A 57671-nucleotide genomic window follows, 5' to 3' on the forward strand; every position below is an offset into this window, starting at 1 on the left:
TGCTGGCGCTGGCGGCGTGCGGGATGGGCGGCGTGGGCGGCGGAGCCGGCAGCGCGGGCAGATCGCTCGACGATGCCGAAAAGGCCAGCGAGGCGCTGCTCAAGACCGGCGGCAACGGCGATAACTGGGCCGGCATCGGCTATGGCTATGACGAGCAGCGCTACAGCCCGCTGGCCGACATCAACGACCGCAACGTGGGCGAACTCGGCATCGCGTGGTACGCCGATCTGGACGACGCGCGCGGGCAGGAAGCGACGCCGGTGATCGTGGACGGCGTGCTCTATGTCAGCCATGCCTGGTCGAAGGTGGACGCGTGGGACGCCGCGAGCGGAAAGAAGCTGTGGTCGTTCGATCCGAAAGTGTCCGGCGAACGCGCCGTCAGCGCCTGTTGCGACGTGGTCAACCGCGGCGTGGCGGTGTGGGGCGGCAAGGTCTTCGTCGGCACGCTGGACGGCCGCCTGATCGCGCTGGACCGCAAGACCGGCCAGCAGCTATGGTCGACCCAGACCTTCGACACCACCAAGCCCTATACCATCACCGGCGCGCCGCGCGTGGTGAAGGACATGGTGCTGATCGGCAACGGCGGCGCGGAGTTCGGCGTGCGCGGCTATGTCACCGCCTATGACGCCGATACCGGCAAGCAGCGCTGGCGCTTCTACACCGCGCCCAACCCGGACAAGGCGAAGGACGGCGCCGTCTCGGACGATATCTTCGCCACCAAGGCCAACGCCACCTGGTCCGACAAGGGCGAATGGAAGACCTCCGGCGGCGGCGGCACAGTGTGGGACGCGATCGTCTATGACAAGGATCTCGACCAGATCTATCTCGGCGTGGGCAACGGCAATCCGTGGAACCACGGGCTGCGCTCGAACGGCGAAGGCGACAACTGGTTCCTCTCCTCGGTCGTCGCGCTCGATGCCACCACCGGCCGCTACAAGTGGCACTATCAGGAAACCCCGGCGGAAAGCTGGGACTACACCGCCACCCAGCCGATCATCCTGGCCGAGCAGGCGGTGAACGGGAAGCCGACCAAGGTGCTGTACCATGCGCCGAAGAACGGCTTCTTCTTCACGATCGACCGCACCACCGGCAAGCTGATCGATGCCAAGCCCTATGTCGACGGGATCAACTGGGCGAGCGGGTACGACCTTGCCACCGGCCGCCCGATCGAGAAGCCGGAAGCGCGCTTCTACAGGACCGGCAAGCCGTTCATCGCCATCCCCGGCGCGCTGGGCGCGCACAACTGGCACCCGATGAGCTACAACCCGGCGACCGGCCTCGTCTATATCCCCGCGCAGCAGATCCCGCAGGGCTATCTGCAGGACATGGACGAGCTGGACCGGCGCAAGGTGCTGGGCTTCAACATCGGCACCTCGCTCGACAAGACGATGCTGCCCGATGACAAGGCCGCGTTCAAGGCCGCCATCGCCGCCACCACCGGCCGCCTCGTCGCCTTCGATCCGCGCACCGGCAAGGTGGCGTGGGGCGTGGACTATCCCGCCGCGTGGAACGGCGGCACGATGACGACCGCCGGCAACCTCGTGTTCCAGGGCACCAGCACCGGCCGCTTCCGCGCCTATGCCGCCGATAGCGGCCGGCAGTTGCTCGATCTCGACATGCAATCGGGCATCGTCAGCGCCCCGGCCACGTTCCGCGTCGGCGGGGTGCAGTACATCGCTTTCCAGACCGGCAAGGGCGGCGCCTTCCCGCTCGTCGCCGGGGTGGCGGGCGGGGTCACGCGCAAGCTGCCCAACCTGCCCCGGCTCGTCGTGCTCAAAATCGGCGGCACAGTGAAGCTGCCCGCGCCCCCGGCCACGACCACGCTCGCGTGGAACCCGCCGCCGCAGTTCGGCACCCCGGCGCAAGTCGCCTCGGGCAAGGCGCACTTCGGCCGCTACTGCCAGGTCTGCCACGGCGACAGCGCCATCGGCAACGGTTTCACCCCGGACCTGCGCGTCTCGGCCCTGCTCGCCAATGCGGACGCGTGGAAATCGGTGATCGCCGACGGCGCGCTGAAGGATCGGGGCATGGTCAGCTTCGGGCGCGTGCTGACCCCGGCCGACATCGAGGCGATCCGCGCCTATGTCATCGACCGCTCGATCTGGACCAAGGCCAACCTGGCTGATGTGGCGCCGCCGGTGGGGCGGTGAGGGGGGACAGGGCTGGACGGGGCGACGTCAGGCGGGAGCGCAATGGGCGCGCTCCCGTTGGGGGTACGCCGATGGTTGTCGCGGAATGTACGGCAAAAACGGCCGCTTCGGCCGCATACACAGCACCGAATATTCCGCGACTCATTCACGCCGCCTACCGATGGCACGTCACCACTCTACAGAGTCATTGGAAGAGATTAGCGACGGCGAGAAGCGGTCAGACGACAGGATGCCTTTGTTCTCCACCACTTCGTCCACCATGTTGCCGTCTCTGAAGTGCTTTGCAACGATAGACTGCCGTCCCTCAAAGGTCTCACGCAGGTTAGCACAGACTCGGCCTCCAACGTAAGGCTTAGACTGTCCGAGCGGAGATGGTTGGCGTGTCCGACCAGCCGCGCTAGATGTTAAGTGGGTGCGTGCCGAATCTTGGTGCGCGATGGGGCTGGGAGTCAGCGGTGTACAAGATTGCGTCAATCGAGATCGCTGGATTCCGAGGGTCAGACAGAACGCTCCGCCTGCCAATGGATGCGGACGTCAATTTCTTCATCGGACGAAATGGAACCGGAAAAACGCGCCTAATGAATCTGCTCAACTTCGCTCTGTCTGGAGACGTACGAAATTTGATGCAGATTGAATTCCGGTCTGTGCTGTTTCGATTGTTCCGTCCTCGCGATCGGGCTCGACCATTTATCCGGATATCCAGGGGCACTGACGAAGACGGCTACATTGATCTTACTTATGAGCTTGGAACTAGTTCAAAGGCGAAGCCACAAACCTTTCGCATAAGCGCGTCCGATATTGGCGGTCCCTGGATGCGTCGACAATACCGATTGCTTACCGAAACACGATACTATCACACTGACGAACCGTCAGACCTCGCGCGCATCAAACAATCAATCGACAGGCTTATCCAGCTTAGTTGGATTTCTGTGCATCGCGCGGCCATGGAAGCGCCAGAAGAGCGTGAAAAGCGCTTCGAGTCGCCAGTTGATCGGAAAGCACATCAGGTCGCACGCGATTTCGGCGTCTATTTTTCCGTCCTCGATAAAGCAGCAGCAGAAGAAACTGATAAATTTCAACAAGTATACTTACTCGCCCTTATTTCACCATCAGGCTTTGAAGCTCTATCAAGCCTCGAAACTGTAAATCCAGAAGACGAGAAGTCCGCAATAAGGGGAATGTTCGCAGAATTTAACATCAAGTCTAGCGTATATGCCAGCAAACTGGAAAGTTTTTCAAAGCGTATGGCGAAAGCGCTGGCCAACTATGACCCAAAAGGGCCATTAGAGGCAAATGACTTTCTCGTATTGACGGATACGATCAGAATTCATGACTCCGTCAAAGAATGGCATCAGTTACTCAAAAAAAGAGCTAGCATCTATGCCCCAAAAGATACATTTGTATCCATTCTCAACGGAATGCTTTATAAGAAAAGAGTCTCAATAAACGCAGGAAATCAACCTATATTTCATTCCGAAAGTGGCGAAGAGTTAAATCTTGAACAGCTTTCCTCGGGGGAAAAGCAACTCTTTATCCTTCTTGGCGAGACACTGCTTCAAAAGCAACAACCGTGTATATTTATGGCAGATGAGCCGGAAATATCTCTTCATATTGATTGGCAAGAGCGCCTTGTCCCAAGCCTTAGGAAGATAAACCCGAACGCTCAGATTGTATTTGCAACACATTCTCCTGATGTTGTAGGAGCTTATGGTGACAACACGATTGATCTAGAGAAGATAGGATGATCGAGGCGTTCGATAGGAGTGCATCTGGTCGAAGAAATCGGGCACTATTTTATAATGTAGATCGTATCGTATACGTCGAAGGAGGTCGCGACGATAAAGGGGCGATGGAATCCTTTGATGGCCTTTTTTGGCGGCGCGTCCTTGGTGTTGTCCGGCCTGAGCTTCGACTTCGCATACTTCCAAGAGGCGGAAAGGATCAGCTCATAGCTTTAGCCAAAGGCATGGACAGTAGCGACGAGGGAAAGGTTATAGTTGCAATGGATCGCGACTATGATGGAATATTTAGAAGAACTATAGATAGCAAGTTTGTATTATATACTTACGGATACAGCTTTGAGAATGACATTTTCACACCTTTAGCTCTCGAAGACTTGTTTCTAAATCTTTGTCCAGTTTGCGATGATACTGTCGATTTCTCGCACCTCATTAACGAATTGATAGACGAATTCTGCAAAGATGCATGGTGGGCTCAGTTAGCCGATGTATGTGGGGGCATTGTGGCCAGAAAGGTCATAGACCGTGACCATGCACCGAAATATATGATGAACAATATCTATGGGTGTAAACCGAAGCTATCGAAGTCAGCACTTTCTATCGACGTCTACAAAGCCAATAGTGGCTCCCCTAGAGATCGCGTTCGAAATATTCCTTACAAAAAATGCCACTTGCCGGATTTTTCCGTAGGCCATCTATATGCAAGCTTCTGCTACAAAATTATAACTTATTTACATAATATCTATAGCAATACTGCAAAATTAACAAAAGACTCCGTAACATCTAGTGCGATTGCGAACTTTGCTGCACATATCGCAGCCGCGCCCCAATCGAAGCTCGGAGCGTATTACCAGGAGGCGCTGGCAGGGTGCTAAAAGGGAATGACTTCCGCCATCGGCCAAGCCGCAATCGCGTGAAGCTCTAAAGACGCGAAGGATGCACGCTGAACGAGAGCCGCTTTCCTTCTCTCTGCTGTGAGCTTAGTCAATCCCCAAGGTCCAACGCCCTGATCGCAATGACTTGACCTCAATGAAGGGAAGCTTCCTAACTTCGCGATCTTTATCCGGACAGTCCCTGACGTCCCCAAAGAAACAACCGAAGCACCCAAGAGCGCCCCGGCCGTTTCCGCTTTCGCCCTGAACCCCGGTTAAGCCCCGAAGCCGCCGTCGATGGTCTGCATCGAACCGGTGATCATGCCGGCGTGCGGGCCGGCGAGATAGGCGGCGAGTTCGGCGATTTCCTCGGGCCGGGCATGGCGCTTGATCGCCATGAAGCTGGACACCTCGAAGAACCGTCTGATTTTGGCGTAATTGCGATGTGATGGCACAGGAGCGGGTGGCGAGCTCCAGGCTTGGGTTGCTGATCTGCTTATTTTCTTGGCGGAGCCGGCTGCGTGGGCCGGTTTTTGGGTCACGCGGGCGCAGTACGCCCCTCAAGCCATGCGAGGCGCTGGAAGTTATAGGCAAGGTTGGCCATGCCGATCTTGATGCGGGCGCGGGCAATGCCGATGGTGCGCACGATCAGGCCCATGCGGTGCTTTTGCCCGGCAAAGACGTGTTCGACTGCCGAGCGGATGGCCGATCGCTTCGCATTGGCTCTGGCGACACGCTCGGGCATGGCACGGCGGTTCGGTTTGCGCTGGTGGATGTGGCTCTTGAACATGCCCCTCTCGAGAAAGGTTTCGTTTTTCTTCGACCGGTAGGCGGTATCAGCCCAGACGCCCGAACCGGTGTTGTTCGTGCTGATCAGGTCAGGCAACCGGGCGCCGTCATGGGCATTGGCGGCACTGGCATCCCAGGTCCGGATCAACCCGTGAGCCCGGTCGATGCCGATGTGGTTCTTGTAGCCGAACATCGGGATGGCGAGATCGACCGGCTTGAAGGCCTTGGGATCGGCACCCTCCTTCACCTTGGCCTTGGTGTACTTCACGCTCCAGCGGGCATCGCGATCCTTCTGACGGAGCCGGGCTGGCTTTGCCTTCCATGCCTCCGGGATCCGGCCGTCCTTGATCGCTGCCTTCTCCTCGTCGGTGTTCCGCTGCTTGGGGGCAGGCACAACGGTAGCATCGATGATCTGGCCGCCCATGGCGAGATAGCCCCGGTCGGTCAGTGCGGCATCGAAGCGGGCGAAGAGCTTGTCGATTGCCTTGGCTTGCACCAAGCGCTCGCGGAACAGCCACACCGTCGTTGCATCCGGCACCGTGCCATCGAGCCCAAGGCCCAGGAAGCGCTGGAACGACAAGCGATCCTTGATCTGGAATTCCGTCGCTTCGTCCGAAAGCGAATAGAGCGCCTGCAGCACCAGAATTTTGAACATCATCACCGGGTCAAACGGCGGCCGCCCGCCTTTGCCACGAACACTGCGGCGCAGAGCGGCGATCAATGGCCCCCGGAAAACCTCAAAGTCGACCACCCCGGACAGACGCTCCAACGGATCACCCGCTGCGCTCAAGGCCTCGTACCGGTTCGAAAGATCAAAGAAACCGGGCTGTCCCGCCATCATCGCCTCCGCTCATCCGCAAGGGCAGTGAATCAGGTCAGGCCGACAAGCGCCAGAGTTTTTCGAACCCTCCAGCTGTGCATCGTCGCGGCCATGGGGCCTTCGGCCGGGTTCATGTCGCTGTCCGTCGGTCCCGGCTGGATGGCGTTGACGGTGATCCCGCGATCCCCGAAATCGCGCGCCAGCCCGCGCACCATGCCCTGCACGGCGGACTTGGTCAGCGCATAGGCCGCGCCGCCGGCAAACGGCATGCGATCGCCGTTGACCGAGCCGATCACGATGATCCGGCCGTCGGCGTTCATCCGCCGCGCCGCCTCCACCGAAGCGTGATAGGGCGCGCGCACGTTCACGTCGATCATGTGGTCGACCGCGTCGGGATCGAGCTCCAGCGGATCGCCCATCGCCAGCGTGCCCGCGTTGACGACGATCACGTCCAGCGCGCCGCGGCCGGCGACGACGGAGGTGAGCGCATCGCGGTCCGCGCTGTTCGCCTGGATCGCCTGCGCGCCGGTTTCGTCGGCCAGCGCGGCGGCGGCATCGCGCGATCCGGCATAGGTGAAGGCCACCGCCGCGCCCGCCGCGCGGAAGCGGCGGACGATCGCGGCGCCGATGCCGCGGCTGCCGCCAAGGACAAGCACATTCTTTCCGGTAAAGTGGAGGGTTCGAAAAACTCTGGCGCTTGTCGGCCTGACCTGATTCACTGCCCTTGCGGATGAGCGGAGGCGATGATGGCGGGACAGCCCGGTTTCTTTGATCTTTCGAACCGGTACGAGGCCTTGAGCGCAGCGGGTGATCCGTTGGAGCGTCTGTCCGGGGTGGTCGACTTTGAGGTTTTCCGGGGGCCATTGATCGCCGCTCTGCGCCGCAGTGTTCGTGGCAAAGGCGGGCGGCCGCCGTTTGACCCGGTGATGATGTTCAAAATTCTGGTGCTGCAGGCGCTCTATTCGCTTTCGGACGAAGCGACGGAATTCCAGATCAAGGATCGCTTGTCGTTCCAGCGCTTCCTGGGCCTTGGGCTCGATGGCACGGTGCCGGATGCAACGACGGTGTGGCTGTTCCGCGAGCGCTTGGTGCAAGCCAAGGCAATCGACAAGCTCTTCGCCCGCTTCGATGCCGCACTGACCGACCGGGGCTATCTCGCCATGGGCGGCCAGATCATCGATGCTACCGTTGTGCCTGCCCCCAAGCAGCGGAACACCGACGAGGAGAAGGCAGCGATCAAGGACGGCCGGATCCCGGAGGCATGGAAGGCAAAGCCAGCCCGGCTCCGTCAGAAGGATCGCGATGCCCGCTGGAGCGTGAAGTACACCAAGGCCAAGGTGAAGGAGGGTGCCGATCCCAAGGCCTTCAAGCCGGTCGATCTCGCCATCCCGATGTTCGGCTACAAGAACCACATCGGCATCGACCGGGCTCACGGGTTGATCCGGACCTGGGATGCCAGTGCCGCCAATGCCCATGACGGCGCCCGGTTGCCTGACCTGATCAGCACGAACAACACCGGTTCGGGCGTCTGGGCTGATACCGCCTACCGGTCGAAGAAAAACGAAACCTTTCTCGAGAGGGGCATGTTCAAGAGCCACATCCACCAGCGCAAACCGAACCGCCGTGCCATGCCCGAGCGTGTCGCCAGAGCCAATGCGAAGCGATCGGCCATCCGCTCGGCAGTCGAACACGTCTTTGCCGGGCAAAAGCACCGCATGGGCCTGATCGTGCGCACCATCGGCATTGCCCGCGCCCGCATCAAGATCGGCATGGCCAACCTTGCCTATAACTTCCAGCGCCTCGCATGGCTTGAGGGGCGTACTGCGCCCGCGTGACCCAAAAACCGGCCCACGCAGCCGGCTCCGCCAAGAAAATAAGCAGATCAGCAACCCAAGCCTGGAGCTCGCCACCCGCTCCTGTGCCATCACATCGCAATTACGCCAAAATCAGACGGTTCTTCGAGGTGTCCAAGTCATTCATGGTCTGTCTCCTCTGGGTCCGGAGCCAGCGGGGCAGGCCGGGAAGGTGGCCGATCCGTCTCGCTCTCTGGACCCGAAGATGCCGATGATGCATCGTTCGCACTAGCCAGCCGATTCCGGAACTGGCTGACGGAATATCCGAACGATGATGAAGCTGGATGGCTTGGCCGCCTTTGTCGCCACGGTGGACGAAACCTCGATCAGCGCGGCATCGCGGCGGCTGGGGCTGGCGAAGTCCGTGGTCAGCGAACGGCTGGCGGAACTGGAGCGGGCGCTGGGCGTCACCCTGCTCCAGCGCTCCACGCGCCGCCTCACCCTGACCAGCGCGGGGGAATCGCTGCTGCCGCGCGCGCGGCGCATCCTGCGCGAGCTGGAGGAAGCCGCCGCCGAGGTCGACGCCAGCAGCGGCAAGCTGGCGGGGCCGCTGCGGATCTCCGCGCCGGTAGGGTTCGGCGTGCTGCACCTCGGCCCGGCGATCGCGCGGTTCCTGCGCGACCATCCGGACATCGAGATGGCGCTGGAACTGGACGACGGTTTCGTCGATGCCGCCACCGGCGGGTTCGATGCCGTGCTGCGGCACGGCGCGATCGGCGACGGGCGGCTGATCGCGCGCCGGCTCGCCACCAGCCGCCGCCTGCTGGTCGCCTCCCCCGCCTATCTTGCGGCGCACGGCACGCCCGCCTCGCTGACCGACCTCGAGCGCCATCGCGGCGTGCTCTACGCCAACCGCTCGGGCGACTGGCGCTTCGCCGTGGGGTCCGCCTGGTCGGTGGTCCGGCCCCGCGCGGCGCTGCGCGTCAACAACGGGCTGGTGATGCGCGATGCCGCGCTGGCCGGGCTGGGCCTCGCCCTGTTGCCGACGTTCTTCGTCCACGCCGAAATCCGCAGCGGCGCGCTGGTGGAGGTCGACATCGGCTGGCCGGCGGAAGGCGCGGAACTGTTCCTGACCTACCCCCGCGATCACGGCGCCGCCCCCAAGATCCGCGCCCTGGGCGACAGCCTGCGCCGCAGCTTCGGCGACCCGCCGTACTGGGAGATGGCCTAGACTCCCGCAGCCGGGGCGAACCGGATGGAGATGGCGCTTATGGGATGGGAAGGTGGCGCACCCGACAGGATTCGAACCTGTGACCTCTGCCTTCTGAGGGCAGAGAACCTGGACTTCCAAGGATGCATGAGGACGATGAAACTACTGAAATAGCGTGAGGTTATATCCCTTCTTGTTTCCATGCGTCCCCATATGTATTCCATACTCATTCCATACGGAATTGAGCGAGGTAACAGGCGATGGCGTTGGACCTGAGCAAAGTTGGCAACCGTGACCGGCTGAAAGCGCAGCGTGAGCCGCATTGGCAGCGCCTGCGCGCAGGCTGCTTCCTTGGCTTCCGGCCTTCCAAGCGCGGAGGGAAGGGAACGTGGATTGCCCGCGTCTATGACGAGGATGCAGGCAAGTATCAGGTCAAGTCGCTGGGTGACTTCGGCACGCTACCCGGAAACGAGATGTTTGCGGCAGCCAAGCGCGAAGCCGAGAAGCTGGCAGAGTTGGTGGAATCGGGCGGGAAAATCCGCGCCAAGATGGAAACCGTTGCCGATGCCTGCCGCGAATATGCCGATGATCGACCGGAGGCAGCAAAGCGATTCCAGCGCTACGTATATGACGACGCAATCGCCAAGGTGAAGCTGGACAAGCTGCGCCGTCGTCATGTGCGGGAATGGCGGGATCGGATGGAAGCGCAACCCGCACTGGTGAGCCGCCGAAAGAAGGGCAATCCGGTCAAGCGGGATCGGGCACCATCCACCGTCAATCGCGACATGGCCGTACTGCGAGCCGCCTTGAGCAAGGTTCTCTCTCCCGGCGCTCCGAACAGCGAAGCTGCATGGCAGGAAGCCTTGAAGGCCATTCCCAACGCCGATGGGCGGCGCACCCTCTATCTGGACCGCACACAGCGCCGGAAGCTGATCGACAACACCGATGCAGAGGCAGCGCCGTTCGTTCATGCCCTCTGCCTTTTGCCGCTTCGCCCGGGCGCGATGGCGGCGTTGACGGCTGGCAACTTCGACAAGCGCACGGCGGAACTGACAATCGGCAAGGACAAGACCGGCAAGCCCCGGCGCATCCAGTTACCGCAAGAGGCTGCGCAGCTGCTTGCTAATCAGGCCAAGGGCAAGCTTCCAGCCGCTCCGCTGTTCATGCGCGCCAATGGCAAGGCATGGGACAAGAACACTTGGAAAAAACCCATCAATGCCGCCGTTGCCGCTGCTGATTTGCCAGCCAATACGACTGCCTACACCCTACGGCACAGCACCATCACCGACCTTGTGAGCGCGGGCTTGCCATTGCTCACCATCGCGCAGATTTCAGGCACCAGCGCCGAAATGATCGAACGGCACTATGGGCACCTTGCCAGCGATGCAGCGGTCAAGGCGCTCGGGGAACTGGCCCTATGAGCCAGCGCCCCTACCGTGGCAATGACCCTACCGAGCGAATGGACGGTGGCAGCGCCGCTGCGGTTCTCTAACCATGGCGAAGCCTCGCAATCGTCCAGATACGGTGAACTCGGCCTACTTTGCTGACGTTACCCCGCTTTGGGTTCGGCCTGCAATTCCAGACGTGCGCCCTGCTGATCCACCGATTGAAGAGCGATTCCACGCGGCTTGCTACTCACTTGCCGATTGGGCCAGTTCCCAACTACCTCGCAAATCTGACAAAGATTGGTCGGCAGATGAGACGGGCTTTTGGTCTCTACGCCATTACCTCATGGGAGCTTCCAAGCGCTGGCACGCCTACGATTGGCAAGCCGATAAGGATCTGATTGCCAGCCGAAAGCGGAACGAGAAGCACCGGGAGACGCTGGCAAAGACTACGCGCGCATTCCGGCAGTCAATAGGCAGATCAGCCTTCAGAAAGGCAGAGCGTGACCTGGGCGTTTCGATTGCCGCCGCGTTGTGCCCGGACGCCAAGATTGAGATGACATACGGGGATGGTTGCAACGCCATCGCAAATGCTCTGCGGGAATTTGAAAGCCAGTCATTGCGCCCCGACTGTTTCCCGGTCCGATTCGGCCCGCTGCTTTACGATAAGTTCCCTGCGCGCCTTCCCGGACGTGAGATTGCCATTGCGCTGGTGCTCGCAGACTTCGCGACAGGATTCCGCAAGGACAAACATCGAGCTGGCGGAATCCACTTCCCAAGAGCGCCCGTGCTGTCTTCCAAGCTGCCATGGAAAGCGATTGCCGAATTTGCGACGGCATCTTCCGATGATCCAGAGGCGGCAATCACTCCCGAAAACGTTGCAACGGGGGTCAGGAATTTGTGCGGAAAGGTGGCACGAATACTACGCTATCCCTGATTGCCGCAACGAGCGCGGGAATTTTCGTATCTTCATTGATCCAATTGCCGCCCCGTTCCGTGGAATCCCAAGCCATGCCCTGAGGCGCTGCGCAATTCCGCGTGATCCCTACAGCGGCATGGGAACCGACAATGACCCAACTGTTGACTGTGGCGGAATTCAAGGACCGCTACAAAATCAGCCACAGCGCCTTTTATCGCGAGGTCGCCGCCCACCGCATCTCTATCAGGAAAATCGGGCGGGCAACGCGCATCGCGCTTGCCGATGCGGAAGCATGGGCTGCCAGCCTGCCGACGCAAGGCGGGGAGGCGTCCAATGGCTGACCTGTTCGAAGTTGCCCCCAGCGCCGTTGCAGCGGCCCTGGGGGCGGGTGGCAATGGCTCGGGAGCCAATGGACGGGGTTCGCCCTATCATGCGCCTGAGCCGCCCCACAAGCGGCTTGTCGTGAAGGCTACCGGGCCGGAGGGCCAGCCGTTCACCGTGACGGGCCAAGCCGCCCGAACGCTGCTTGCACTGGTCAAGGCCGGCGCGGCTGGCGTGACGGCGCTGGGAATTGCCTCTTGGGCCTTCCGCCTGTCCCATTACGTCATGGTCCTGCGCCGCAAGCACCGGCTGGCAATCCCGATGCTTTGGGAAGCCCACGAAGGCGGCAAGCACGGGCGCTATGTTCTGCCGTCAACCGTGACCATCCTCGAAATCATTTCGGACTGACAGACGGGATCGAAGCGGGGCGGCTGGCGACGGTCGCCCCGTTTTTCGTTCACCGGATCAATCCCGCTGCCGGGAGTGACTTGCCTTGCGCAAGCGGAACAAGAACAAGCCAAACCAGACAGGCCGCAACCGCACGACGCGCTTTGCTCGGCTTGACCATAGCCTGTTGAACTCGCCAGCCTATCGCGCGCTCAGCGTCGCCGCCCGCGCCCTACTGGTCGAGCTGACCATGCTCGACAATGGCGAGAACAACGGGAGCCTCTATCTCAGCATTCGCGATGCAGCGGGCCGCCTTGGCATGGCCGACCTTTCCGCCGTTCGCAGTGCCTTCGATGAATTACAGGAACTCGGCTTCATCGAAATGACCGAGGATGCTTCCTTCCACGTCAAGGCCGCTGAGAAGTCCCGTGCCCGATGCTGGCGGTTGAACTGGCTGGCTGGTCCCGGTCGCAAAGGTCCGTCAATGACGTTCATGGAGCGCCAGCCGCAACCGGACACCAAGGCCCACAAGCGGATGGAGCGCGGAATGCGTGCCCTGAAGGCATATCGGAAGGACCGCGATTCAGGCCGATTGCCGGTATTGGATTCCGATACGCTGGCCGGAAACTGAAAGAACTGTCGGTAATCCCGGTATTGGAAACCGACACGCCGAAAGTCGAAAATGGCAGATTTCAGCCAATCAGCATCGTGTTGGTTTCCGACGCACACTCAGCTGCTACCATAGGTAGCCAAGCTGGACACCTCGAAGAACCGTCTGATTTTGGCGTAATTGCGATGTGATGGCACAGGAGCGGGTGGCGAGCTCCAGGCTTGGGTTGCTGATCTGCTTATTTTCTTGGCGGAGCCGGCTGCGTGGGCCGGTTTTTGGGTCACGCGGGCGCAGTACGCCCCTCAAGCCATGCGAGGCGCTGGAAGTTATAGGCAAGGTTGGCCATGCCGATCTTGATGCGGGCGCGGGCAATGCCGATGGTGCGCACGATCAGGCCCATGCGGTGCTTTTGCCCGGCAAAGACGTGTTCGACTGCCGAGCGGATGGCCGATCGCTTCGCATTGGCTCTGGCGACACGCTCGGGCATGGCACGGCGGTTCGGTTTGCGCTGGTGGATGTGGCTCTTGAACATGCCCCTCTCGAGAAAGGTTTCGTTTTTCTTCGACCGGTAGGCGGTATCAGCCCAGACGCCCGAACCGGTGTTGTTCGTGCTGATCAGGTCAGGCAACCGGGCGCCGTCATGGGCATTGGCGGCACTGGCATCCCAGGTCCGGATCAACCCGTGAGCCCGGTCGATGCCGATGTGGTTCTTGTAGCCGAACATCGGGATGGCGAGATCGACCGGCTTGAAGGCCTTGGGATCGGCACCCTCCTTCACCTTGGCCTTGGTGTACTTCACGCTCCAGCGGGCATCGCGATCCTTCTGACGGAGCCGGGCTGGCTTTGCCTTCCATGCCTCCGGGATCCGGCCGTCCTTGATCGCTGCCTTCTCCTCGTCGGTGTTCCGCTGCTTGGGGGCAGGCACAACGGTAGCATCGATGATCTGGCCGCCCATGGCGAGATAGCCCCGGTCGGTCAGTGCGGCATCGAAGCGGGCGAAGAGCTTGTCGATTGCCTTGGCTTGCACCAAGCGCTCGCGGAACAGCCACACCGTCGTTGCATCCGGCACCGTGCCATCGAGCCCAAGGCCCAGGAAGCGCTGGAACGACAAGCGATCCTTGATCTGGAATTCCGTCGCTTCGTCCGAAAGCGAATAGAGCGCCTGCAGCACCAGAATTTTGAACATCATCACCGGGTCAAACGGCGGCCGCCCGCCTTTGCCACGAACACTGCGGCGCAGAGCGGCGATCAATGGCCCCCGGAAAACCTCAAAGTCGACCACCCCGGACAGACGCTCCAACGGATCACCCGCTGCGCTCAAGGCCTCGTACCGGTTCGAAAGATCAAAGAAACCGGGCTGTCCCGCCATCATCGCCTCCGCTCATCCGCAAGGGCAGTGAATCAGGTCAGGCCGACAAGCGCCAGAGTTTTTCGAACCCTCCAGCTTGCAGGTGGTGAGCACGGTAGCGGGGACGACGCTCAGCGTATGGCTTGAGCCCGCTCACGCCCGTTTGAAGCGACCTTCACTCGGCTCCCGTTTGTTCTCCAGTTTGGGAAAAGCATAAAATTAGAAAGTGGCCGGTTTCCGGACTTTTTGGAGCGGTGACCTGCCGTTGGCAGCTTGTGGATAAAATACGACGGGACCCGATGGCGCAGGAATGAGGTAAAAAAAGAAAACGCCGGATTTCTGCCATTTTCCCGGCCCCATGTCCTCTACAGGGGCTTAACCATAAAATACCCTCAAGCCCAACTCGGCAGGTAGCGGGCATACTTTTTGGACCCACCAACAGCCTCGTCAGATTTGATCAACCCTGCCTCAATGGTCGCATTGATGATCTGGGTTGCCGTTGCAGACTGTCCCTCCGACAATCCAAAACGCTCCCGCAAGCTCTGGTTTGTCATCCTCTCCGACATAACATAGCGCAGGTCGCAATGCTGCCAGCAGGCACGAATCCTGTCGTTGCGGTCCATGTCCGAGAATGGGCGGGGTCCATGCACGATTACCACCGTCCGCTTGTGTCCAGCTCTGAATTCGGGAGCGGGAAGCTGGAAAAGCTCGGCCTGCTCCACAACTCGGTCAATGCCGCTGCTCTTCTCTTCGCAAATGCTCATACGGCGCATGAAATCCGCCAATCGTTCATTGCGGGACTGATACCCATCAATGAAGCGGGCGACTGGCACGATGGGTTCGCCGGGATTCGAAATCTCAAGCCGGTTGGCATAAATTTCGATCATTGGCCCAGCGCCCTGCATGGCCATTTCCTGATGGATCAATGCATTGGCAATAAGTTCGCGTACGCTCTCCATCGGCAGCAATTTCACTTGCTTGCGAAGGGCGTTCTCGATGACTTCGTTCTGCGGCAACTGTGCCATGACGAAATCCACCAATCCCTGAAAGCCGACCGCGTAGCCGCGTGCGCCGGTCTGGTCCAAGCGAGTTTCCGTTTTCCCGATGCCGGAATAGACGATGACACGTGCTGCCTTGCGGGACAGGTCGGGAAAAGAATCCAGCTTCTTGGCCAAAAGCAGGCCGCCAAGGCGCCGGATCGACCAGCCACCGTCGATCTTGTCGATCAGTCGTTCAGTGCGAAGCCGGTCCAGCACACCCGCTCGGTCTGAGGGGTAGGGCAACTTCATCAGTTCGAAGAATGTCTGGGTATCAAGCAGTTCGACAACCGCTTGGTCATCCAGGTTTGTGAGCGCTGGCTCCTCAAGCCAATCAGGGGCACCTTCGGCAAAAATGGCGCGCAGCCGATCTTCCGACATTGGCCGCAGGGATTCCCCGGATCGCATGAGATATTGCCCATCGAGATGATAGGCCGTGCCCCTGGGCCGCGATGGAATCTGGAATACCACAACCCGGCCATCGGGGTGCACCACCTCCTCTACATTCACGCGAAAGCCAATCTTGACGAACAGCTCATCGGCGGTCGCGACCAAGTTGGGAAAGGCTGAACTGCCAATGACCGGCCGGGGCAGATTGTCGCCTATGCCGAGCAAGAGAATACCCCCGCCTTCGTTGGCAATGGCGACGCAATATCGTGCCAGCTTCTCGCGGTCGTAGCTTGTCTTTGCCTCCTTGAACTCAAGGTGCTGGATTTCGGACGGGGCAGACCGCCAAACATCAATCTGGGCAGGTGTCGTAGCCATCCGTTTTTACAGTCCCTCAATCGTCGTCATGTCTGCGCTGTGTCGCCGCTCAACTGATGAAACTTCACCGTCGAAAGGTGACTAGGAATGGGCAGCAAGATAGCCCATTGCGAGCAGATTGGCATATTCATCGGAGTCCATAGCCATTCGGCACAATTCGTGGGCATGAATAATCGCATCGCGGTCTGTCTCAGGATCGAGTAGCCCACGTTGCAAGGCATCATCGAGCAAAATTGCCCAGGTTCTCGATGGCAGCCCTTGGACGTGGCAAAAAACACCGCCGTGCCTCAGGCAACTACAGAAGGTGCGAATTATGGCTGGCCAATTCTCATCGCGAGGATAGTATCTTTTCGCGAAGTTTCCGAACAAAATGGAGCATGCAAAACGTTCGCCGTGAGAAAGACGGATCCTTGCAAAAAGTACGATGAAAACGGCCATTGTTGCTTCGCTAATAATCCAGCTGGATCGCCGCGTAATATGATGACGAGTTATCCAACGGCTGACCCTGCTTAAGCGATATATTGCATCTTCATCTTTCGAGTTTCTTCCTGCCCAAGCCACGATCCTCATGACTGTGCCAAATGTTACGTCTCGCTCCATCGAAAGGTTCTTTGTTAGATATACTGCATCGTGTCGGCGCCAATTCTTCTTGAGCCAATCTTCACAATGCCCTTTGATTTCAGGAAACGATCCGCCTGCTTCTAGCCATGCCCTGTAGACGTGGCTGGCCTCTGGCGTGACGCCATGCTCGCCGACCCACTCCAGAAGCTTGTCCTTGACCTCGTCGCGGTCGCCTCCAGCATCTAGCCATGCGTTGTAGACGAATTGCGCCTCTGGCGTGACGCCATGCTCGCCGACCCACTCCAGAAGCTTGTCCTTGACCTCGTCGCGGTCGCCTCCAGCATCTAGCCATGCCTTGTAGACGTGGCTGGCCTTTGGCGTGACGCCATGCTCGCCGACCCACTCCAGAAGCTTGTCCTTGACCTCGTCGCGGTCGCCTTCAGCATCTAGCCATGCCTTATAGACGAATTGCGCCTCTGGCGTGACGCCATGCTCGCCGACCCACTCCAGAAGCTTGTCCTTGACCTCGTCGCGGTCGCCTTCAGCATCTAGCCATGCCTTGTAGACGTGGCTGGCCTTTGGCGTGACGCCATGCTCGCCGACCCACTCCAGAAGCTTGTCCTTGACCTCGTCGCGGTCGCCTCCAGCATCTAGCCAAGCCTTGTAGACGAAGCTTGCACAGGTTTGACCGCCGTTCAAATGGAGCCAATTGCAGACTGCCTCACGCAATGCCTCGGGCGTTTCACCCGAGTTCAGCATCCGGACTAGTAGGAAATGCGTTTGCTCTTTGGTCGGAAACAGTTTGATGTTTTCGAACGCTCGATCCCGGAAACGAGCGTGATCGAAGCTATAGGCACGACTTAGAATGAAATTCGAGGATTTCTGTTGCGTGCACACCTCATCCAGAAGGTCGCCGATTGCCCCCGGCACAATTAGTTCGACGCCTTCCCCACGTGCTTTGACTACCTCATCTGCAATGTGAGCAAGACCGATATGCAGGGTTGGCTCCAACCTTATTGTCTCAGCAAGCTTGGGTGAATTAGCAACAAGGCTCAATTTTCCCTGAATCTTCAGTATTGGGCCGCCGAGCAATTGGCTTGCCGACGCTGCGGTCTGCTCGGGATGCAGCGCAGACAATGTCTTCAGTACTTGTCCGCCATCAATCGCGGCGAACCCAGGATGGCTTTGTAGACGAGCAACAACTGTCAGAGCGTGTGGCAAATCTTGCGCGTCTGCTGCGGTCATCAATAAGTTCTGTAGCCGCACATTCGTTGCCGTTTCGGCCTCGAACACCCACCTTGCCAAAAGTGCATCCGCCAAGATGTCATGAGCAGCGACGAGCTGCCCATCGATGTTCTCGACCCAACGATCTGTCACAAGCAGATCGATGAGAGCGCCATGCGATTTTCTGAACCGGGCTTGTTGCTCAATTGGGATGGGCAAAGCCAAAGCCAACGATGCCAAATCTTCCTCTCTTGCAGACTTGACGCTGACAAGAGCGGAAATTCGCTTGTTCGACCAACTGTGGAAGTCCTGATTGCCGAGCAAGGCACCGAACTGTGCATCGAACTGTGGGCGATCAACGCGAAAAAGATAAACAGCAAAAGCGGCAAGGGCGGGTATTCCTCGACAGACCGATGACAAGGCATCTGCATCCGGGAATTCTTCGAGTTCAATGATCGAATGGACCACCCATTCCAGATAGGCGCTTCCGCCCGCAGATTGTGAAGTGAGGGAATTGATGTCGGGATTCAGAACTTCGAGATCGTCGCGTATCCTGTTGGTTGCACTGGCTCGCCCGGTCGCAATGAGCCGAATGTTGTGGCCAGCCTGTTCGATCAGATTTGCGACTGCATCTGCGATTTCAGCCAACCTTTGGGCAGCTTCTGCATAGTCGACCAAAAGAAGGATCGATGCCTTGGCTGGGTAAGCTTTTGCCAAGGCGATGACTGAGTCGGCAGAGGCACCTCGTTCCAACCAGTACCCATCAAAGCCTCTGATTTCCTCGGTTAGTTTGCCCGCAAGTTCATGCGCAAGCCGGGTCTTGCCGACCCCTCCGGGCCCGCTAAGGACGAGAGCAGTTAGCTCGCCGGTAGTGATGCCATCCAACAAATCGGCTTCGCCGCGCTTGACTTGAACGCCGTGTTGGGCAGCAAACCTATCCCGTGAAAAATAGGCAAGTCCGCCTCCGTCCAAGAAGCCGCGAAAGGATTGTCCTCTCCTTCCGGACCGATCGAATAGGCTCACCCCCACGGGCAAGCCTTGGAACCATCGGAAAGCAAGGGATGGACATAGGATCAACTCCGAATGGAACCAGTCCCAGGGCAGTACGCGCACTGCGCCTTCGGTTTCAGCCAGATGACGGACCGCCTCAACGCCATTACCGACAAGTTCAGAAAAATCAGCCGCGATCAGCTTCTCAAGTTTGGCAACGTCTTTCTTAGTCAAGCTAACCGTGCAACAAAATCTGTAGCGTCGGATCGGTCTATCGGGATCAAGCCAGGTTCGATATGGAGAATCGGGGCTTGCCGAAGGATCGGCTGCAAGTTTTGGCAGGTGCTTCTTTAGGTGGCCATAGACCTCCTTCCAGCGTTCCTTTGCTTCACTGAAGCCACCAGCACCAATGTATTTGCATTCTGCAATAGTGGTCGATCCAGGATCACTATAATGATCAATTAGGTCGATCGCTCCATCGCGCCCACACCTCAGGCTTGAGAGGAACCCCGCCTCTTCCGCGGCCACACGGAAGCATTCAAGCACAAAACGCTCGAAGTCATGGCCGTTTGCGTGGCGACAACTACGATGGCCGGTTGAGCGGCAACTATGATGGCCGGTAGGATCGGTTGTCTGGGCTGATCGTAGGGAGGGGCGTAGCCCCGACCGGAGAGCGGACCAGACAACCGGTGGCGATCTTTTTCCCCTTCTTTCGGGGGGGCTGATCGGGGCTGTGGCGGGCGGTGGTATCGGAACACTCATCGAACAACGAGCGATGGGTTTGCGATGCCGGGCCACCACATTTCCGATCAGCAGGTATTTCTCTTCATGACCCATCGTCGCCAACACACCCAGGCCGTCGCGGCTGCCAAGGCCGGTATCAGCGAGCGCAGCGCACGCCGGATCGAGAACGATCCGCAGCTTCCGTCCCAGAAGAAGAAGGAGCGCCACTGGCGCACCCGCGCCGATCCGCTCGAGCCATTCTGGCCACGCGTCGAGGAGTTGCTCCAGATCGACGGTATCATTGCCGTCACGGTCTTCGAGACGCTCCAGGACGAGTTCGGCGAGGATGCTGTTCCCGATGCGATACGACGAACACTTGAACGCCGGATCGCCCGCTGGCGGGCACTGCACGGCGGCGAGAAGGAGATCTTCTTCCCGCAGCATCATGAGCCCGGTCGGCAGGGCCTGTCGGATTTCACGGTATGCGACAGTCTCAAGGTCACCGTTGCCGGCGAGACCCTGGCCTATCGCCTTTACCACTTCCGCTTGGCGGCGAGTGGCTGGGAGCATGCGGCTGTCGTGCTGGGCGGGGAGAGCTTTGCCGCCCTTTCGGAGCACCTGCAGGATGCCTTGTGGAAGCTGGGCGGCGCGCCGGCCGAACACCGCAGCGATTCCCTGTCAGCCGCCTACAAAAACCTCGACGCCGATGCGCAGCGGGATTTTACCCGAAGCTATGACGAGCTGTGCCGTCATTACGGCATGCTCGCTACCCGCAACAACCGCGGCGAGGCGCACGAGAACGGATCGATCGAAGGTCCCCATGCCCATCTCAAGCGACGGCTCGATCAGGCCTTACGCCGGCGGGGAAGCCGCGATTTCGTCAGCATCGAGGCCTGGCGCGAGTTCGTTGAGGCGCAGGTCGCCAGACAGAACCGGCGGCATGCTGCGCACATCGATGCAGAACGCAGGGTACTCAAGGCGCTGCCCGCAAGGCGAACCACCGATTTCGCCATGGTCACCGTCGATGTCACCCGCAACGGCACCGTCGCCATCGATCGGGTTACCTATTCGGTGCCTTCCCGCCTCGTCGGACGGCGCCTCAACGCGCATCTCTTTGACGATCGCATTGAGCTCTTCCTCGGTCCGGACAGGGTAATGTCCACGCCGCGTGTGCGGATCAGCCATCCCCACCGGGGGCACAGCATCGATTTCCGGCACATGATCGGTAACCTGCGCCGCAAGCCTGGTGCGCTGCGCAACCTCGTCTACCGCGAAGCCCTGTTCCCCGATCACGCCTACCGGCGGGCCTGGCAAGCCTTCGATGCCCAACTCGATGGACGGCAGGCCTGCCGCGATGCCGTCGCGCTGCTCGATATCGCCGCCAGGGGCGACTGTGTCGACGTGCTGGCCCGGCGGATCGATGAGGCACTCGACAGAGGGCGCTTGCCCGATGTCGATGCGCTCAGGGACGAGTTCCTGCCAACCGCAAGATCGCAGCGCGATGTCACTATCCCGCCTCCCGATCTGCACAGCTACAACAGCTTGATCGCCAGCGGGGAGGTGTACTGATGACCCGCACCAAGGACCAGGCCGCCGCCGTGCTGCCTACCCTGCTCAAGGCCTTGCGCCTGCCGAGTATCAACCGCAACTGGAAGCGCCTCACCGACACCGCCGATCGCGATGGCTGGCCGGCCGCCAACCTGCTGGCCTCGCTTCTCGAGATCGAGATGGCCGATCGCTCCTCCCGGCGCATCCAGCGCCATCGCGACCAGTCCGGCTTGCCCGCAGGCAAGACCTTCGCCACCTTCGATTTCGACGCAGCCCCCGGCATCCGCAAACCGCACCTCTTGTCCCTCGCCGCCGGTGACGACTGGATCGAGAGCGGCGGCAACCTGCTGCTGTTCGGCCAGAGCGGGACCGGCAAGACGCACGCAGTTGCTGCCATTGGTCATGCCCTCATCGACACGGGGCGGCGCGTCCTGTTCTGCTCCACCACCGACATGGTCCAGAAGCTCCAGTCCGCGCGCCGCGACCTCAGCCTACCCGCCATGCTCGACAAGCTCGACAAGTTCGATCTCATCGTGCTCGACGATCTGTCCTACGTCCGCAAGGACCAGGTCGAGACCAGCGCCTTGTTCGAGCTCATCGCCCACCGCTACGAACGCCACTCGCTCGCCATTACCGCCAACCAGCCATTTTCGGCATGGGACAACGTCTTCCCTGATCCCGCTATGACTGTCGCCGCGATCGACCGCCTCGTGCACCACTCGATCATCATCGAGATGAACGGCGAAAGCTACCGCAAACGTTCCGCCGTCGCCCGTATCAACGCCGGCGATTACGACCCGCCGAATGGCGCCCCGGACCGGCCATCATAATTGTCGCTGGCTTCGCGCTCGGGAGCACCCTTGCTGAGGCAACGGGTAATTGTCGCCAGCGGCAATTACATGCCAACCATCCCATGCGCTTCAGACCCTCGCTTCCGGCCAGCGTCAGCGACAATTACCCAGCGTCGTAATTGTCGCTCGACGGTTGCTCCCCGCAACAGCAAATGGTAGCCAGAATTCACCAACCGGCGCGGCCACCTATCGGCCATCATAATTGACGCCGACCGGACTCCGTAATCGTCGCGCTACAGCCGTTGTCGCCCGTGTTCTCTGCACGACTTTGAAAGTACCAATGGTTGTCTGCCATTCGAGATGAATGGGACGATTCGGCTGGTGGATCAAGGGAACTGGTTGGGGAAGGGGCTGGCGGACATCTGCAATGCTTTCAAAGTTGCCACGATTGACGCAGAGGCAAGCACTCCGGCTGCCACTGCTCAAACTGAAACTTCTAACTGCACCAATACCCTTCAACATCGGCAGGCTGACAAAATGCGGTCTCAATGCGCTTAGCTGTGATGAAGCCGACCGGTAGGACCCGCAATTTCCTCGCTGCCGTTGCGCATCCCAGTTAGTCAAATCCGGGTCGCGGTCACGCAAGCGTTGTGCCGTCTGTGAATAGCGCATTTCTGCGGTTCTCGATGACCGTTGACTTGAATTTGATTGAAGATTCGGCGGCCGGTCAAATCTGATTGAGAAGCTGCCATCGCGGGAATTGCCCTTTATTCTGCCATTTCCAGCCGCGATTTGTCGCGTAGGGTGTGTATCGAACTGCACAAGCCGCGAACGGGTGCCTTGCCTGAAATCGGTAGCCTGCTCCGCGATTCATTCCGGCCCGGATCAGCGATGCCGCAACCGGGAAGCTGCGCCGCCCCAGCGGGCCATCGTGCCCCCTTGTTTTCCATACTCATTCCATACGGAACGATTGGAGGCAGCCTAAGCTATTGAAAAACTGGCGCCCCGTGCTGGATAAACATAACGAATATGTGTCGCCGTTCGTACTACTATAGCGCCGCAGCGCGACGCTGTTCATCGTCTTTTACCGCCGCGTCAAACCGCCAGCGCTACAGACTAGGTTAGGGCCAAAGCGGCCGCCTAGAGCAACAGGCCTTGTGATTGCGATCTGAACGCAGGCGATGCTGGCGGTTCCTGCTAGGAATCGGGCTTACGCTTCGCGAAACCGCGTCACCGTGTTGGTTGCCTTGCCATGGGAGCAATCGCACGAGACGACGCCACACATTGCCTAGTTGACAAACATCATATGAACACATATTCATGTGTTCATTCACTTTCTATGAAAGCTCTGTAATGGCCCATTCGCACGCAGATCATGGTCATGGCCACGATCACGATCATTCGCATACGCCGACCATCACCAGCGCCAACGAACGCAAGGTACTTTTGTCGTTCGGTCTGATCTTCACCTTCATGGTGGTCGAAGTGGTTGGCGGGCTGCTTTCTGGTTCGCTCGCCCTGCTGGCGGATGCGGGGCATATGGTGACGGACGCTGCCGCGTTGGCGCTCGCTTACGCGGCCTTTCGTTTTGGTCAGCGCGGAGCCGATTCCAAGCGCACCTTCGGCTATCTGCGGTTCGAGGTGGTTGCGGGTTTCGTCAACGCCGTCACTTTGTTCGCGATCGTAGGCTGGATCGTCTATGAAGCTTGGGAACGCTTTCAGGAGCCGCAGCCGATCCTCGCGGGGCCTATGTTCGCCGTCGCGGTCGCGGGGCTGCTGGTCAATATCCTCGTATTCTGGATTCTGACGCGCGGCGATAGCGAGCACGTCAACATCAAGGGTGCGGCGCTGCACGTCATGGGCGACCTGCTCGGTTCGGTTGGTGCCGTAGGTGCTGCGGTGGTGATCTATTTGACCGGCTGGACGCCGATCGATCCGATCCTGTCGGTTGTCGTCTCCATCCTGGTCTTGCGTAGTGCATGGAAACTGGCCGCCAAGTCGCTTCATATCCTGCTCGAAGGCGCACCCGACGGTGCTGCACCGGAGAAGATCGAGCGTCATCTTCTGGAGCAGGTGCCCGGCGTTGCGGCAGTCAGTCATATCCATGTGTGGTCGATCACGTCGGGCCGCACGCTGGCGACGATGCACATTCGTCCCAAGAGCGACGCTGAGGCCCGCGTGGTCGTGCGTGCGGTCGAGCGCGAGCTGGAGCACCAATTCGAGATTGAGCACGCTACTGTGGCGGTCGACTGGAACGAGGAAGGCGAAACGTGCAGCCTGGCGCCGGGCAACAAGCGGGACAATGGGCATGGACACGACGAGAAGCATGACCATTCCGCTCACGGCCACGGCACGTCAGGAACGGGTTGTTCCCACTAGGGGTTATTGAAAATGGCAGACCAACCAAATGCCCGCCGGAATGTCGCCGTCCTTACGGCCGCGCAAGCCTTGGGCGGCGCCAGCCCGCCCATCGTGATGTCGCTCGGTGGGTTGGTTGGTCAAGACCTTGCGCCCGATCCCGCATGGGTGACTTTCCCTGTCAGCCTGTTCGGTCTCGGCCTTGCAATCGGAACGCTACCTGCCGCCTTCGTCATGCGGCGTTGGGGGCGGCGAAATGGCTATGTATTCGGGGCTCTGATCGGGATTATCGGAGGCTTGATCGCCGCATTCGGGATCTTCTCCCGTTCATTTGAGATATTTTGCGCCGGCACCTTCGCTGCCGGCTTCTATAGCTCCTACGTCCAAAGCTATCGTTTCGCGGCCGCGGATGCCGCAGAAGGCGCGTGGAAAGCCAAGGCGATTTCGTGGGTGATGGTGGGTGGCCTTGCCGGTGCTGTCGTGGGGCCTCAACTCGTCATCTGGACGCGAGATGCGCTCGGCGGCGCTCCTTATGCCGGCAGTTTTCTCAGTCAGGCGCTGCTGCCAGTGATCGCTATTCCGATCCTCCTCATGCTACGCGCACCGCGCGCGGATACGGGCGGCGATTCTGAAAGCGGCGGTCGGTCGCTGCTTCAGATATTGTTGATGCCGCGGTACATGTTGGCGGTGGCAACAGGCGTCGTTTCCTACGGCGTCATGGCTTTCGTCATGACCGCCGCACCGGTTGCCATGGTTAACAACGGGCATTCGGTGGACGACGCCGCGCTTGGTATCCAATGGCACCTGCTTGCGATGTTTGCGCCGAGCTTTTTCACCGGCAGGCTGATGGCGCGCTTCGGCAAAGAGAGAGTCACGGCGATTGGCCTCATTCTGCTCGCTGCCTCGGGCGTCGTCGCGCTGGGCGGCTTGGAACTCTCGAACTTCTGGTTCTCGCTAGCCCTGCTCGGGATCGGCTGGAACTTCAGCTTTATCGGTGCGACCGCAATGGTGACAGATTGCCATAGTCCAGCCGAGCGCGCGAAAGCGCAAGGCGCGAACGACTTCATGGTCTTTGGGACCACTGCCCTCGTTTCCTTCCTTGCTGGCTCGATCCTGCACAGCTCCGGTTGGGCCGCGATAAACTGGTTGATCTTCCCTGTGATCGTCGCGGGCCTTGTTCCCCTACTGCTTCGACAAGCTGGCTCCGCGAACGCTAAGGAGTGATTGTTGGAGACTAGCTATCGCGCGGTCGCGGGACAGTACATTACGCATGTACACATCGTCATGTATTCATGTATGCGAGAGCCATGATGAACGACACCGCAGCCCCAGTAGATCACGACAATCCCGAGCATTCCTTGGGGCTGTCTGGTCAAGGTGTAACGACCCTGACTGAAACCTTCAGGCTGCTGGGTGATCCTTCTCGCCTGCGCATCCTGCTTTATTGCTTGCAAAGTCCGCGATCGGTCGGCGACATCGCAAAAAGCCTTAACTTGTCTCAAACGCTGGTGAGCCATCACTTGCGCCTCCTGCGCGGCGCGCGCTTGGTCCGAAGCGAACGGCAAGCCAAGCAGATATTCTATGAAGTGGCCGATGCTCATGTGAGCACCATGCTCATCGATATGGCGAGCCATATTGTTGAGGATCACGGCGACGACTGATCGCGCGTTCGTGGATCGGCCGCGTGCCTTCCGGCGCAGTCGTATCCTTGATCGGCTGGTCGGGACCGACAACCGCCTTCACGGTTGGAGCCGGCATGGGATTTGCGCTGGGTAGCGAGACATGCGGCGGCGGAATGACAGTCCTGTCGGGTATCGGCTTGGGTTAATCCTGCTGAATCTCTTCTGGCCGGGCGGCTTCTCTTCGACCGGTACTGGCGGAGCGGCGGGCGGTGCCACGTTGAACACGCCGAGATGCGTCGGCTCTTTCAAGACATGGTAATGGTCCAGGAATTCAGCGTCACGCCGACGATCGCCATAGCAACCACCGTCACCCCGCCCATGCCTAACAATCACTACCTGCGCTGAAGTTCGACCACATCGTGACGCGCGGCTGTGCCTTGCGTCACCGTCGCACGTGCGAAATGCTCATCGAAAACCTCGTCGATCGTAACCTGGGCGACTTTGGTGCGGGTGAACGTGGGGCTTCCCTTCGAGGGGCCGGGTCGTTGGCTGATTCGATAGACATCCAGCACCTGGGCGGCTGTTGCGCCATCAGCTTTGCCGATACAGAGGACGGCTTGCGTCCCGTCGAGCGAGACGATCTGGCCACGCATGAAGATCGTATGGCCGATGCCCTGGGCGATTGCGGGCGGAGCGGCGAGAGGCGCGGCGCACAGGAGGGCAACAGCGGCGATGGTGCGTAGGCTCATGCATTATCCCCTTTCAGTGGACGGTTTAAAGTCGAAGAAACGTCAATCTTCGCGCTCGCCCTGCCTTTCGGGCAACGCCGCGAGATGTGCGAGAATCGGGCAATCGGTCGCCGGCGCATTCACGGGACACTCGTCAGCTAGGCGCTGTAGCGCCGCCTCGATCTGCGATAGGTCAGAGATCTGGCTTTTGAACTCGGCGATCTTGCGCTGGGTTATGTCGAGCACGTCTGCGGCGCGCGCGGTATCGGAGCTGTGCAGCGACAACAGCGTGCCGATCTCCTTCAGCGTGAAGCCAAGATGCTTGCCCTTGCGGATAAAGCGCACCCGCTCAACGTCACGCGCATCGTAGATGCGATAGCCCGCCGCTGTGCGGCCGGGATCGGCGAGCAGGCCATGCCGCTCGTAATAGCGGATGGTGTCGGCTCGCACGCCGACAGATTTTGCAAAGGCGCCGATGGTAAGGCCGTTGGTCATGGCCTGCTTCCCTGCACCTTGGACCATAGTCCAAGGTCAAGCTGTTTTTTTGACGAGGCGGAGGATCGGCGGCCTGTGTCGTCATAACGACCAATAGCGAATGCGACCCTTGACCTTGGACTATGGTCCAAGGTGCACAGCCGTGAACGGATGTTCGTCGGGTGGTCCGGCGAATCGATCCGAGGAGGTAATTCATGTCTCATTCTGCGAATCAATCCTGTATCGACGCCTGCAACGCCTGCGCCGATGCTTGCGATCACTGCACCTCTGCTTGTCTGCAAGAGGCCAACTGCACCGCGATGGCCCGCTGCATTCAGATGACGATCGACTGCGCCGCGCTGTGCCGGCTCGCGGCGAGTTTCCTGGCACGCGGCAGCGACCATGCGAAGGCGCTGTGCGAGCTTTGCGCGGCGGTCTGCGACGCCTGCGCAGCCGAGTGCGGCAAGCATCAGCACCAGCACTGCCAGGACTGCGCGGCGGCCTGCCGGCGCTGCGCCGAGGAATGCCGCCGCATGATCGGCGCCTGAGCGACCGCTGCGTAATTCGGAAAGCCGCCGCTGGTTGACCGGCGGCGGCTTTTCTCTGTCACAGGATTATCTCAAACGTGCTCCGACCCGTTCCATCTGTTCGATTTCGCGGCGCTGTGCCTTGCGGATTTCGCCACACAGCGCGACCAGCTCAGGATCGGCAAGATTCGCCTCGCGGCACATCAGGATTGCGCCGGAATGATGCGGGATCATCGAGGCGACGAACTGCCTGTCGTCGATTGCGGTTTGCGTCCGCGTCGCCCAATAGGAACCCGCCGTCAGCACGATGAACAGCGCGTACAGTGCCAGGTTCATCTTTCGATTAGGGAACATGCCCGGCATGGTCGCGAGCATGAAGACCCCCATCGGCGCCCACATCGTGACTGCCATATAGGCCATATTGAGGTTGTTCCGAAAATCGCGCCACCCGTCGATCATCGAGAACATGACCAGGTACATGACGACAAGGCCGAGGCCCATGTTGAGCCAGAACATCAGATAGGGGCGGCCATGCCCGCTATGGCTTGACTCGTGCCCGCTATGACTCTGCGCCATGATGCGATCCTCTCTCCGTTGTCGTGTCCCGATTAGTGGCCGAGGCCGACCCCCATCGGCTTGACCAGCATCCACACCGCCATCGCCACCATCATCAGGTTCTCGGTCAGCGATACGAAGCCGAGCGGGACGTTGCTGTCGCCGCCGACGCAGGCGCATTTCAGCTCGCGCTTGTCGATATAGACGGCCTTATAGACGGAGACCGCGCCGACAGTGCCGATGAACAGCGCCACGGGGACCGACAGCCACATGAGCGCGCCGGCCACCATCAGCACGCCCGCCAGCCCTTCCGCGAACGGATAGATATAGGCGTAACGCACCCAGCGCTTGGCGAGCAGATCGTAGTTGAGGAACATCGTCGCGAACCCGTCGACGTCCTTGAGCTTTTGGAGCGCCAGCAGACACATAGCGATGGCGATGAACCATTCTGCCGCTTGGACGGTCGCGAGTGCACCATAGGCCGCCCAGCTCGCCGCCAGCGCCATCGCGGCGGCCATCGCGAACAGCGCGATGACGGGACGATAGGTGACGGCGTTCTTGTCTCGGACCGTCTTGCCGAAGAAGCGGCGCAGATCGTCGTAGCCGCCGACCCGCTTTCCGTCGATGAACACCTGCGGCGTCGTCTCGACCTGGTGCTTGGCCTTGAACGCGTCGGTTTCCTCGCGCGTGGTCAGATGATGGTCGTCGACCGCGTAGCCCTCGCGCTTCAACAGATCGAGCGCCTTCAGCCCATAGGGGCACGTGTGATGGGGCATGACCATGCGGTAGATTTCGGCATGTTCGGCGGCTGCGACCATCGTTTCTCTCCTTAGCGTTGTTCCGTCAGAACCAGACCCGGACGCCGGCGACGAAACTGAACCCGCCGGTGTCCTCGCCGTCGGCGCGGGCGAACCGCGCGGTGTCGCCGAACTTGCGCTCCCACGAGACGCCGACATAGGGCGCAAACTCGCGCTTCAGCTCGTAGCGCAGCCGCAGGCCGGCTTCGGCGTCGACCAAGCCCGAGCCAATCCGCTCGGCGGGCATATCCTGCGCGGACAGGTTCAGCTCGACGCGCGGTTGCAGGATTAGACGCTGGGTGATGCGCTGGTCGTAATAGCCTTCGAGCCGGCCGAGCACGTCGCCTTTGTCGGAGAGGAAGACGGCACCCTCGACCTCGAACCAATAGGGCGCCAGCCCCTCGAACCCGACCGTCGCATACGTGCGCCGTGGCTTGGGCTGGAAGTCCTGGCGCACGCCCGCCTGAAAGTTGAAATAGGGACCGATCGCGCGGCTGTAGAGCGCCTGCACCTCCGCGGACTCCACACCTTCGCGGAAGATGCCTTCGCCTTCGGACTTGATGGTCAAGCGGTTGATGTCGCCGCCGAACCATGCCTCGCCGCCCCAGCGGTAGCCATCGCGGCCGTTGCGGAACTGAGCTTCGGCGATGTTGAGCATGACCTGGGAGTATGACATGCCGCCATGCTCACGCATCAGCCCCGAACGGACGGGCGCCATCGCGTCGGCACCCCATATGCGATCAGCATAGGTGGCTGGCACCGGCGCCGGTGCCGGGGCGTTGCCGGCGGGCAGCGCGGTGCCGCTCGGCGCCAATACGTCCATGTCTTGTGATCGGTCCGCCGGGGCGGCCGGTTTGGGTGTGCAGTGGCCCATCGCGGCATGTTCGGGCGGGCACGACGGATCGCTCGCCGCTGCGGCAGGCACTGCGCCGCCCATCTGCGACATGTCATGGCCAGCGGGCGCTGCGCTACCCTTTGTTGGCGCGCAATGGCCCATTGCCGCGTGTTCCGGCGGGCAAGATGGATCGGCGGAGGGCGGTGCAGACGGTGCGACGACCTGACCTTGGGCTGGCGAATGGTCCATGTGCTGCGCGGTGGCGGGGGCGGCAATTGCCAGCGCCGAGCTGGCGGTGAGGAGAGCAAACCCGTTCATGCCGCGTCTCCTTCGCGCGGTCGCACCGTGATGACCTGCATCATGCCGGCATGCATGTGGTAGAGCAGGTGGCAGTGGAACGCCCAGTCGCCGACAGCATCCGCAGTAAAGTCGAACGTCACTGTGCCGCCGGGCTGGACCTGCACCGTATGCTTGCGCGGCGCATGATCGCCATGCCCCGTCACCAGCTCGAAGAAATGGCCGTGGAGGTGGATCGGGTGGCCCATCATCGTGTCGTTGACGAGCGTGATTCGCACCCGTTCGTCCTTCAGGAACGGGATCGGCGCCTTTACCTCGTTGAGCTTCACGCCGTCGAACGCCCACATATAGCGTTCCATGTTGCCGGTCAGGTGGATGCGCATCGACCGATCGGGCGCGCGCACATCTGGGTTCCGGTCGACCGCCATCAGGTCGCGATAGACCAGCACCTTGTGGCCGACATCGCGCAGCCCCTGTCCCGGCTCGCCGGTGCGGTCGACCGGCATCGGCGAAATCGTCTGAACGGTCGGCGTATCCTTGACCTCCGGCGCCACCGACAGGTCGCGCATCGAGTGGTTCATCCCACCGGCCCCGTGCCCCATCGCGCCGTGATCCATGCCTCCGCCGGCAGCAGCGGGCGTGCAATGGCCCATCGCAGCGTGTTCCGGCGGACAGGCTGGATCGCCCGCCGGGGCGGCTTGGTCGGTCGCGCCATGGTCCATCACTGGCATCGCGCTGTGGTCCATGCCGCCCATGCCCATATCTTTCATGTCGGCGAGCGGGCGCTGGCGTAGTGGCGGCACTTCGGCCGCCATGCCCTCGCGCGGGGCGAGCGTCGCGCGCGCCATGCCGGAGCGATCGACCGTTTCACCGATCAACGTGTAGGCACGATCGTCGGTCGGCTGGACGATGACGTCATAGGTCTCGGCGACGGCCATCTGGAACTCGTCGACGGTGACGGGGCGCACGGGCAGGCCGTCGGCCTGGACGACCGTCAGCTTGAGACCGGGGATGCGCACGTTGAACGTGGTCATCGCTGAGGCGTTTACGAACCGCAGCCGCACGCGCTCGCCGGGGTTGAACAGCCCGGTCCAATTGTCGCGCGGGCCGTGACCGTTGACGAGATAGGTATAGGTCGACCCGGTCACGTCCGAGACGTCGGTCGGGTCCATGCGCATCGCACCCCAGGCGAGGCGGTCTGCCAGCGATTGATCCCGTCCTGAGAGCAGGCCGGCCAACGTCTGCTTCTGATAATTGAAATAGCCGCCCTGCTGCTTGAGCTTCGTGAAGATGGTGTGCGGGTGCATTGGACTATGGTCGGAGAGCACGATCACATGCTCGCGGTCCGACGCGATCGGATCTTCGCCCCTGGGGTCGATGACGATCGGCCCGTAATGGCCGAGCTGTTCCTGTAACCCCGAATGGCTGTGATACCAGTAGGTGCCGGACTGGATCACCGGAAACTCGTAAATGAAGGTCGAGCGCGGCTTGATGCCGGGGAAGCTAACGCCCGGCACGCCGTCCATGTGGAACGGTAGGATCAGGCCGTGCCAGTGGATCGAGCTGTCCTCGTCCAGCGCGTTTTCGACGTGAAGGCGCACGGTCTGCCCCTCGCGCAGCCGGATGAGCGGTGCGGGCACGGTGCCGTTGATCGCGATCGCATGACTCTCGCGACCGTCGATCGTCATCATCTGCTCCGCGATGCGCAAATGGATGTTTTCGCCCGAAACGGTGGGCAGCGGGCGAATGATGCCCGGCGACACGGATTGCGCCCAAGCGGGAAGCCATGCGGTGAGCGCGGCGGTGCTACCGATCGCGGCGGTGCCGCGCAATAGGGCACGGCGGTCGATTACTAAGTCCATGTCGTCTCCCGAACCCGAAGGGATGGAAAGACATGACTTATCAACCTTCCCAGTATGGCAAGGTCAAGGTTTAATTGCAGCTCGGACGAAAAGAGATGTGTGTAGCGGCTCTCTGATTAGCGCAAGAATTCGCCCGGGTCGAGCGTGCCAAGCCAGGCGACCAGTACGAGGATTAGGATCGCCGCCGTCGTTTCGAGCATGATGCTCAGCCGGATGCGTCGCTCGGCAGGCCATGCGCCAGCATCGCTGCCCGCTGCGGCGAGCGCGGGCGTGAGCCGCCAGCGGTTGATCGCGGCGAGGCCGAGCATCGCGCCGAACAGCGCGAGCTTGGCGAGCAGCAAACGGCCATAGGTCGTTTGCGGCATGGCTGGCAGGCCGGCGATGCCTAGGATCGACACGAGGTTGACCGCGCCGCTCGCGATCATTGTTGCCACCACGACCGAGCCCGTGCGCGCGAAGCCACCGAGCGCGGCCACCGCCATCGCCCGCTCCCGCTCTCGGCGGAGCGGCCGGAACACGCACGCGGCGAGGATGACGAGTGCGCCGAGCCAGACGCCGGCAGCGAGCAGGTGAGCGATGTCGGCTGCGCGGTGCAGCGTGCCCGCCGTGCCTTCCGTCGCAGCGGCATGGCCGGACCAGGCCAGTGTCGCGACCGCCACGGCGGCCGAGACCACGACCACAAGGCGTCCGCGGCCCATCAGCACGAGCGTCGCGACCAGCAGCAAGGCAACGGCGCGCACGGCGGACGCTGTTCCGATCGGCGTCTCGCGCAGCACGAATGAGAGCGTGCCGCGGTCAAGGTCCAACAGCCCAGCTCCCGTCATCGCCGCAACGGTCATCCAGAGCGCCGCCGCCGAGACGACGAGACCGACCAGCGCGAGCGCGATGACAACGCCGCGACGGGGCGCGAGCTGCGCAGCGGGGCGCGCGTGGAAAGGCCAGGCCGCGACCCCGAACAGGATCAGCAGATCGGCGTAGAGGACAAACCGCAGCCCGATCGCCGCCGCGCTTTCCACCTGCTCAGCGAATCGAGAAGGCGTGCGTGCCCGTGATGCGGTGCGTGTCGGCGCCGACGATCACCCAATCGATCCGGTAGCTGCCGGCCGGTATCGGCTTGGCGCTGGTCAGCACCAGCCCTTTGCCGTCGCGCGACACCGCGCTGGTGACGCCTTGCATCGGCATGTCGGGATGGTTGGCCATGCCCGGCATCCCGGTCATCACCAGCGTTGCACTGGAGAGCCTAGGGGTCAGCCGCTCGCTGAAGATCAGCGTCACCGTCCGCGTCGGGGAGACGGTGGCATTGGCGGCAGGCGTCGCTGCGACGAGCCTAGGATGCGCCAGTGCCGGGCTAGCGACGGCCACGCCCAGCGCGGCCATGACGAGAGCGAAATTACGGAAGCGCATAATTGTCTCCTTGCTTGGCATGCCCAGTTAAAGCGGCAGGACAGCATTGCCGAATATTATCGCAAAACTGATGACGAACAGTTCAAAGACCTGCCATCAGCCGCCCGAAAGATTAGCAGCGCCCCGGTCTTGGGCAAAGACCGAGGCGCTGCGTGGCCGGGCTGTCTTGTTCTTCCCGGCCTTGCCGCCGTCCTGGGGGCTGGACGGCTAATATGGGTCTAAGCTTCATGTTATTCTCTAGGTGATCTGGCTGCGGCCAGAGGGGCTGAGATCAGGCGGCGCGGGCATCAGCTACGGGCGGGCGGTCTAATGCATTTGCGAGTGATCGACGTTCGCCTCCGAGCCCGAACCGGAAGCCGGCTCGCTGAGTTGCGATTGAGTCCAGCTAAGGCAGCCAGCGGCCAGAAGCGCGCCGGCGATGAAAATCAGGCTGAGCTTGTTCATGGCCGGCGCCTTCCGTTCGTCCTTAAATTGCCGTTGCTTCATAGCCATCGGCAGCGAGGGCCTGCGTGATGGCGTCCCTGCTCGCCGTGGTCGTCACAGTGATCTTGCGAGCAACCGTATCCGCCTCAACCTTCGCGCTTGGATCGACTGTGGCGACGGCCTGAGTGACGTGTTTCACGCAGCCGCCGCAGGTCATCTTCTCAATGTGAAACTGCATCGGACACTCCTTTAATTTCTTTTGCAAAGCAGGAGATGCGGCTTCCCAGCGTTGGAAGGTCAAGAACATTTTTGCGGAAATTTCACGGCTTGACCTTCCAACGATGGCAACCCCTAGGGCGGAGCCCGTCCAATTGCGAGGCGTCGCACCGCCCGAGTTAAAAACTAGACGGAGTTCCAATATGTCAGATGCCTATTATGATCTCGGTGAATATCGCCGAAACGTTACGACGTCCTCATCTGATGCCCAGATATGGTTCGACCGGGGATTATTGTGGACATACTGCTTCAACCCCGAGGAAGCTGTGCGTTGCTTCGAGAAAGCTGTCGAATTTGATCCGCAATGTGCGATGGCGCATTGGGGCGTGGCATTCGCTTGGGGTCCGAACTACAACAAGGCGTGGCGGATGTTTGATCTCGCCGATATGGAGATAGCGATCGGCATTGCCAGCGCGGCTCTGGAGAGGGCGCGTGAGTCGTCGTTGAACGCTTCGCCGTTCGAGCGCGATCTGATCGAAGCTCTCATCGCGCGCTATCCCAGGGCGGCCACGCAAGACCCGGAGGAGTTCCACGGGCGAAACCTTGCCTATGCCCACGCGATGCGGGCATTCTATCAAAAATACTCGGACGATATGGATGCGGCAGCGCTTTTTGCTGACGCGCTCATGTGTGTGAGCCCGCGAGCGCTATGGGATCTGGATACTGGAGAACCCGTCGGCTACGGCACGGTTGAAGCCCGCAAGGTGCTCGAAGATGCGCTGGATCAACCCGGCGCCCATAAGCATCCCGTCCTCAACCACCTCTATATCCACCTGATGGAAATGTCGCCCTACCCGGAGGTGGCCTTGCGGGCCGCCGACGACTTGCGAAGAATAGGCCGCGACGGCTCCCACCTGGCACATATGTCGACGCATATCGACAATGCCTGCGGTGACTGGCGCAAGGTCATCGATTCCAATCTCGATGCGGCCGCTGCGGACGACAGATACTTTGCGCGTGAGAAAGCTGGTGCTTGGTACACTTATTATCGCGCGCACAATCTAATGGTCGGGACATATGGTGCGATGATGGCCGGTCGGTTCCGAGAGGCCATGGATATGGCGCAACGGGTGAATCAGGTCGTTACGCCGGAGTTTCTCCGGACCTCAGTGCCGCCGATGGTCAATTTTTGCGAAAGCGCCTGCGTAATGGTGCCGCATGTCCTCATCCGGTTCGGTCGCTGGAATGACATCATAGAACTCGGGCTTCCCGAGGACCAGAAGCTATGCTGCTCAACAACAGCGATGATCCATTATGCTCGTGGTATCGCTTTCTCCGCGCTGCGTCGTATTCCGGAAGCCGAAGCAGCCCGCGAACAGTTCATCGCTGCGGCGGCCCACGTGCCGGAAACGCGCTTGAATAACCTTCCGGTAAGTCAGGTGGAGGTTCAGAAGGTCGCTGCGAAGATGCTCGATGGCGAACTGGAATATCGCAAGGGCAATATCGAAGAGGCGTTCGACCTGCTCCGTCAGGCCATCGCGCTGGAAGACGCCCTTCCTTACTGTGACCCGCCGGCCTGGCTCCAGCCTGTTCGCCACGCTTATTGCGCGCTCATGATCGAGCAGGGACGGTTGGAAGAAGCTGTCGTCGAGTACCGCATCGATCTTGGCCTGACCCGTAAGCTCGGGCGCCGGCGCATCCGGCCTAACAACGTCTGGAGCCTGCACGGCCTTCACGAATGTCTCACGCTGCTTGGAAGGCACGACGAGGCCAACGAGATTGAACTCCAGCGTAACATAGCCGTGGCTTCTGCCGACGTTAGGATCGAGGCGTCATGCTTCTGCCGGCTGAGCGCCTACGAAGACAGCGAGCAATGCTGCTGAGACGCAGCGAAAAGGCCGAAGCCGATGCAAGCGGGAGCGGCCATGACCGCTCCCGCTACGACAGCGGCCGGCGATCGTCGGCCCGCGGCAATAGCCCCCTAGAGGCCGCTTTCTCGATTACGCTAGTCGTGCTGCTTGCGGCGAGTTGGCTGCTTGCGGGCCATCTTGTCACCCGTGTTTCCCCCATGCTTGTCGCCGCCGGAAGAACCGGGGGCAGCTTCGTCGTGCTTACTCTTGTAGCTCTGCTGTATCGGCGCTCCCGTAGGGACATGCGCTTTGCCGCAAGCCGGGTCCGAAGCGTCGTCCTTCTCGGCTTCCTGGGCTTTTTCGCCTATTATGCTGGAACGATGATCGGGACCGGGTTCATAGGAGCCTCACGCGTGGGGCTGATTACGTCCCTGTTACCCAGCATAACTTTTGCGATCGGGGTTATCGCATTTGGCGAACCTTCCACGCTCAGCAAGATAGTCGGCACGCTACTCGCCGTGTCAGGCGCGATCGGATATGTGCTTGCTGAGGGCGAGGTGCCCTCAGGCGGTTCGAGCCCCGGTGGTGCGACCATGCTTGGGGGGGGATGCTCGGGTTCGGCGGCACTTTTGCCTATGCGCTATATGGCTATATCTACCAGAAGCGCTTGTCCGATCTTTCCTCACTCGGCGTGCTTCCTGCCATCACGGGTGTTGGCACGGTCATGCTTATGCTCGCGGTAATTCTCTTTGTTCCGTTAGACGGCATCGCAGTGATGGATCTGGTTGGAATCGCCGCCCTCGGAACGGTCCTGACCGCTCCGGTTTTCCTCCTGCTGCACGAACTCATACTGCGTAAAGGGCCGCTGTTTACCGCAGCCCTGTCGCTGGCGGTTCCATTTTCGGTTCGTATCGGGGAGTGGATGTTGGGCTGGGCAAGTGCGCCCAATCCTCTCGTACTATTTCTGCTCTTGATCTGCGCAATCGGCGTGGGACTGACAATAAGGGGCGGCCAGCGGGTTGCAGAACGCCCTTCTGCCTAGCCTATTGCGCATTCTAAGCTACCACGTGCTGCACCTCACCGAAGTTGAGCTTGACCACTAACCGACCAGCCCCACCTGCATTGAGGTGCCGATCAGCGATCTTGTTCTCGACGTCTGAGGCGACGCAATCACGCTCGCGCGAAAACCCTCCCATTTACTGGAAGGTTTGTCATTTCGCCCTTGACCTTCCCACGATGGGAAGCCTCACTTTCATGAAAACTCCTATCGTGACCTGTGAGGTATCGCGCAATGATAGCCGCCAAAATCCGAGAAAATCCGGTTAATCTCGCCGATTCGACGATCATTCTGCCAATAGAGGGCATGACCTGCGCCTCGTGTGTGGGACGCGTCGAACGATCGCTGGGCAAGGTTGAGGGTGTCCGCTCCGTGAGCGTGAACCTAGCGACCGAGCGCGCCGATATTCACACAAGCGGCAACATCGATCGGACGGCGCTGGTGCAGGCCGTCGAGGATGCCGGCTACAGCGTGCCGTTGGGAGCCATCGAACTGGCGGTGGAGGGGATGACCTGCGCATCCTGTGTCGGCCGTGTTGAACGGGCTCTCAAGGCTGTGCCCGGCGTCACCGAAGCTACCGTCAACCTGGCAACCGAGCGTGCGAGTGTGCGTGGTGCAGCCGACATTGAGTCGCTCGTCGCCGCCATAGCGGAGGCCGGCTATACCGCCCATCCGATTGAGGCAAGCACGTCGAATGACGACGAGGCGAGCGAGCGCAAGGACGCCGAGCGCCGCGAATTGAAGCGTGATCTCGTTCTAGCGACTGTGCTCGCGCTGCCAGTGTTTCTGCTGGAAATGGGCAGCCACGTCGTTCCCGGCGTCCATGAGTTGATCGGCCGGACGATCGGAATGCAGGCAAGCTGGTATATCCAGTTCGTCTTGACGACGCTGGTGCTCGCATTCCCCGGCATCCGCTTTTATCAGAAGGGTATTCCTGCGCTGCGCCGTCTTGCGCCGGACATGAACTCGCTCGTCTCGGTCGGGACGCTTGCTGCTTACGCCTATTCACTCGTCGCCACCTTCGCGCCCGGCCTGCTGCCGGCGGGGACGGTGAACGTCTATTACGAGGCGGCCGCGGTTATTGTCGCACTGATCCTGCTCGGCCGCTATCTGGAAGCCCGTGCCAAAGGCCGCACGTCCGAAGCGATCAAACGGCTCGTGGGACTTCAGGCCAAGACCGCCCGGGTTCGCCGTGGCGGCGCGTTGGCCGAGGTATCCATCGATGAGGTTGTAACGGGCGATATCATTGAGGTGCGCCCCGGCGAGCGCATTCCCGTCGATGGCGAGGTTATCGAAGGCGAGAGCTATGTCGATGAGTCGATGATTACCGGCGAACCGATCCCTGTCGCCAAGGCGAAAGGCGCCACGCTGGTCGGCGGCACGGTCAACCAGCAAGGCGCGTTGGCCTTTCGCGCCACCGCCGTCGGCGGTGCGACCATGCTCGCGCAGATCATCCGCATGGTCGAGCAGGCGCAGGGGTCCAAGCTTCCGATCCAGGCACTAGTGGACAAAGTGACGATGTGGTTCGTCCCTGCCGTGTTCGGCGTTGCGGCGCTTACCTTCGCTGCCTGGCTGTGGTTTGGCCCGTCACCTGCCTTGACCTTCGCGTTGGTCAACGCCGTGGCCGTGCTCATCATTGCCTGCCCCTGCGCGATGGGGCTCGCTACGCCGACCGCGATCATGGTTGGCACCGGGCGCGGCGCGGAAATGGGCATCTTGTTCCGCAAGGGCGAGGCCCTCCAGCTTTTGAAGGACGCTCGGGTCATAGCAGTCGACAAGACCGGCACGCTGACCGATGGACGGCCCGCACTCACCGACCTTCATGTGACCGAAGGGTTCGACCGAGCGATGGTGCTGGGCCTGATCGCCGCCGTCGAGGACAAGTCGGAGCATCCGATCGCCCGCGCGATCGTCGATGCGGCTAACGCCGAGGGAATCACGCTGCCCGCAATCGGGGACTTTGACTCCATCACCGGCTTTGGGGTCAAGGCGGTGGCGGATGGCCAACTGATTCAGATCGGCGCCGACCGATACATGAGTGAACTTGGCCTTGACGTTGCCGCGTTCGCCGCGACGGCCGAGCGGCTGGGTCAGGAAGGCAAGTCACCGCTCTATGCCGCGATTGGCGGTCGCTTGGCCGCGATCATCGCCGTCGCCGATCCGATCAAGCAAACGACGCCTGCTGCGATTGCGGCTCTACACGCGCTCGGCCTGAAGGTAGCGATGATAACCGGCGACAACCGCATGACCGCACAAGCCATTGCCAGTCAGCTTGGCATTGACGAAGTGATCGCCGAAGTTCTGCCCGATGGAAAGGTAGAAGCCATCAATCGGCTCAAGGCCGAGCATGGCCGTGTAGCCTTCGTCGGCGACGGGATCAATGACGCCCCCGCCCTGGCGGCGGCCGATGTCGGCCTTGCGGTCGGCACCGGCACGGATATCGCGATCGAAGCGGCCGACGTCGTGCTGATGTCCGGTCATCTAAACGGGGTAGCGACGGCCATTGCACTGTCGCGTGCCACGATCGGCAACATCCGGCAAAACCTGTTCTGGGCCTTCGCCTATAACATTGCATTGATTCCGGTCGCGGCGGGCGTCCTCTATCCCGCCTCGGGCATCCTGTTGTCGCCGGTATTCGCGGCGGGTGCTATGGCGCTATCGAGCATCTTCGTGCTGGGCAACGCTCTGCGTCTGCGCGGTTTCCGGCCTCCCGAGTCGGCAAGCCGATCGTCCGGCACAATTGAGAAACGAGAAGCATCATGAATATCGGACAAGCATCCAAGGCATCGGGCGTATCTGCCAAAATGATCCGCTACTATGAGCAGACTGGCCTCATTCCGAAAGCCGATCGCAGGGATTCCGGCTACCGCGATTATTCCCCGTCGGACGTCCATATGCTGCGCTTTATCCGGCGCGCGCGTGATCTCGGCTTCTCGGTCGCGGAGATCAACGAGCTGCTTAGCCTCTGGCGGGACAAGGCCCGCCAGAGTGCTGACGTGAAGCGGATCGCGCAGGCACATATCGACCAGCTTCAGCAACGCATCGCAAACCTCGAACAGATGGCCGCGACCTTGGGAACATTGGTGGACTGTTGCGCCGGCGACGGTCGACCAGACTGCCCGATCCTTGCCGATTTGGAAGAACCCGGCGACGATCACGACGTGCCGAGCCTAACCACGGCCGGAATAGGTCGCCTCAGACACCGCCACTAAGGTCGGGCTGGCCCTGTTCGCAGAGATATCGCTGTCGCCCGTCGGGGGTAGCGATGGTGTGATCCCGTCCTTAGTTAGATGAAATGCCAATACTTCGCTTTATTGGCTTGGGGCGGGCAGCAGGCGGCGCTGCCGCCGCTCCCGAGACCGGCATCCATTTGGATTTGCATCTTGCGTAAGATATTCGTTCGTCCTCTTGCGCCACGAAGACGCTCAATCTCAGCCTCGGGCACGGCATAATCAAGATATTTTCGGGCATATTGCTCGTTAGCAGGCAGGAACCTCCTACACGGCGCAGGACGGACTAACCAGATCCGTCTCTTCCATTGCGAAGATTTGCCACGTCTTACGTCGATCGGACCAGGTCGCTCTAGATTGCCCCTAAATGAATTATCCCATCGGTGTTGCCCGTGATGCGGCACCGATCCCGCTGGAACGTCGACGGCACTCGTTTTGGGCTACCAATTCAACCGTAAGCGATCGGCGCGCGGCGCGATGCCTTGCGAAGGGATGAATCCCGAAAAAGCCGCCCCACCCCTCACACATGAACATATTTTCATATGAATGGCGATCAAGCCTTGACCTTACCATCGTTGGAAGCCGCAAAGCGAACATGAATCAATCAGACGCCGCGGAATGAATGCAGAAGACGTGGCAAGTTGAAGGGCAAAAAGATGCGAGTAAAAAACGCACTTCTCCTGGCCTCCGTAGCCTTGGCTATAGGTGGCCTTACGTCGGCCTGTAGCGAATCGGGCGGCGGTCAAGCCGCACAGGCACAAGCAGCGCCGCAAGTGCCAGTGGCGCAAGTCGAGGTGCGCGAACTTGCGCCCACGGCCGAGTTCAACGGCTCGCTGACATCGCCCCAAAGCGTCGAACTGCGGCCTCGCGTCAGCGGTGCGATCGTATCCGTTCACGTCCCTGAAGGCGCATTGGTCAGGAAGGGGCAGCTTCTGTTCCGCATTGATCCGCGCCCTTTCCAGGTTGCGCTTGACCGGGCGCGGGCCGAGCTTCTCCAGGCCCAAGCCGCAGCGGCGCTTGCCGAAAGCAATTTCAGCCGCTCGGAACAGCTCGTCGCAACTAGCGCGATCTCGCGCAAAGCCTATGACGACGCCGTGGCGCAGCGAAACGCCGCTCGCGCGCAAGTACAGGCCGGGAACGCGGCCGTCGCCGCCGCGCGGCTCGATCTTTCCTTCACTCAGGTCACGGCACCGATCAGCGGCCGCGTCGACCGTGTTCTGGTTACGGAGGGCAATGTCGTCGGCGCTGGCGCAGGCGCCGCTCCGCTTACCACAATCAAATCGGTCAGCCCGCTTCATGTCCTGTTCGACATCGACGAGGCGACCTATCTCAATTTCGTAGAGCAGGCCCGCCGGGGCGGTTCGACTGCGCGGCTTCCGGTCGAAATCGGCCTGATGACCGAGCAGGGATATCCGCACAGAGCCACACTTGATTTCCTTGGCAACGGTATTGACCGCAGCGCGGGCACCATCCGTGCCCGCGCCGTGATCGCTAATCCCGGTGGCGATCTTGCGCCGGGGCTGTTCGCGCGCGTGAGGCTGACTCTCGGCGCACCGCAGCAGGCAATCCTTATCGATGACCAGGCAGTCGGGAACGATCAGGGTAAGAATTATGTGTTGGTCGTTGGCCAGGGCAACAAGGCTGAGTTTCGGCCGATCGAACTTGGTCCGGTGGTCGATGGCTTGCGCGTCGTCAAATCGGGGCTGAAGCCGGGCGACATCATCATCATCAAGGGTCTGGTGCGTCCAGGGATGCAGGTCACACCGCGTCGGGGGCCAATGGTCCAAGGCTCAGGCCCCGGTGCCGGTGGGGGCAATCGTCCCGCTGCCGAAGCGGCTCCCGCGGAGGCCGGTCAATGACATTCCCTCGCTTCTTCGTCGACCGCCCGATCTTCGCGGTCGTGCTGTCGGTGCTCATGCTGATCGCCGGGGGCATCACTCTGTTTCAGCTCCCCTTGAGCGAATACCCCTCCGTCACGCCGCCGACGGTGCAGGTAACGGCCGCCTATCCGGGGGCTAGTCCCGAAGTGATGGCCGAGACCGTCGCCGCGCCGCTCGAACAGGCGATCAACGGCGTCGAAAACATGCTTTATATGAGTTCGCAGTCGGCGACCGACGGGCGTATGACGATCTCGATCTCCTTCAAGCAGGGGACCGATCCCGACGTCGCGCAAATTCAGGTGCAGAACCGCGTATCGCGCGCACTGCCCCGGTTGCCGGAAGAGGTGCAGCGCATCGGCGTGGTGACGGACAAGACCTCGCCCGACATTCTGATGGTCGTGCATATGCGCGCCACGAACCAGCACTATGATCCGCTCTACGTCTCGAACTATGCGTCGCTGCATGTGAAGGATGAGTTGGCGCGTCTGCCGGGTGTCGCCAATGTTAATATCGGTGGCGAAGGCGAGTATGCGATGCGCGCATGGCTCGACCCGACCAAAGTCGCTGCGCGCGGTCTGACCGCGAGCGATGTCGTCGCAGCGATTCGCGAGCAGAACATCCAGGTCGCGGCTGGCTCGATCGGCCAGCAGCCCAATGCCAAGGCGGCCTATCAGGTCTCCGTCAATGCGCTGGGCAGACTGACCACGGAGGAGCAGTTCGGCGATATTGTCGTCAAGAGCGGCGAGGATGGCCAGATCACCCGCCTGCGAGACGTGGCCCGGATCGAAATGGGCGCGGACAACTATACACTCCGCGGCATGTTGAATGGCAAGCCTGCCGTCGGCCTACAAATCCTGATGAGCCCCGGCGCTAACGCACTCGACACGTCGAGCGCAGTGCGAGCCACGATGGAACGCCTTAAGACCGAGTTCCCCGAAGGTATCGGTTATGAGATCGCCTACGATCCAACGATCTTCGTGCGCGCCTCGCTCAAGTCGGTGGCGGTGACGTTGCTCGAAGCGACTCTGCTCGTCGTGCTTGTGGTCATTATTTTCCTTCAGAGCTGGCGTGCGTCGATCATCCCCCTGATCGCCGTGCCGGTGTCGCTCGTCGGCACCTTCGCCATCATGTATCTGTTCGGCTTCTCGCTAAACACGTTGTCGCTGTTCGGCCTGGTCCTCTCGATCGGTATTGTCGTCGACGACGCGATCGTGGTGGTGGAGAATGTCGAGCGACACATCGCACTCGGTCAGTCTCCCAAGGAAGCGGCTCGAAAGGCGATGGACGAGGTAACGGGGCCGATCCTCGCGATTACCTCGGTGCTGGCGGCGGTATTCATCCCCTCGGCTTTCCTTTCGGGATTGCAGGGCGAGTTCTATCGCCAGTTCGCGCTCACCATCGCGATCTCGACCATTCTGTCGGCCATCAACTCGCTGACCCTCTCGCCCGCGCTCGCCGGTATGCTGCTGAAGCCGCACCACGGCGACACGCCGCGCGACCGTCTCACTCGCGGAATCGACCGCGTGTTCGGGGGCTTCTTTGCCCGGTTCAACCGCTTCTTCGACAAGCTATCCGACCGCTATGTCGGTTGGGTTCGGCGCGCGGTGCGGGCAAGCGGCATCGTCGGTCTTCTCTACGCCGGCTTCCTCGGTCTGACCTGGCTGGGCTTCCACCAAGTCCCCGCAGGTTTTGTGCCGATGCAGGACAAATATTATCTGCTCAGCATCGCCCAGCTTCCTGCCGGAGCCTCGCTCGACCGCACCGAAGCCGTGGTGCAGCAGATGTCCGAAACCGCACTTGCGGAGCCGGGCGTCGAAAGTGTCGTCGCCTTCCCCGGCCTCGATGTGAACGGCGCGGCCAATCTACCCAACTCGGCGGTGATGTTCATCATGCTCGACAGTTTCGAGGACCGAAAAGGCGCGGACCTCTCAGCTCATGCCATCGCCGGCAAGCTGATGGGCAAATTCAGCCAGATTCCCGACGGCTTCGTGGGTGTGTTCCCTCCGCCTCCTGTGCCGGGCCTTGGCGCAATGGGCGGATTCAAGCTGCAAATCGAGGATCGCGCCGGACTTGGCTTCAACGCGCTGGCGCAGGCGCAAGGGCAGATCATGGCGCGCGCCATGCAGACGCCTGAGCTGGCCGGGATGTTGGCGAGCTTCCAGCCCAACGCGCCTCAGGTCCAGGTCGATGTCGATCGGGTGAAAGCCAAGGCGCAAGGCGTGCCGTTGACCGCGATCTTCGAGACGATGCAGGTCAATCTCGGCTCGCTCTACGTCAATGACTTCAACCGCTTTGGCCGCACCTACCGGGTGATGGTCCAGGCCGACGCGCCGTTCCGCCAGCAGGCCGAAAGTATCGGTCAGCTTATGGTCCGCAACGCGGCGGGCGAGATGATCCCCTTGTCGTCGCTGGTCACAATCACACGCAGCACGGGGCCGGATCGCGTTATGCACTATAACGGCTATCCGTCAGCCGACATCAGCGGCGGTCCCGCGCCGGGCTTTTCGTCGGGTCAGGCGACGGCGGCGATCGAGCGAATCGTCCAGGAAACGCTGCCGCCCGGCATGACCTATGAATGGACCGATCTTACCTATCAGGAGAAGGCCGCAGGCAACACCGCGCTCATCGTGTTCCCGCTGTCGGTGCTACTCGCCTTCCTGATCCTCGCGGCCCAATATAATAGCTGGTCGCTGCCGTTCGCCGTGCTGCTGATCGCTCCAATGGCCCTGCTTTCCGCCATTGGCGGCGTGTGGATCTCGGGCGGCGACAACAACATCTTCACGCAGATTGCCTTCGTCGTGCTGGTCGGCCTGGCCGCCAAGAACGCCATCCTGATCGTGGAGTTCGCCCGCGCGAAGGAACAGGACGGCATGGAGCCACTGCCGGCGGTGCTCGAAGCAGCGAAGCTTCGATTGCGCCCGATCCTGATGACGTCGATCGCGTTCATTGCCGGCGTCATTCCTCTGGTGATTGCAAGCGGCGCTGGCGCGGAAATGCGTCACGCCATGGGCATCGCAGTGTTCGCCGGAATGCTTGGGGTCACGCTGTTCGGCCTGATCCTCACGCCTGTCTTCTACGTCGCGGTGCGACGCTTCGCGGCCCGCCGCGAAGCGTCGAAGCAAGCGACCCCCGCTTCGGAGCAAAATGTATGAACGCTCGATTTAATGCCATGAGCGGCAAGCTCGTACTTCTGCTTGGATCGGCGGCGCTGGCAGGCTGTTCGATGGCGCCGAAATATGTGCGCCCGGCAGCGCCGGTAAGCCCATCTTTCCCGACCGGCGCGGCCTATGAGAGCGTGCAGCTTTCGGAGGATGGTGCGGGAGCCGACATAGGATGGCGCGACTTTTACGACGATCCCCTGTTGCACGAGTTGATCGAAAAGGCGCTTGCGAGCAACCGCGACCTCCGTGTGACGGCGCTGAACGTGGAAGCGGCGCGCGCCCAATATCGCATCCAGCGATCTGAGTTACTGCCCACGATCGCAGTCGGCGCGGAAGGAACAGCGCAGCGGTTGCCGTCCGAGCTTTTCAATAACCGCCGGAGCTATCAGGTGGGAGCGACCGCTTCAGCCTGGGAGTTGGACCTTTGGGGCCGCATCCGCAGCCTGAGCGATGAGGCGCTCGAATCCTATCTGTCGCTCGACGCCACCCGGCAGGCTTCGCAGATGAGCCTCGTCGCCGAGGTCGCCAACGCCTATCTGACCTTGCGAGCCGATCAGGAGCTGTTGCGTCTCGCAAACGAAACGCTTGTGACCCAAGAGCGGAGCTATGCGCTCACAAAGCAGCTAGCCGACGTGGGCAATCTTGCCCGGCTAGATCTGGAGCGCGCTGAGGTAGCACTACGAACGGCGGAATCGGATCGTGCGACCTATACCCGCCTTGCCGCACAGGATCGCAATGCGCTGGTTCTGTTGCTGGGCGAGCCTCTGTCGGCGGAGTTGGCCACCCGGCTCGATGCGGCCGACACGCTGCCTGACGGGATCATGCCCGCTGATCTGCCCGCCGGCTTGCCATCGGACCTGCTCGCGCGCCGGCCCGATATTCGCGCGGCAGAACATACTTTGCGCGCTGCGAACGCCAATATCGGCGCTGCCCGCGCGGCGTTTTTTCCGACGATCAGCCTGACCGGCTCGGCAGGGACGGCGAGCGCCAGCCTCGACGATCTCTTCTCGTCAGGGTCGGGCGCATGGAGCTTTATGCCGCGCATCACCCTGCCGCTTCCTATCTTTGGTGGCGGCGCCCTCAGAGCAAACCTCGATCGCGCGGAGGTGCAGAAAAGGATCGAGATCGCCAATTATGAAGGAGCGATCCAGACCGCTTTTCGCGAAGTGGCTGACGGCCTCGCCGGGAAAGGCACCTTGGATGCTCAGATCCGATCGGAAATGCAGCGGGTCGGAGCGAGCCGTAATGCCTACACGCTCGCGGAGCAGCGTTTTACGACAGGCGAAGACGACAATCTCGCTTTGCTTGACGCTCAGCGCACGCTTTACAGATCACAACAAGACCTGGTCCGCTCAAAACTCTTGCGACTCAGCAACCTAATCAACCTCTACAAGGCGTTGGGCGGAGGCTGGCAGGAGAATGGCCGGTCGGCAGATGCCATTTAACATCTGCCAGTTACGCTATGCGATCGCGGCTGCCGACCACGGGAGCTTCTATCGGGCTGCCCGAGCCCTCGATATCGAGCAATCGACCCTCAGTCGGAACATTCTCAAATTAGAGCGATCCATAGGGATGGCGATTTTTGAACGTTCTCGCTCCGGTGTGACTATGACACACGCAGGCAGCACTTTCATTCGCGGCGCAAAGCCAATGGTTGCCAATGCGGACAGACTTGTAGCCATGATGCGGGCTGCGGGCCAAGGGCGAGCTGGCGGCCTGAGGCTGGGTCATAACAGCTCCGTCTCCGCTGGCAATCTGCGAGCTACCGTGATGAGCTGGCATGAAGCGCATCCGGATGTTGAAGCAGAATTTGTCGAGGCCGATCGCAGCGAGTTGATCGCGGGCCTTGATAGCGGCGAAGTCGACGTGGTGATCCTAATGGGTGATGCCGGGCATGACGGACTTCGATGTGAGCCATTGTGGAGCGAACGGATACTTGCCGCACTCCCCACGTCACATCGTTTGTCACAACACGAGGTAGTTCACTGGACGGATCTTAAGGGCGAGTGCTTCCTATTACCTGCCGCAGACCCTGGCCCTCACGTGCGCGACATGCTGCTTGGTCGCCTGTCAGTTTCCGGCACCAAACCCGACATAAGGATGGTGAAGTCGAGTCGGGAAACAGTCCTAAGCATCTTAGGCGGAAGCCTAGGGGTGAGTATCGCATGCGAAGGGTCGACGGGAGCACACTATCCGGATGTCGTATATCGACCTGTTCACGGCGAACAGGGGCCAGCTTTGATCGGCTATTCGGGTTATTGGCGGGATGATAACGGCAATCCCGCGCTTCACCGTTTCCTAGGCTTTATCAAATCTCGATACGCACTGTCTTTTGATTTTCAGTCTAGAATCTAGTAAAAATGGACGATAGCTTTTGGAGTTGACGCCATGTCGCACGGCAAGACAGTGATTGTTGCGATAGTCACTTTGGTGATAGGATTCGCGGGTGGATTCATCTTGCGGCCAGTCATCACACCATCGCCGGAAGCCGTCGCTGACAGCAAGCCAATATCCATTTCGCCGACCTCAGGCGAGGCGCGCGGGACACAGTATTTCATGGCGCATCTCGACGAAGCGCAGCGGGTGGTAGCCGGGTGTCGCGATGGTTTGGTGCGGGGAGACGAATGCGCCAATGCCGAGGAAGCAATCATCAAGGTCGAAGCCCAAGAGCGCCGGAGGCGTTTCTTGGGCAACTGACCTTAGCCGGTGGGCTCGGCCCTTCGCGTCACGCGGCGGGAAAAGCCCCGGTCGCTCGCCATGAACTTCGCCAGCATCGGCGAGACGAGCTTTTCGGGAGGAATGGCGTCACCGCCCGTCTCGGCCGCGAGCGCAAGCGCGTAAGCCGAAAGATCGCGGTGGACTGAAGCAGGCAACTCCACCGTCAGCTTCACGGGCCGGTCATCGGCGAGCGGCCCCAGCTTTAACTTCGTCATCTTGTTGCTCCCATTGGTTCCAGCACCAAGTCGCGGGTCAGAACGACACGCAATGGATGGCCCGGCCGGACCGTGAGCGTCGGCGGCACATTGAGCTGCCGTCGCACGATCTGCTGGCCGGTCTGGTTGATGGTGTCCTGCGAGCCACGCCGCAGCGCGCGGGTTAGGTCATCCTCGCTGTCCGCGCCCAGCTCTGCGCCAACGCCGAGGAGCGTCGAGACCGCAGCGGCCTTGAACAGATTGCCCCAATGCTGGTTCACCCGGTCCTGTAGCCCCGCGAAGCCAGCGCCGTCCGTACCAGGCTGGCGCTCGAGAACGAGCGAGCGGCCGTCCGGCAAGATAAGCCGATCCCAGGCGAGCAGAACGCGGGTCTGTCCTGCGGCGACTTCGCTGTCGTATTCGCCGATCAGCCGCGAACCCTGCGGAATGAGGAGGATGCGTCCGGTTGGGCTGTCATAGACATTGGCCGTCACCTGCGCAGTGATCTGTCCGGGCAGGTCGGAGCGAATCCCGGTGATGAGCGCGGCAGGGATAACGCTGCCCGCCTGCACAATGTTCGCCGATGCCGGAGCCGTCAGTCGCTCGACGCTGACGGTGCGCTGGTTGGACGCTTGCGCCATGAAGGCGCGCCGGCCCGCTTGATCCCCTTGTGGGGCCGTGTCTGCCGACGTCTGTGTTGCTGGCACGGCCAGAGCGGGCAGAGCTGGTGATGGTAATGCTGCGCCGCCTGCGTTGCTGCCGAGAAAAACCGAGCTGGTGCGCGCAGCGTCGCGCTCCTGAGCGGCGCGCTGGCGGGCGGCCTCCTCGGCCTGCGCGCGCGGATCGGGCGGCCCCGGTTGTGCGCCGATCGGCGGGACCGGCACATTCTCGCCACGCTGTTGCGCCGACACGATCGGGCCGCCGAGATCGCCGGGAAGCGGCGGACCGAGGCGCGGCGCCTGAGCATAGTCGCGCGGTCCCGAGGTGATGGTCTCTGCCGTGGTCCGGCTGTCGGTGTTGTAGAGTTCCTGTGCCTGGCGATCGCTTGGCGGTCGTAGCGCATAGATCAGCGAGCCGCCAATGCCGAGGCCGGCGGCGACACCGACAACGGCGAGCGCCTTGCGCGACAAGCGCATGACGCGCGGTTGCGGCCCGCGTAGCTGGAATGCGTTCGGATCGGGCTGCGCTGCCGATGCGACGGGTTGTACGGTGACAGTAGGATCGCTCACGGCCGCCGCTCCCGTCCGTCGGTTCGGACGATGCGGACACGCTGCGCGGTGCGTCGGTCGCCCAGCCGCAGTTCTGCGGCGGCAAACAGGCGGTCCACGACCATGTAGCGGCCTTGCACCCGGTAATTGACCAGCTCGGCTTCGCCAGATGCGCCACTTACGAATAGCGGCGGCATCTCGCCCTGCGAGATCCCGGCCGGAAACTCGATGAATACCTGCCGTCCATCGTCGAACGCGCGCGCCGGTCGCCACGGCGTGCGATCACCGTCGATGCGATAGCGAAAATTGAGCGTGGACAGGTCGATGCCGCTCGCCACCGGCGCGGCGGCTGCGGCCGCCGCGTTGCGGCCCTGCAAGGCGATCAGGGCGTCGTGTGGATAGGTCCAGCTCACCGACGCCATGTAGGTCGAGGACGCGGCGCGCAGTTCCAGATGATAGGTGCGCCGATCGGTGTTGATGACGAGATTGGTGGTGAGATCAGGCCGGGTTGGCTTGACGAGGATGTGGACGCGCGCGGTGGGACCGCTGCCGCTGATGGTGTCGCCGATGATCCACCTGACCGTATCGCCGGCCGCGACCGGCCCTGGCCCTACGAGTTGCTCACCTTCCTGCAAGGCGATGTCCGTCACCTGACCCGGCGCGGTATAGACTTGATAGAGCGCGCCATCGGTCCACGGATACTGCTGGATCGCGTTGAGGAAGCCGTCGCGCACCGGCTGGACGCGAGCAGCCGCGTTCGCCGCGCCGACGCGCTGGCGAGGATCGGGCGGCTCTGGCGGGCGGCCTGTGTCGGGCACGGGCATCAACTGGCCCGGAAGCGGCAACGGTTCGGGGATCGTTACGACTTCGACTGCGCGGGGCGCCTCCGGGGCGAGCGTCGCGACGATCTCGGCCGGGGGATCGTCATAGGCGATGGCCGGCGGTCGCGCCGATGTGGTGGCGCATCCGGCGAGCGCGGTGGCGGAAGCGAGCAGCGCCGCCGATGCGGCACGGCGATACGGACTGACGGTCATTGCGACAGCTCCTTTGACCAGTTGAGGGCGTTGACGAAGACGCCGAGCGGATTCTTGCGCAGGGCGTCGGGCGTGCGCGGGGGCTGCACGACTACGGTGAGGATGGCGGACCAGCGTTCGGTCGTGGTGAGGCTGCCGTCCTGATAGCGGCGCTCGGTCCAGGCGACGCGGAAGCTATCGGGTGATGCCCGGATCACGCTCGACACGTCCACGGCGACCTGCACCCTCCCGACATTGGCGAAGGGATCGTTGGCGCGCGCATAGTCGTTGAGCGCCACCGCGCCGCGATCGGTGGTGAAGTCATAGGCGCGGAGCCAGTTCTGGCGGACGATCACGGGGTCGGCCGGAATCGAGCGAACCTGCTCGATGAAGCGCGCGAGGTGGAACGCGATTTGTGGATCGGTCGGGCGATAGCCAGCCTCGGCCGGCGCGACCGCCTGCGCTTCGCCGAGCCGATCGACCTGCACGACCCAGGGAACGATATGGCCGCGCGCCGATTGCCAGATGATGCCGGCGGTCAGGCCGCCAGAAAGCGCTAACGCGCCGAAAAAGGCGACGCGCCAGTTCTTCGCCTGCACGCGGGACGATCCGATCCGGTCGTCCCAGGCTTGCGCGGCGCGTTGGTAAGGGGTCGTCGGTTCCGGCGTCTGACCGTAGCGGAGGCTGGGGCGTTTGAACATGGATCAATCCTTCTGGCTAACATCGACCGATGCGCCGCTGCCGCCACCGTCGCCGGAGCGCAGCGTATGGGCGGCGACAGTCGCGCCGTGGGTCATGGTTTGGCGGCGCTTCATGGCGGTGGCCCAGGACGGCGGACCGCTGGACGCCTCCGGCGCGGGCGAAGCGCCGCCGCCCGAAATGGTGCCGCCCGTGGCGGTGACGGCGGCACGGCCGCCGGAGCGGTAGCTGTCCTTGAGCGAGGCAGCGGCTCGACGGAGGGGCGATGTGGCGGCACCCACAGCGGCCCGTCCGACGCCGGCCGCGCCGCCCGCTGCGGCGGCTGCGCCGGTCTTTCCGGCAGAGCCGAGCGCATAGGCGCTGTTTGCTGCGCCGGAGGTGAACGCCGCACCACGGGCCGCGCCGCCAACCGCACCGGCGACTGCGCCAGCGCCGAGGCGAGCGGCGGCAGCGCCGCCGACCAGCGCGCCACCGGCGGCGAGCACGGTTCCGGCCGCGGCGCCAGCACCAAGCGCGGGACCGCCGGAGACGATGCCGTTGGCGATCGACGGGCCGAAGATGCCAAGGCCGAGCAGGCAGAGTGAGGCAAGCGCGACCGCCATCGCGTCCTCGATGGTTGGCTGAGCGCCGCCGAAGCCGGCGCGGAACTCGTCGAACAGGGTGGAGCCGATGCCGACGATGACGGCGAGCACCAGCACCTTGACGCCCGACGAGATGACCAGCCCCAGCACGCGCTCGGCCATGAAGGCGGTCTTGCCGAACAGGCCGAACGGGATCAGCACGAAGCCGGCCAGCGTCGCCAGCTTGAACTCGATCAGCGTGATGAAAAGCTGGATCGCCAGTATGAAGAAGGCGAGGATGACCAGCACCCAGGCGAACAGCAGGCACGCGATCTGGATGAAATTCTCGAAGAAGGCGATCCAGCCCATTAGGTCGGAGATGGATTCGAGGATGGGCTGCCCGGCCTCAAGACCGACCTGAGCAACCCGGCCCGGCTGTAGCAGTTCGGCGGCCGTAAAGCCGGTGCCGGACGCTTTCAGGCCCAAGCCGGCGAAGCTCTCAAAGACGATCCGCGCCAGGCTGTTCCAGTTGCCGATGATGTAGGCGAAGACGCCGACGAACAGTGTCTTCTTGATGAGCCGCGCAAGGATGTCGTCGCCTTCGCCCCACGTCCAGAACAGCGCGGCGAGCGTCACGTCGATGACGATCAGCGTCGTGGCGATGAACGCCACTTCGCCGCCGAGCAGACCGAAACCGCTGTCGATGTAGCGGGTGAAGACATCCAGAAAGCGATCGACGACTCCAGTGCCGCCCATGTCAGTTCTCCTGCGGGGTTGCCCCATCGGCGATGCGGGCGGCGGGACGCGCACCAGGCGCGAGGAAGCGGCGGCGGTTCTCTGCCCATGCGCGGAGGCAGGCGGGATCGCTCGCACCGGCCTGTCCGAGTGACTGGCAGCGACGCAGTTCGATCAGCAGCGGGTCCGTCGCTGGAGTTTCAGCGACGGGCGCTGCCGCCTCGCGCATCGGTTCGGGCGCGCGCGCCAATTCGATCGCGGTCATGGTGATTGCGATGGCGACGAACACGATGGCGCCGATCCGGGCGAGGAGCTTGCTGTCCACGGGCGTTAGTCGCGGAACATGCGGGCATTTCCCGGCTGATAGCCGGTGGATGGCGTCAGGAAGCGCCGACGCCGCTCACGCCCTTCTTCTTCCGCCGCCGCATGGCGAGCCGAATCCAACGCCTGCGCACGACCCTGCGCGGCGAGCAAAGCCGTGAGATCGGCGATCTGCTGCGATTGCAGCGCGAGAAGCTGGTTGCCAGCCTGCGCGGCCTGGAGCGCGCCGGTCGCGGACTGGCTGGACGAGACCAGACTGTCCATCGTCGTGCGTGCGCCGTCGATGTTGCCGACGACGCCGGCCTGAACGCGCAACGCATCCTCGAACGCGCCGACGCTATCCTCCCAGCGCGCATTGGCGTTGGCGACCATCTGCGCGTGGGTGCCGGTGAGCGCGGCACCTTTGTAGCGGCCGTTGAACGCCTGCTGGACGTTCTGCACGTCGTAGGCAATCCGCTGCGCCTCGCCGAGAAGCTGCTGGGTGCGCTGAACCTGTTGCTGCAACTGCTGGAGCGAGCTGAACGGGAGCGATGTGAGATTACGCGCCTCGTTGACGAGGCTCGTCGCCTGCTGCTGAATTTGCTGGATCTGGTTGTTGATCTGCTGGAGCGACCGGGCCGCCGTCAGCACGTTCTGCGCGTAGTTGGTCGGGTCGTAAACTATGCCGCTGAACTGGGCGTGAGCGGGCGTCGCGGCGGTGATGCCGATCATGCTCGACGCGGCGAGCGCAGCGGATAGCACGGCACGGCACAGTAGGGAGGTTTTCATGGGATCGTGTCCTTCAAGGCAAGGGGGAGCTGGCCGGCATCTTCCCGGCCTCCGGCCAGCGGATCGGGTTGGGGTGCGGGAAGAAGTTCGACCGCCCAGGCGCAACCGCGATGGCGCAGCCACTCGGATGCGAAGGCGGATGCGCCGTGCGCCTCCACCAGCTCAGCGATCTGGCGCTGATCGGTCTTGGAAGATGCGGCGGCGAAGGCCAGCGCGACCTCACCAAGCCCCAGCTCGAACAGGCGGTTGCCGCGCCGCGACTGGCAGTAGTAGTCGCGCTTGGGCGTCGCCCGGCTCAGGATTTCGATCTGGCGGGCGTTGAGCCCGAACCGCTCGTAGATCACCGCGATCTGCGGTTCGACCGCGCGTTCGTTCGGCAGGAATATCCGCGTCGGACAGCTCTCGACGATGGCGGGCGCGATCGTGCTGCCCTCGATCTGCGCGAGCGATTGCGTGGCGAAGATGACGCTGGCGTTCTTCTTACGCAGCGTCACCAGCCATTCCGAAAGCTGTTTGGCGAACGCGGGCGATCCCAGCGCCAGCCAGCCCTCGTCGATGATGATGAGCGTCGGGCTGCCGTCGAGCCGCCCTGCGATGCGGTGAAACAGATAGGAGAGCACGGCGGGGGCCGCGCCGCTTTCCATCAAGCCTTCGGTCTCGAACACCTGAACGGCAGTCTCGCCAAGCCGCTCGGTTTCGGCATCGAGCAGCCGGCCCCATGCGCCGCCGACACACCAGGGCGCGAGCGCCTGCTTGAGCTGCTGGCTCTGAAGCAAGACTGCAAGACCCGTCAGGGTGCGCTCCGCGATCGGCGCGGTGGCGAGCGAGGTCAGCGCCGACCAGATATGCTCCTTGGCCTGCGGATCGACGGTCACATTCTCGGATGTGAGGATGGCCGCCAACCATTCGGCGGCCCAGGCGCGTTCTTCGGGCAAGTCGATATGGGCGAGCGGCTGGAGCTGAACGCCGTCGCCGGCCTCGTCCGCGAGCATCCCGCCGAGATCCTGCCAGTCGCCGCCCATGCCGACCGCGGCGGCACGGATGCTTCCGCCGAAATCAAAGGCGAAGACCTGTGCCTTCTCGTAGCGGCGGAACTGCATCGCCATCAGCGCGAGCAACACCGATTTGCCGGAGCCGGTCGGCCCAACGACAGTCATGTGGCCGACATCGCCGACGTGAAGGGAAAACCGGAACGGGGTCGAGCCTTCGGTTCTTGCGTAGAGCAAGGGGGCTGCACCGAAATGCTCGTCCCGTTCCGGCCCCGCCCATACCGCTGACAGGGGGATCAGGTGGGCGAGATTGATGGTGGAGATCGGGGGCTGGCGGACGTTGGCATAGGTGTGGCCGGGAAGGCTTCCCAACCATGCCTCGATCGCGTTCATGCCCTCGGGAATGACGGTGAAATCGCGGCCCTGGATGACCTTCTCGACCAGCCGCAGCTTTTCGGCGGCTACGGCGGGATCGCGGTCCCACACCGTTACGCTGGCGGTGACATAGGCCATGCCGGCGTAGTCGGCTCCCAGCTCCTGCAAGGCGGTGTCGGCGTCGGCCGCTTTGTTCGAGGCGTCGCTGTCGAGCAGCGTCGATGCCTCGTTGGTCATTACTTCCTTGAGGATCGCGGCGACGCTCTTGCGCTTGGCGAACCACTGGCGGCGGATGCGGGTCAGCAGCTTGGTCGCGTCGGTCTTGTCGAGCATGATCGCGCGGGTCGACCAGCGATACTCGAAGGCGAGCCGGTTCAGCTCGTCAAGCAGGCCGGGGAATGTGACGCTCGGGAATCCCGTGATCGTCAGCGTCCGTAGATGATGGTCGCCCAGGCGCGGCTCCAGCCCGCCGGTCAGCGGCTCGTCGGCCAGTAGTGCGTCGAGGTGCATCGGCGTCTCAGGCACGCGCACTCGTTGGCGTCGCGTCGAAATTGTCGAATGGAGGTAAGTCAGCGTCTCGGCGTCATCGAGCCAGCGGACCTCGGGCACGAAACCTTCGACAAGATTGAGCACGCGGTCGCTGCGATCGGTGAAGCCCTTGAGCAACTCCCACGGATCGACGCCGGCTGTGGACCGGCCCTCGTAGAGCCAACTTTCGGCCCGCGCGGCTTCCTCGGCGGGCGGCATCCACAAGAGCGTCAGATAATAGGCGCTCTCGAAATGCGCGCCTTCCTCGCGGAATTGTTCACGCCGTTCCATATCGACCAGCGCCGACACGGGATCGGGGAAATCATCCTCGGGATAGTCGAGCGCGGGTGTCCGCTGCGCTTCTACGAAGATCGCCCAGCCCGAACCAAGCCGGCGAAGCGAATTGTTGAGCCGCGAGGTGGTCGCCACCAGCTCGGCCGGCGTGGCGCTGTCCAGATCAGGGCCGCGGAACCGGGCGGTGCGCTGGAATGAGCCGTCCTTGTTGAGCACGACGCCTTCCCCGACCAGCGCGGCCCAGGGCAGGAAGTCGGCGAGATGCGCCGCCTTGTTGCGGTATTCGCTGAGGCTCATCATGGCTGCATCCAGCTCGGGTAACGGAGGTGGCGGCGGGCCACGTCCACGAATTGCGGATCACGGCGGGCGGCCCAGACGGACAGCGCATGGCCAATGGCCCAGATGACCAGCCCGGCGATCCAGAGGCGCAGGCCGAGGCCGATCGCGCCCGCCAGCGTCCCGTTGACGATGGCGAGCGCGCGCGGAGCGCCGCCGAGCAATATCGGCTCGGTCAGCGCCCGGTGGACGGGGGCATAGAAGCCCGCGATCGGCTCGGCGCTCTCCATCAGACCAGCGCCCCGCCGCCGAAGCTGAAGAACGACAGGAAGAAGGAGCTGGCCGCGAACGCGATCGACAGACCAAAAACGATCTGGATCAGACGGCGGAAGCCGCCGCTCGTATCGCCGAACGCCAGGGTCAGGCCGGTCACGATGATGATGATGACCGCGACGATTTTTGCCACCGGCCCCTCGATGGATTCGAGGATGCTTTGCAGGGGGGCTTCCCACGGCATCGACGAACCGCCCGCGTGAGCCGGAACGGAAATGCTCAGCGCGATCACGCTGGCGGTGGTTGCAAGCATGGCGCGGCGTGCGCCATGCCGAAGGGCATGGATCATGGCAGGTCTCCGGGTTGGGGGGTGGTCAGCGGCGTGAGGCGGTAGTCGCCGGTGGCGGGATCGAGTCCCTCGACGCGGGCCAGCTCGGCAAGGCGGCGGCCGTGTCCGTCGCGGACCAGGACGGCGATGATGTCGATAGTCTCGGCCAGCAGTGCGCGCGGGACCGTCACAACGGCCTCTTGAATGAGCTGCTCCATGCGGCGTAGCGCGCCGAGTGCGGTTCCGGCGTGGATCGTGCCGATCCCACCGGGATGTCCGGTGCCCCAGGCTTTGAGAAGGTCGAGCGCCTCTGCGCCGCGCACCTCGCCGATGGGGATGCGATCAGGACGCAACCGCAGCGAGGACCGGACAAGATCAGACAGCGAAACGACGCCATCCTTGGTCCGCATGGCGACGAGGTTGGGCGCGGAGCATTGCAGTTCGCGCGTGTCCTCGATCAGGACGATGCGGTCGGTCGTCTTGGCGACTTCGGCCAAAAGCGCATTGACGAGCGTGGTCTTTCCACTGCCGGTCCCGCCAGCGACGAGGATGTTGGCGCGGGCTTCGACACCCTGACGCAGCGCGATCGCCGCATCCGGTCGCATGATGCCCGCCGCTGCATAGTGATCGAGCGTGAAGACGGCGACGGCGGGCTTACGGATGGCGAAGGCCGGCGCGGTGACGACAGGCGGCAGCAGCCCCTCGAACCGCTCGCCCCCTTCGGGCAACTCAGCCGAAACGCGCGGAGATCGGGCATGAACCTCGACGCCGACGTGGTGCGCGACTAGGCGGACGATGCGCTCGCCGTCTGCCGCAGTCAGCGACAATCCGGTGTCGCTGATCCCTTCGCCGAGCCGATCGAGCCACAGCCGACCATCGGGGTTCAGCATCACTTCGATGACGGCAGGGTCGTCCAGCCACGCGGCGATTGATGATCCGAGAGCTGTGCGCAGCATTCGCGCACCGCGTGATCTCGCCTCGGATTGGGTTGGCTGGACGGTCAAGACATGGCCCCTGCAATGGACCGGGCGAACCGCCGCCCGGCGTCAGGAGCACATCAAGAGAGCCAGAAAATCGGCTTCTGCAATAGTTCGTTAGAGGCGTAGTAGAGGCGGCGGCACATACTTACCGAGT

51 protein-coding genes, 1 tRNA gene and 2 pseudogenes (1 of these 54 cut by a window edge) are annotated in these 57671 nt (G+C 62.0%); 26 read left to right on the forward strand and 28 right to left on the reverse strand.

The window, feature by feature from the left end:
• The 3 genes from FA702_RS10240 to FA702_RS10250 form a co-directional block, all read left to right on the forward strand.
• Positions 1 to 2150: the 3' portion of a PQQ-dependent dehydrogenase, methanol/ethanol family gene (locus FA702_RS10240; RefSeq protein ID WP_210417529.1), read on the forward strand. Its footprint begins 40 nt before the window's first position; the window shows 2150 of its 2190 coding nt (coding positions 41-2190); its start codon lies off the left edge, out of view; the stop codon is at positions 2148 to 2150.
• A gap of 455 nt (positions 2151 to 2605) precedes the next feature.
• Positions 2606 to 3895 (forward strand): AAA family ATPase, encoded by a 1290-nt coding sequence (locus FA702_RS10245; protein ID WP_168196046.1) that lies wholly within the window; start codon positions 2606 to 2608, stop codon positions 3893 to 3895.
• A complete protein-coding gene (locus FA702_RS10250) occupies positions 3892 to 4764 on the forward strand; it encodes a DUF4435 domain-containing protein (RefSeq protein ID WP_136956065.1) in 873 nt (290 codons plus the stop codon). The genes FA702_RS10245 and FA702_RS10250 overlap by 4 nt, the downstream gene beginning before the upstream one ends.
• A 272-nt stretch (positions 4765 to 5036) precedes the next feature.
• On the opposite strand, the pseudogene FA702_RS10255 reads toward FA702_RS10250, so the two are convergent.
• The 3 genes and pseudogenes from FA702_RS10255 to FA702_RS10265 all read right to left on the reverse strand — a co-directional run.
• Positions 5037 to 5165, reverse strand: a pseudogene (locus tag FA702_RS10255) (SDR family oxidoreductase); the annotation flags it as partial.
• Between the two features lie 134 nt (positions 5166 to 5299).
• Entirely contained in the window at positions 5300 to 6388 is a 1089-nt protein-coding gene (locus FA702_RS10260; protein ID WP_136957250.1) for an IS5 family transposase, read from the reverse strand.
• A 32-nt stretch (positions 6389 to 6420) separates the two neighbouring features.
• Entirely contained in the window at positions 6421 to 7026 is a 606-nt protein-coding gene (locus FA702_RS10265) for an SDR family NAD(P)-dependent oxidoreductase (RefSeq protein WP_255504518.1), read from the reverse strand.
• A gap of 90 nt (positions 7027 to 7116) precedes the next feature.
• Here FA702_RS10265 and FA702_RS10270 point away from each other — a divergent pair, with 90 nt between their 5' ends.
• Positions 7117 to 8205 carry an IS5 family transposase gene (locus tag FA702_RS10270; RefSeq protein WP_136957250.1) on the forward strand — a complete coding sequence of 363 codons (1089 nt, stop codon included), beginning with the start codon at positions 7117 to 7119 and terminating at the stop codon, positions 8203 to 8205.
• A 289-nt stretch (positions 8206 to 8494) separates the two neighbouring features.
• Complete coding sequence (locus tag FA702_RS10275; protein ID WP_136956067.1) at positions 8495 to 9394, forward strand: LysR family transcriptional regulator; 900 nt, start codon at positions 8495 to 8497, stop codon at positions 9392 to 9394.
• Between the two features lie 53 nt (positions 9395 to 9447).
• Here FA702_RS10275 and FA702_RS10280 read toward each other — a convergent pair.
• Positions 9448 to 9520: transfer RNA gene (locus tag FA702_RS10280), tRNA-Leu, on the reverse strand.
• Between the two features lie 113 nt (positions 9521 to 9633).
• On the opposite strand from FA702_RS10280, the gene FA702_RS10285 reads away from it, so the two are divergent.
• From FA702_RS10285 to FA702_RS10305, 5 genes are all read left to right on the forward strand, one after another.
• Positions 9634 to 10794 carry a tyrosine-type recombinase/integrase gene (locus FA702_RS10285; protein WP_136956068.1) on the forward strand — a complete coding sequence of 387 codons (1161 nt, stop codon included), beginning with the start codon at positions 9634 to 9636 and terminating at the stop codon, positions 10792 to 10794.
• A gap of 73 nt (positions 10795 to 10867) precedes the next feature.
• Positions 10868 to 11695, forward strand: a complete 828-nt coding sequence (locus FA702_RS10290) for a hypothetical protein (RefSeq protein ID WP_136956069.1) — start codon at positions 10868 to 10870, stop codon at positions 11693 to 11695.
• Between the two features lie 131 nt (positions 11696 to 11826).
• Positions 11827 to 12018 carry a hypothetical protein gene (locus FA702_RS10295; RefSeq protein ID WP_136956070.1) on the forward strand — a complete coding sequence of 64 codons (192 nt, stop codon included), beginning with the start codon at positions 11827 to 11829 and terminating at the stop codon, positions 12016 to 12018.
• Positions 12011 to 12406 (forward strand): hypothetical protein, encoded by a 396-nt coding sequence (locus tag FA702_RS10300; RefSeq protein ID WP_136956071.1) that lies wholly within the window; start codon positions 12011 to 12013, stop codon positions 12404 to 12406. Before FA702_RS10295 ends, FA702_RS10300 begins: the two co-directional genes overlap by 8 nt.
• Before the next feature lie 85 nt (positions 12407 to 12491).
• On the forward strand, positions 12492 to 13016 hold the full coding sequence (locus FA702_RS10305; RefSeq protein ID WP_136956072.1) for a hypothetical protein: 525 nt from the start codon (positions 12492 to 12494) through the stop codon (positions 13014 to 13016).
• 259 nt (positions 13017 to 13275) lie between these two features.
• On the opposite strand, the gene FA702_RS10310 is transcribed toward FA702_RS10305, so the two are convergent.
• From FA702_RS10310 to FA702_RS10320, 3 genes are all read right to left on the reverse strand, one after another.
• Positions 13276 to 14364: an IS5 family transposase gene (locus FA702_RS10310; protein ID WP_136957250.1), complete on the reverse strand. Its 1089-nt coding sequence runs from the start codon at positions 14362 to 14364 to the stop codon at positions 13276 to 13278.
• A 371-nt stretch (positions 14365 to 14735) separates the two neighbouring features.
• Complete coding sequence (locus FA702_RS10315) at positions 14736 to 16145, reverse strand: ATP-binding protein (RefSeq protein WP_136956073.1); 1410 nt, start codon at positions 16143 to 16145, stop codon at positions 14736 to 14738.
• Between the two features lie 81 nt (positions 16146 to 16226).
• Positions 16227 to 19448, reverse strand: coding sequence for an ATP-binding protein (locus FA702_RS10320; protein WP_136956074.1), 3222 nt, complete (start codon positions 19446 to 19448; stop codon positions 16227 to 16229).
• A 300-nt stretch (positions 19449 to 19748) separates the two neighbouring features.
• Here FA702_RS10320 and istA point away from each other — a divergent pair, with 300 nt between their 5' ends.
• The 5 genes from istA to FA702_RS10345 all read left to right on the forward strand — a co-directional run bounded on the left by istA (position 19749) and on the right by FA702_RS10345 (position 26001).
• On the forward strand, positions 19749 to 21212 hold the full coding sequence (gene istA, locus FA702_RS10325) for an IS21 family transposase (RefSeq protein ID WP_162832905.1): 1464 nt from the start codon (positions 19749 to 19751) through the stop codon (positions 21210 to 21212).
• The gene (istB, locus tag FA702_RS10330; protein WP_009823666.1) at positions 21212 to 22021 is read left to right on the forward strand and encodes an IS21-like element helper ATPase IstB; all 810 of its coding nucleotides are present in this window, start codon (positions 21212 to 21214) and stop codon (positions 22019 to 22021) included. The genes istA and istB overlap by 1 nt, the downstream gene beginning before the upstream one ends.
• 1314 nt (positions 22022 to 23335) lie before the next feature.
• Positions 23336 to 24361, forward strand: coding sequence for a cation diffusion facilitator family transporter (locus FA702_RS10335; protein WP_136956075.1), 1026 nt, complete (start codon positions 23336 to 23338; stop codon positions 24359 to 24361).
• 12 nt (positions 24362 to 24373) lie between these two features.
• Positions 24374 to 25564, forward strand: coding sequence for an MFS transporter (locus tag FA702_RS10340; protein ID WP_136956076.1), 1191 nt, complete (start codon positions 24374 to 24376; stop codon positions 25562 to 25564).
• 86 nt (positions 25565 to 25650) lie between these two features.
• Positions 25651 to 26001 carry a metalloregulator ArsR/SmtB family transcription factor gene (locus FA702_RS10345; protein WP_136957350.1) on the forward strand — a complete coding sequence of 117 codons (351 nt, stop codon included), beginning with the start codon at positions 25651 to 25653 and terminating at the stop codon, positions 25999 to 26001.
• Positions 26002 to 26354: 353 nt separating this feature from the next.
• Here FA702_RS10345 and FA702_RS10350 read toward each other — a convergent pair whose 3' ends face one another.
• Both FA702_RS10350 and FA702_RS10355 read right to left on the reverse strand, forming a co-directional pair.
• Positions 26355 to 26711 carry a hypothetical protein gene (locus tag FA702_RS10350; protein WP_136956077.1) on the reverse strand — a complete coding sequence of 119 codons (357 nt, stop codon included), beginning with the start codon at positions 26709 to 26711 and terminating at the stop codon, positions 26355 to 26357.
• Positions 26712 to 26753: 42 nt separating this feature from the next.
• Positions 26754 to 27185: a heavy metal-responsive transcriptional regulator gene (locus FA702_RS10355; protein ID WP_136956078.1), complete on the reverse strand. Its 432-nt coding sequence runs from the start codon at positions 27183 to 27185 to the stop codon at positions 26754 to 26756.
• Positions 27186 to 27379: 194 nt separating this feature from the next.
• On the opposite strand from FA702_RS10355, the gene FA702_RS10360 reads away from it, so the two are divergent.
• On the forward strand, positions 27380 to 27712 hold the full coding sequence (locus FA702_RS10360) for a four-helix bundle copper-binding protein (RefSeq protein WP_136956079.1): 333 nt from the start codon (positions 27380 to 27382) through the stop codon (positions 27710 to 27712).
• A 66-nt stretch (positions 27713 to 27778) separates the two neighbouring features.
• Here the strand turns inward: FA702_RS10360 and FA702_RS10365 are convergent, their stop codons facing one another.
• From FA702_RS10365 to FA702_RS10395, 8 genes are all read right to left on the reverse strand, one after another.
• On the reverse strand, positions 27779 to 28267 hold the full coding sequence (locus FA702_RS10365; RefSeq protein WP_136956080.1) for a DUF305 domain-containing protein: 489 nt from the start codon (positions 28265 to 28267) through the stop codon (positions 27779 to 27781).
• 32 nt (positions 28268 to 28299) lie between these two features.
• Positions 28300 to 29064 (reverse strand): glutaredoxin family protein, encoded by a 765-nt coding sequence (locus FA702_RS10370; RefSeq protein WP_168196047.1) that lies wholly within the window; start codon positions 29062 to 29064, stop codon positions 28300 to 28302.
• 25 nt (positions 29065 to 29089) lie between these two features.
• Entirely contained in the window at positions 29090 to 30196 is a 1107-nt protein-coding gene (locus FA702_RS10375; protein ID WP_136956081.1) for a copper resistance protein B, read from the reverse strand.
• A complete protein-coding gene (locus FA702_RS10380; protein ID WP_136956082.1) occupies positions 30193 to 32037 on the reverse strand; it encodes a copper resistance system multicopper oxidase in 1845 nt (614 codons plus the stop codon). The genes FA702_RS10375 and FA702_RS10380 overlap by 4 nt, the downstream gene beginning before the upstream one ends.
• Positions 32038 to 32153: 116 nt before the next feature.
• Positions 32154 to 33053 carry a copper homeostasis membrane protein CopD gene (copD, locus tag FA702_RS10385; protein ID WP_255504519.1) on the reverse strand — a complete coding sequence of 300 codons (900 nt, stop codon included), beginning with the start codon at positions 33051 to 33053 and terminating at the stop codon, positions 32154 to 32156.
• A 4-nt stretch (positions 33054 to 33057) separates the two neighbouring features.
• Positions 33058 to 33441 carry a copper homeostasis periplasmic binding protein CopC gene (gene copC / locus FA702_RS10390; protein WP_136956083.1) on the reverse strand — a complete coding sequence of 128 codons (384 nt, stop codon included), beginning with the start codon at positions 33439 to 33441 and terminating at the stop codon, positions 33058 to 33060.
• A 306-nt stretch (positions 33442 to 33747) separates the two neighbouring features.
• Positions 33748 to 33885 carry a hypothetical protein gene (locus FA702_RS22785; RefSeq protein WP_168196048.1) on the reverse strand — a complete coding sequence of 46 codons (138 nt, stop codon included), beginning with the start codon at positions 33883 to 33885 and terminating at the stop codon, positions 33748 to 33750.
• A gap of 22 nt (positions 33886 to 33907) precedes the next feature.
• Complete coding sequence (locus FA702_RS10395) at positions 33908 to 34171, reverse strand: heavy-metal-associated domain-containing protein (protein ID WP_255504520.1); 264 nt, start codon at positions 34169 to 34171, stop codon at positions 33908 to 33910.
• Between the two features lie 112 nt (positions 34172 to 34283).
• On the opposite strand from FA702_RS10395, the gene FA702_RS10400 reads away from it, so the two are divergent.
• The 10 genes and pseudogenes from FA702_RS10400 (at position 34284) to FA702_RS10445 (ending at position 47955) form a co-directional block, all read left to right on the forward strand.
• Entirely contained in the window at positions 34284 to 35963 is a 1680-nt protein-coding gene (locus tag FA702_RS10400; protein WP_136956084.1) for a tetratricopeptide repeat protein, read from the forward strand.
• Positions 35954 to 36406 (forward strand): annotated as a pseudogene (locus FA702_RS23540) (EamA family transporter); the annotation flags it as partial. The gene FA702_RS10400 and the pseudogene FA702_RS23540, both read left to right, overlap by 10 nt.
• A gap of 131 nt (positions 36407 to 36537) precedes the next feature.
• Positions 36538 to 36972, forward strand: a complete 435-nt coding sequence (locus tag FA702_RS10410) for a hypothetical protein (protein WP_255504521.1) — start codon at positions 36538 to 36540, stop codon at positions 36970 to 36972.
• A 249-nt stretch (positions 36973 to 37221) separates the two neighbouring features.
• Positions 37222 to 39750 (forward strand): heavy metal translocating P-type ATPase, encoded by a 2529-nt coding sequence (locus FA702_RS10415; RefSeq protein WP_136956087.1) that lies wholly within the window; start codon positions 37222 to 37224, stop codon positions 39748 to 39750.
• Positions 39747 to 40199, forward strand: a complete 453-nt coding sequence (gene cueR, locus FA702_RS10420; protein WP_136956088.1) for a Cu(I)-responsive transcriptional regulator — start codon at positions 39747 to 39749, stop codon at positions 40197 to 40199. Before FA702_RS10415 ends, cueR begins: the two co-directional genes overlap by 4 nt.
• Before the next feature lie 797 nt (positions 40200 to 40996).
• Entirely contained in the window at positions 40997 to 42076 is a 1080-nt protein-coding gene (locus FA702_RS10425) for an efflux RND transporter periplasmic adaptor subunit (RefSeq protein ID WP_255504522.1), read from the forward strand.
• On the forward strand, positions 42073 to 45249 hold the full coding sequence (locus FA702_RS10430) for an efflux RND transporter permease subunit (RefSeq protein WP_136956089.1): 3177 nt from the start codon (positions 42073 to 42075) through the stop codon (positions 45247 to 45249). Before FA702_RS10425 ends, FA702_RS10430 begins: the two co-directional genes overlap by 4 nt.
• A gap of 17 nt (positions 45250 to 45266) precedes the next feature.
• Positions 45267 to 46703, forward strand: coding sequence for an efflux transporter outer membrane subunit (locus FA702_RS10435; protein WP_136956090.1), 1437 nt, complete (start codon positions 45267 to 45269; stop codon positions 46701 to 46703).
• Positions 46678 to 47613, forward strand: coding sequence for a LysR family transcriptional regulator (locus FA702_RS10440; protein ID WP_136956091.1), 936 nt, complete (start codon positions 46678 to 46680; stop codon positions 47611 to 47613). Before FA702_RS10435 ends, FA702_RS10440 begins: the two co-directional genes overlap by 26 nt.
• A 33-nt stretch (positions 47614 to 47646) precedes the next feature.
• Entirely contained in the window at positions 47647 to 47955 is a 309-nt protein-coding gene (locus FA702_RS10445; protein ID WP_136956092.1) for a hypothetical protein, read from the forward strand.
• Between the two features lie 2 nt (positions 47956 to 47957).
• Here the strand turns inward: FA702_RS10445 and FA702_RS10450 are convergent, their stop codons facing one another.
• Genes FA702_RS10450 through trbB form a run of 11 tightly spaced genes read right to left on the reverse strand, consistent with a single transcriptional unit; the run spans position 47958 to position 57493 of the window.
• Positions 47958 to 48191 (reverse strand): DUF2274 domain-containing protein, encoded by a 234-nt coding sequence (locus FA702_RS10450; protein ID WP_136956093.1) that lies wholly within the window; start codon positions 48189 to 48191, stop codon positions 47958 to 47960.
• Positions 48188 to 49399, reverse strand: a complete 1212-nt coding sequence (locus tag FA702_RS10455; protein WP_255504523.1) for a TrbI/VirB10 family protein — start codon at positions 49397 to 49399, stop codon at positions 48188 to 48190. The genes FA702_RS10450 and FA702_RS10455 overlap by 4 nt, the downstream gene beginning before the upstream one ends.
• Entirely contained in the window at positions 49396 to 50412 is a 1017-nt protein-coding gene (trbG, locus tag FA702_RS10460; RefSeq protein ID WP_136956094.1) for a P-type conjugative transfer protein TrbG, read from the reverse strand. Before trbG ends, FA702_RS10455 begins: the two co-directional genes overlap by 4 nt.
• Positions 50409 to 51092: a conjugal transfer protein TrbF gene (gene trbF, locus FA702_RS10465; protein WP_136956095.1), complete on the reverse strand. Its 684-nt coding sequence runs from the start codon at positions 51090 to 51092 to the stop codon at positions 50409 to 50411. The genes trbG and trbF overlap by 4 nt, the downstream gene beginning before the upstream one ends.
• Before the next feature lie 3 nt (positions 51093 to 51095).
• Positions 51096 to 52406, reverse strand: a complete 1311-nt coding sequence (gene trbL, locus FA702_RS10470; protein WP_136956096.1) for a P-type conjugative transfer protein TrbL — start codon at positions 52404 to 52406, stop codon at positions 51096 to 51098.
• 1 nt (position 52407) lies between these two features.
• Positions 52408 to 52710, reverse strand: coding sequence for a putative entry exclusion protein TrbK-alt (gene trbK-alt / locus FA702_RS10475; RefSeq protein WP_136956097.1), 303 nt, complete (start codon positions 52708 to 52710; stop codon positions 52408 to 52410).
• Between the two features lie 5 nt (positions 52711 to 52715).
• Positions 52716 to 53474, reverse strand: a complete 759-nt coding sequence (gene trbJ / locus FA702_RS10480; RefSeq protein ID WP_136956098.1) for a P-type conjugative transfer protein TrbJ — start codon at positions 53472 to 53474, stop codon at positions 52716 to 52718.
• Complete coding sequence (gene trbE, locus FA702_RS10485; RefSeq protein WP_136956099.1) at positions 53471 to 55960, reverse strand: conjugal transfer protein TrbE; 2490 nt, start codon at positions 55958 to 55960, stop codon at positions 53471 to 53473. Before trbE ends, trbJ begins: the two co-directional genes overlap by 4 nt.
• On the reverse strand, positions 55957 to 56226 hold the full coding sequence (locus tag FA702_RS10490; protein WP_136956100.1) for a VirB3 family type IV secretion system protein: 270 nt from the start codon (positions 56224 to 56226) through the stop codon (positions 55957 to 55959). The genes trbE and FA702_RS10490 overlap by 4 nt, the downstream gene beginning before the upstream one ends.
• Complete coding sequence (locus FA702_RS10495; protein WP_136956101.1) at positions 56226 to 56558, reverse strand: TrbC/VirB2 family protein; 333 nt, start codon at positions 56556 to 56558, stop codon at positions 56226 to 56228. Before FA702_RS10495 ends, FA702_RS10490 begins: the two co-directional genes overlap by 1 nt.
• A complete protein-coding gene (gene trbB, locus FA702_RS10500; protein WP_370385461.1) occupies positions 56555 to 57493 on the reverse strand; it encodes a P-type conjugative transfer ATPase TrbB in 939 nt (312 codons plus the stop codon). The genes FA702_RS10495 and trbB overlap by 4 nt, the downstream gene beginning before the upstream one ends.
• Positions 57494 to 57671 lie beyond the last annotated feature (178 nt).

It is taken from the genome of Novosphingobium sp. EMRT-2 (assembly GCF_005145025.1).
Taxonomy (GTDB): domain Bacteria; phylum Pseudomonadota; class Alphaproteobacteria; order Sphingomonadales; family Sphingomonadaceae; genus Novosphingobium.

Coding starts and splice junctions, on each gene's coding strand:
- FA702_RS10315 (WP_136956073.1), bottom strand. CDS start 16,145: ATGGCTACGACACCTGCCCAGATTGATGTTTGGCGGTCTGCCCCGTCC.
- FA702_RS10415 (WP_136956087.1), top strand. CDS start 37,222: ATGATAGCCGCCAAAATCCGAGAAAATCCGGTTAATCTCGCCGATTCG.
- FA702_RS10260 (WP_136957250.1), bottom strand. CDS start 6,388: ATGGCGGGACAGCCCGGTTTCTTTGATCTTTCGAACCGGTACGAGGCC.
- FA702_RS10490 (WP_136956100.1), bottom strand. CDS start 56,226: ATGGAGAGCGCCGAGCCGATCGCGGGCTTCTATGCCCCCGTCCACCGG.
- FA702_RS10430 (WP_136956089.1), top strand. CDS start 42,073: ATGACATTCCCTCGCTTCTTCGTCGACCGCCCGATCTTCGCGGTCGTG.
- cueR (WP_136956088.1), top strand. CDS start 39,747: ATGAATATCGGACAAGCATCCAAGGCATCGGGCGTATCTGCCAAAATG.
- trbJ (WP_136956098.1), bottom strand. CDS start 53,474: ATGAAAACCTCCCTACTGTGCCGTGCCGTGCTATCCGCTGCGCTCGCC.
- FA702_RS10435 (WP_136956090.1), top strand. CDS start 45,267: ATGAGCGGCAAGCTCGTACTTCTGCTTGGATCGGCGGCGCTGGCAGGC.
- FA702_RS10335 (WP_136956075.1), top strand. CDS start 23,336: ATGGCCCATTCGCACGCAGATCATGGTCATGGCCACGATCACGATCAT.
- FA702_RS22785 (WP_168196048.1), bottom strand. CDS start 33,885: ATGAACAAGCTCAGCCTGATTTTCATCGCCGGCGCGCTTCTGGCCGCT.
- FA702_RS10270 (WP_136957250.1), top strand. CDS start 7,117: ATGGCGGGACAGCCCGGTTTCTTTGATCTTTCGAACCGGTACGAGGCC.
- FA702_RS10295 (WP_136956070.1), top strand. CDS start 11,827: ATGACCCAACTGTTGACTGTGGCGGAATTCAAGGACCGCTACAAAATC.
- FA702_RS10375 (WP_136956081.1), bottom strand. CDS start 30,196: ATGAACGGGTTTGCTCTCCTCACCGCCAGCTCGGCGCTGGCAATTGCC.
- trbE (WP_136956099.1), bottom strand. CDS start 55,960: ATGATGAGCCTCAGCGAATACCGCAACAAGGCGGCGCATCTCGCCGAC.
- FA702_RS10410 (WP_255504521.1), top strand. CDS start 36,538: ATGCTCGGGTTCGGCGGCACTTTTGCCTATGCGCTATATGGCTATATC.
- istB (WP_009823666.1), top strand. CDS start 21,212: ATGACCCGCACCAAGGACCAGGCCGCCGCCGTGCTGCCTACCCTGCTC.
- FA702_RS10275 (WP_136956067.1), top strand. CDS start 8,495: ATGATGAAGCTGGATGGCTTGGCCGCCTTTGTCGCCACGGTGGACGAA.
- FA702_RS10350 (WP_136956077.1), bottom strand. CDS start 26,711: ATGAGCCTACGCACCATCGCCGCTGTTGCCCTCCTGTGCGCCGCGCCT.
- FA702_RS10395 (WP_255504520.1), bottom strand. CDS start 34,171: ATGTTCTTGACCTTCCAACGCTGGGAAGCCGCATCTCCTGCTTTGCAA.
- FA702_RS10495 (WP_136956101.1), bottom strand. CDS start 56,558: ATGATCCATGCCCTTCGGCATGGCGCACGCCGCGCCATGCTTGCAACC.
- trbG (WP_136956094.1), bottom strand. CDS start 50,412: ATGACCGTCAGTCCGTATCGCCGTGCCGCATCGGCGGCGCTGCTCGCT.
- FA702_RS10440 (WP_136956091.1), top strand. CDS start 46,678: ATGGCCGGTCGGCAGATGCCATTTAACATCTGCCAGTTACGCTATGCG.
- FA702_RS10360 (WP_136956079.1), top strand. CDS start 27,380: ATGTCTCATTCTGCGAATCAATCCTGTATCGACGCCTGCAACGCCTGC.
- trbL (WP_136956096.1), bottom strand. CDS start 52,406: ATGGGCGGCACTGGAGTCGTCGATCGCTTTCTGGATGTCTTCACCCGC.
- FA702_RS10400 (WP_136956084.1), top strand. CDS start 34,284: ATGTCAGATGCCTATTATGATCTCGGTGAATATCGCCGAAACGTTACG.
- FA702_RS10365 (WP_136956080.1), bottom strand. CDS start 28,267: ATGGCGCAGAGTCATAGCGGGCACGAGTCAAGCCATAGCGGGCATGGC.
- FA702_RS10290 (WP_136956069.1), top strand. CDS start 10,868: ATGGCGAAGCCTCGCAATCGTCCAGATACGGTGAACTCGGCCTACTTT.
- FA702_RS10300 (WP_136956071.1), top strand. CDS start 12,011: ATGGCTGACCTGTTCGAAGTTGCCCCCAGCGCCGTTGCAGCGGCCCTG.
- FA702_RS10345 (WP_136957350.1), top strand. CDS start 25,651: ATGAACGACACCGCAGCCCCAGTAGATCACGACAATCCCGAGCATTCC.
- FA702_RS10370 (WP_168196047.1), bottom strand. CDS start 29,064: ATGGTCGCAGCCGCCGAACATGCCGAAATCTACCGCATGGTCATGCCC.
- FA702_RS10340 (WP_136956076.1), top strand. CDS start 24,374: ATGGCAGACCAACCAAATGCCCGCCGGAATGTCGCCGTCCTTACGGCC.
- FA702_RS10250 (WP_136956065.1), top strand. CDS start 3,892: ATGATCGAGGCGTTCGATAGGAGTGCATCTGGTCGAAGAAATCGGGCA.
- FA702_RS10450 (WP_136956093.1), bottom strand. CDS start 48,191: ATGACGAAGTTAAAGCTGGGGCCGCTCGCCGATGACCGGCCCGTGAAG.
- FA702_RS10380 (WP_136956082.1), bottom strand. CDS start 32,037: ATGGACTTAGTAATCGACCGCCGTGCCCTATTGCGCGGCACCGCCGCG.
- FA702_RS10445 (WP_136956092.1), top strand. CDS start 47,647: ATGTCGCACGGCAAGACAGTGATTGTTGCGATAGTCACTTTGGTGATA.
- FA702_RS10285 (WP_136956068.1), top strand. CDS start 9,634: ATGGCGTTGGACCTGAGCAAAGTTGGCAACCGTGACCGGCTGAAAGCG.
- FA702_RS10355 (WP_136956078.1), bottom strand. CDS start 27,185: ATGACCAACGGCCTTACCATCGGCGCCTTTGCAAAATCTGTCGGCGTG.
- trbB (WP_370385461.1), bottom strand. CDS start 57,493: ATGCTGCGCACAGCTCTCGGATCATCAATCGCCGCGTGGCTGGACGAC.
- FA702_RS10310 (WP_136957250.1), bottom strand. CDS start 14,364: ATGGCGGGACAGCCCGGTTTCTTTGATCTTTCGAACCGGTACGAGGCC.
- copC (WP_136956083.1), bottom strand. CDS start 33,441: ATGCGCTTCCGTAATTTCGCTCTCGTCATGGCCGCGCTGGGCGTGGCC.
- trbF (WP_136956095.1), bottom strand. CDS start 51,092: ATGTTCAAACGCCCCAGCCTCCGCTACGGTCAGACGCCGGAACCGACG.
- istA (WP_162832905.1), top strand. CDS start 19,749: ATGACCCATCGTCGCCAACACACCCAGGCCGTCGCGGCTGCCAAGGCC.